The organism is Lutimaribacter marinistellae (assembly GCF_042648365.1).
GTDB lineage: Bacteria > Pseudomonadota > Alphaproteobacteria > Rhodobacterales > Rhodobacteraceae > Lutimaribacter_A > Lutimaribacter_A marinistellae.
This window is the reverse complement of sequence record NZ_JBHRXI010000016.1, coordinates 342877-399651: the sequence shown is the minus strand read 5'-3', so window position 1 is coordinate 399651 and position 56775 is coordinate 342877. Positions and strand designations below refer to the sequence as shown.

Sequence of the window (56775 nt, the reverse complement as noted above, 5' to 3'; positions counted from 1 at the left end):
CTTCGCGCTTGGCGGGGTTCTCGTGCAGTATCGACCGGAGGGAGACTTGCGAACCATCGCGTTCGTCTGTTGCGTCTCTCTCCTGCTTCACCCGGCACTTGTGTGGGCTTTCGGCACCGTTTCGAAACTGCCGCAGGACCTGTTCCGCTCGGCAGTGGTGAATTCGGCCATGGCACCCGGCTTCAACGCGTATATCTTCGCCAACATGTATGGCCGTGCGCGCAGGGTTGCAGCCTCATCCGTCCTGATCGCGACGGGGGCCTCGATCCTCACCGTCTGGATGTGGCTGACGCTGCTTGGATAAGGAGATCGCAATGCCCGAGCTTTTGATCGTCGCCCATGGCCAACCTTCTGACCCGGACCCCGCCGAAGCCGCGCTGGCGCGCTTTGCCGCGCGTGTTCAGAACGAAACCTCGGATTTAACGATCCGTTCCGCCACCCTGGCTGCGCCCGGTCGGCTGGAAGCAGCTGTCGCCGCCTTGCCGGAAAAGGCAGCGATCTATCCGCTCTTCATGGCCAAAGGCTGGTTCGTGACGTCCGCCCTGCCCGCCCGCCTCAACGGTCGCGCAATACCCGTTCTCGACCCTCTCGGTGTCGACCCTGACTTGCCGGACTTGACGGCCGATCACCTGCGCACGGTAATCGCCGACCGGAACCAGTCACCAGCTGAAACGCCGATCGTGTTGGCCGCTCATGGATCGGGCCGGAGCCGGAATCCCGCACGTGTCGCCAACGATTTCGCGCTGGCCCTTTCAGGAAAACTCGGCGCGCCTGCGCTGCGCGTGGGCTTCGTCGAAGAACAGCCTTCGATCGAGGAAGCCGCACAAGGGCTCGATACGACCGCGATCTGCCTGCCCTTCTTCGCGCTCCTCGGCGGTCATACGATCGACGACGTGCCAAGGGCGCTGGACGCAGCCGGGTTCACCGGACTGCGCATGCCGGTTTTGGGTGAGCTGCCTCCTGTGCCGGCACTCATCGCGCGCCGGGGCGAAGCCTGTTTCCACACCGCCACCTAAGGCTGTGCCTCCAAAGTTCCGCCGACCTGAGGCTCAGCGCATCCAAGCAGCTTTGCGCTTCTCGAAAAAGGCACCGATACCCTCGGCAGCTTCTCCCGTCTCCCACCGGTCCACGAGGGCGCGAATGGTTCCGTCGATCGCGGCATCATCGACCCGCGGGCCCAAGTCGCGCACCAATGCTTTTGATGTGGCCACCGCGCCCGGTGCACAGGACAGGTAGGGCACGACCTCGGCCTCGACTGCTGCTTCCAGTTCTTCGGCAGGAACGGCGCGCGCCAACAGACCCAGTTCAACTGCTTCCTCGGCACCAAAAAGACGCGCGGAAAAGAACACCCGGCGCGCGCGCGCCTCGCCCATCCGGGCCACTACATACGGCCCGATGGTGGCAGGTATCAGCCCCAACCGGGTCTCCGTCAGCCCCATCTTGAGCGTATCGACGCCAATTGCCACATCGCAGACCGACGCCATGCCGACCCCGCCTCCGAACGCATTGCCCTGCAACGCGCCGATCAGGGGCTTGGGCAGCGTGTTGAGCGCCTGCAACATCTCGGCGAGTTTGCGCGCCTCGGCAAACCGCGTCTCGGGATCCGCCGCCATCTGCTGCTGCATCCAGGCCAGATCACCACCGGCACAGAAGCTTTTACCCGCGCCAGTCAGGACAACGACACGCACGGCATCGTCAGCACCCAGCCTTTGCGCCGCCTGCGTCAGCTCGGCGATCATCTGCGCTGACAGCGCATTGTGCTTCTCGACCCGGTTCAACACCAGCCGCGCCACGCCGCGATCATCTACCGAAAGGTCCAGCGTCTCATACATTGACATTTCCTCGCATCGCGCGCGCCATCTGCGCCGCCTCGTCCAGAACCCCGAGATCCAGACCGGTCTCGTATCCCAACCGCTCGAGATGTGCGGCTACAGCCTCGGTCGCGACATTGCCCGCAGCGCCGGGCGCGTAGGGGCACCCGCCCAGACCGCCGACAGCCGCATCAAACACCCGCACCCCGAGCGAAAGCGAGGCGTCGATATTGGCGATCGCCCGCCCACCGGTGTCGTGGTAGTGACCGGCAAGCCGCGTGACGGGCACGACCTCGCGCACAGCCATCAACATGCGTGCGATCTTGTCAGGCGTGCCTTGGCCCACCGTGTCCCCCAGCGAAATCTCGTAACAGCCCAGCGAGAACAGCCGGTCAGCAACCTCGGCAACCTTCTCGGGCGGAGTCGGCCCGTCATAGGGACAGTCCGTCACGCAAGAGACATAGCCACGCACCGGAAGGTCGATGTGGCGCGCCGCCTCGAGAATCGGAACGAAACGCTTGATGCTCTCTTCGATGGTCGCGTTGATGTTTGCTTTCGAAAACCCTTCGGATGCCGACGCGAATACCGCGATTTCATCCGCATGCGCCGCCAGCGCATCCTCGTACCCGCGCATGTTCGGTGTCAGCGCGGCATACCGTACCTTTTCGGCACGGGTGATCCCCGCCAGCACTTCGGCCGAGCCGGCCATCTGCGGAACCCATTTCGGCGAAACGAAGCTTGCCACCTCGATCCGGCTGAACCCCGCGCGGCTCAGGCAATCGACCAGAGCGACCTTTTCCGCGACGGGGATCTCGCGCTTTTCGTTTTGCAGCCCATCACGTGGGCCAACCTCGAAAATCTCGACTCGTTCGGTCATGCCCGCGCCTTTCGTGCTTGAACTCGTGTCAGATACGGATGCCACGAACGCTGCCACGCGTACCCGGCCGGGGCAAGGGTCATGCCTCTTCCAGACGCACCAGCGCCGCCCCTGCCTCTACCTGCGTACCGGCCTCGCACAGCACCTCGGCGACCACCCCGTCCCGAGCGGCGAGAAGCGAATGCTCCATCTTCATCGCCTCGAGAACGGCAAGACGATCACCCTCCTGAACCGCCTGCCCTGCCTTGGCATAGACCGCCTTGACCAACCCGGGCATCGGCGCCTCGATCACGTTGCCATCTCCGATGGCACCTGCGGCACGCTCCAGCGGGTCAACCACATCGAACGCCAGACCATACTGGTCAAAGACCGTAACGACGGAACCGGCACGCGCGACCGGCGGCATCGGCTGGCCGTCAATCTGCCATGCGGCGCCCACGCGCTCGGCAACGGCCTCGTCACCGTCTATCGTCCAGCGTTGGCGATCCGCTCCGTCTACCTGCACGTCGGCGGTCAACACCTCTCCTTGCCACGACAACGAAACCGACCGGTGCAAGGACGCCCACAGGGTGAAACCGGTATCCCAATCGCTCTCCGTCAGACCCAGCGCAACCATGGCCGCGGCAGCCTTGTGCCGTGTCTCGGGTGCGGGGGCACGCAAAAGGCTGTCGATATCGCGACCGATCAGTCCCGTGTCGACATCGCCGGCGAAAAAGCCCTCGTGCCGTGCCAACGCCCCGAGGAAGGCAAGGTTGGTCACCGTCCCCGCAACCTGCGTCTGTTCCAGCGCACGGGCCAGGGAGGCGAGCGCCACGGCGCGGGTCGGACCGTGCACGATCACCTTGGCAATCATCGGATCGTACCACGGGCTGATCGTGTCACCGGCGCGCACTCCGCTATCGGCACGGGCTTGCGCGGGAAACTCTAGATGCGTGAGCGTCCCGGTCGCCGGCAAGAAGCCCTTGGGCACATCCTCGGCATATAGCCGTGCTTCGAACGCGTGTCCGGTGATGGTCAGGTCTTCCTGCCGCTTGGGCAGGGTTTCCCCTGCCGCCACGCGCAGCTGCCACTCGACCAGATCGACACCCGTGATCGCTTCGGTCACCGGGTGTTCGACCTGCAGACGCGTGTTCATCTCCATGAAATAGAACCGATCCGGCCGCAGCCCTTCCGAGGCGTCGACAATGAATTCGACGGTCCCGGCCCCCTTGTAACCGATGGCCTCGGCAGCGCGCACGCCCGCTTGTCCCATGGCCTCGCGCATCTCGGGCGTCATGCCGGGTGCGGGTGCTTCTTCGATCACCTTCTGGTGCCGCCGCTGGAGCGAGCAGTCCCGCTCGAACAGATGCACGGCGTGGGTCCCGTCGCCAAAGATCTGAACCTCGATATGGCGTGGCTTGGACACGAATTTCTCGACCAGCACCGCATCATTGCCAAAGGCGGTCTTGGCCTCGCCCCGCGCGCTTTCGAGGGCGGTCGCAAAGTCGGATGGCTTCTCGACCAGACGCATTCCCTTGCCGCCGCCACCCGCGACCGCCTTGATAAGCACCGGGTAGCCGATCGTATCCGCGGCCCCCGACAGGTGTTCGGGGTCCTGATTGTCGCCGTGATAGCCCGGAACGACCGGCACACCGGCCTCTTCCATCAGGGCCTTGGCCGCGTCCTTGAGGCCCATCTTGCGGATCGCGTCGGCAGACGGCCCGACAAAGGTCAGGCCGGCAGCCTCTACAGCCTCCACGAAACCCGGGTTCTCGGACAGAAAGCCATAGCCCGGGTGAATGGCCTGGGCGCCGGTGCGTTTCGCGGCGTCGATGATCACATCGCCCTTGAGGTAGCTTTCCGCCGGAGCGGCCCCGCCGATATGCACGGCCTCGTCTGCCATCGCGACATGCTTGGCCGCTGCATCGGCGTCGGAATAGACGGCAACGGTCTTCACGCCCATAGCGCGGGCCGTTTCCATCACGCGGCAGGCGATCTCGCCGCGGTTGGCAATCAGGATCTTATCGAACATGTGCAGCCTCTCCTCGGGTCAGCCGCACCATCCCTTCCGCGTTCCGCCGGAATATGGCCGGGCAAGCCCCTTTTCGATCATTTTGGCGGATACGGGAAAACCGTCCACCCAGAGTTTCGCAAGGGCGCGGTCGTAGCGATCCGTTCCCTGTTTGACGATCGCAACTTCGCCTGCCTGCAGGAGCATGTAGCGAAGCGCCCAGGTCGCCTTTGTTCCCTGCACGAATTCCTGTGCACATTTCGGGCTGAAGACCTCCGGTGTATCGAACCCCGTCAGCCGGGCCCGTTCCAGACCCTTTGCCGGACACCAGATGCGCACCGTGTCGCCGTCCACGACCGAAACCACCCTGCAACTGCTTGGTTCGGGCCGCTGTACGACCGCGATGGCCGCATCGGGCAGCAGTTGCAACGCCATGAGCAACACGGCGGATACGAACACCACCCGCTTCAGGTAGACCGCCGGATCGGCAACGCGCCTCCGGCGCCGCCCAAATGTGGAGAGGCCCATGTCGAACTTGCGCTCGCGGCGATAGTCGCGGCTGAAGGGGATGATCCTGCGATTGCGCATGACCGAAGCCTATGTGGCAGCCCGTTCGTTCGCATGGCGGAACCGTGTCAAACTCTGGGCCACTCGGATCAATGATGAACCCTTTCACAGACATGTGCGCGCTCACATCCGGAACACGCCGAAACGCGTGTCCTCGATAGGAGCGTTCAGCGCGGCACTCAGGCTCAGGGCCAGCACGTCGCGGCTCTTGCGTGGGTCGATCACCCCATCGTCCCACAGCCGGGCAGAGGCATAGAGCGGGTGCGACTGGTGCGCGAACATCTCGAGCGTGGGGCGCTTGAACTCGGCCTCTTCTTCGGCCGACCAGGTGCCGCCTGTGCGCTCGATGCCGTCGCGCTTGACCGTCGCCAGAACGCCGGCTGCCTGCTCTCCCCCCATGACCGAGATCCGGCTGTTGGGCCATGTCCACAGGAAGCGCGGGGAATAGGCCCGCCCGGCCATGCCGTAATTGCCCGCACCGAAAGAGCCGCCGACCAACATGGTAACTTTCGGCACCTTGGTCGTGGCCACTGCGGTCACCATCTTGGCGCCGTGTCGCGCGATCCCCTCGTTTTCATAGCGGCGGCCGACCATGAAGCCGGTGATGTTCTGGAGGAACACAAGCGGTATCTTACGCTGGCTGCACAGTTCGACGAAATGCGCGCCCTTGGCCGCAGATTCCGAAAACAGCACACCGTTGTTGGCGATGATCCCGATCGGACAGCCTTTGAGATGCGCAAAACCGGTCACGAGCGTCTCGCCAAAGCGCGGTTTGAACTCGTCAAAGCGCGACCCGTCCACCAGCCTCGCGATCACTTCGCGAATGTCATAGGGCGTGCGAAGGTCCGCCGGAACGACGCCGAGGATCTCGTCTGGGTCATATGCCGGCTCTTCAGGCGATTGCCAGTCTACGGTCTGCGGCTTGCGGCGGTTGAGCGAGCGGACGGCACGGCGTGCCAGCGCAAGCGCGTGGGCGTCATCCTCGGCCAAGTAATCTGCCACGCCGGAAAGCCGCGTATGAACGTCGCCGCCTCCCAGATCCTCGGCACTCACCACCTCGCCGGTCGCTGCCTTAACCAAGGGCGGGCCGGCAAGAAAGATCGTGCCCTGTTCCTTGACGATGATCGTCACATCGGACATGGCCGGGACATAAGCACCGCCTGCGGTACAGGACCCCATCACCACGGCGATCTGCGGAATTCCCTTGGCTGACATGTTCGCCTGGTTGAAGAAGATCCGACCGAAATGGTCACGGTCCGGGAACACTTCGTCCTGGTTCGGCAGGTTCGCCCCGCCCGAGTCCACGAGGTAGATGCAAGGCAGGTTGTTCTGCTCCGCAATTTCTTGGGCCCGCAGGTGTTTCTTGACCGTCATCGGGTAATACGTGCCGCCCTTCACGGTGGCGTCGTTGCAGACCACCATCACTTCCTGCCCCTCGACCCGGCCGATCCCGGCGATGACACCGGCACAGGGCGCAGCGCCACCGTACATGTCATGGGCAGCAGTCGCGCCGATTTCCAGGAATGGCGAACCGGGGTCGAGCAGGTTCGCAACCCGTCGGCGCGGCAGCATCTTGCCACGGCTTTCATGGCGCGCGCGCGATTTTTCCCCGCCGCCCTGGCGGGCTGCTTCGGCGGCCTCGGATATCTGCGCCAGCGCGTCGAGATGGGCGGCGCGGTTTTCCCTGAACGCCTCGGATGCGGGCATGGCCTTGGACGACAGCTTCACTTTTGGGCCTCCTGTTCTGCCGCGGCGCGGCGCTTCAATTCCTTGCGGATCACCTTGCCGGTAACGGTCATCGGCAGCTCGCCAAGAAAGGTTATTTCCCTTGGGTAAGAGTAGCTTGCGAGGCGCTCCTTCACCCATGACTGAAGTTCGGACTCCGTGACCCCGGATCCAGGTTTGCGGACCACATAGGCCTTGACGATCTCTGTCCTGAGCGGGTCGGGCTTGCCGACGACGCCGACCGTGGCCACCGCCGGGTGGGTCATCAGGCAGTCTTCGATCTCTGCCGGGCCGATGCGGTAGCCGGCCGAGGTTATCACGTCATCCTCACGCCCGACGAAGCGCAGGTAATCGCCTTCCCATTTTCCGCGATCGCCGGTGACAAGCCAGTCTTCGCGGAACTTCGCGGCAGTGGCTTCGGGATTGTTCCAATATTCCAGCATCATGGAGGCCGAACCTCGACGAATAGCAACATCGCCCTCATCAGTCGTAGAGATGCCGTTGGCATCGATCACCGCCACTTCGTGTCCTGGAACCGGTTTCCCGATGCAGCCGGGCTGAACCGGGAAATCCACCGCGCAGGACGAGACGGTCATGTTGCATTCCGTCTGGCCGTAGAATTCGTTGATCGTCAGTCCGAATGCCTCGCGCCCCCAAGCCAGCATTTCAGCGCCCAGGGGCTCGCCCCCGCTTGCTACCGAACGCAAGCCCGGAATTTTCTGCCCGGCCGCCTTCAGCATGCGCAGCGCGGTCGGCGGGAAAAATACGTTCCGTACACCGCCGTCGGCCACGACCTGAGCCGCCGCTTCGGGGGTAAACTTGTCCAGCCGTGCAGCAACCACGGGTATCCCCAGCATCAGCCCCGGCATCAGCACATCGAACAACCCGCCGATCCAGGCCCAATCCGCGGGCGTCCACAGGCAATCGCCCTCGCGCAGGTGATCGTGGCTGATTGAAACGCCCGGCAGATGCCCGGTCAATACGCGATGCCCGTGCAGTGCCCCTTTGGGTTTGCCCGTGGTGCCCGAGGTATAGATCAGGATCGCCGGATCATCTGGCCCTGTTTCGGCATAGCCGACCTGCTCGCCCTCCAAGCCGCAATCAGACGCTATGAGCGGTCGCGCCAGATCGCCCAGTTGCGCGGCCCCCTTGATATCGGTCAACACCAGGGTCAGCCCCGCGTCGTCGATCCGGCTGGCAAGGGCGTCATGCTTGAACAATTTGAACAGCGGAACCGAAATCGCGCCGATCTTCCAGATCGCAAGGTGGGAGGCCGCACACCAGGGTGACTGGCTCAGCAAGACGCCGACGCGGTCGCCGGGACGCACGTCCTGCAACAACCGACGCGCGATGGTGTCCGTCATCCTTGCCAGTTCACCATAGCTGACCTCGCGTCGGTCACCGCCGTTCAGATCGATGATGGCCGTCGCTCCGGCCGGGTGCGAAAGGCAATCGCGCGCCATGTTCAACCGCGCGGGCAAATTCCAGCTCTTCGCCTGCGTCAAACCGGGTATGCGAGCAGCGAAAGCCACCTTCACACCCACCCACAAGCAATTGAAATCAAGGGATAAGAAGTGCAGCCAAGGAACGCTCGGAAGAAGTCCATTTGATCGAGATCAGTGCGCGTCCCGCCGATGTTCGATTTGCTCTGGCTGTCAACGCAAAACCCCATCCAAGAAGAGGGATCACCATGACTCGCCTTTCCGCCGCCCTGGCCCTGACAACTGCTCTTGTTGCAGTATCCGGCCCCGCCCTTGCGCAATCGCAGGGCGATATGACCGTTGGTATCGGTCTCGGCTATCTGACGCCCAAATCCAATAACGGCACGCTGGCGGGTGCCAGTGTGACGATCGATGACGACACGCGTCCGATCTTCACCTTCGAGTACTTCATCCGCGACAACCTCGGCATCGAGATTCTGGCCGCGACACCTTTCAGCCATGACATCTCGCTGAACGGTACGGTTGCTGCCAGCACCAAGCACCTGCCGCCCACCTTGTCGCTCAACTATCACTTCGCGAACCAGAGCGCGTGGACGCCCTATGTCGGCCTCGGCGTGAACTACACGACCTTCTTCGAGGAAAGCACCGCCCTCGGCAATCTCGAGCTCAAGGATTCCTGGGGAGTCTCGGTTCAGGCCGGTCTCGACTATGCCGTCAGTGATCAGGGCGCCGTTCGCCTGAACGTGCGCTGGTTCGATATCGACACCGACGCCACGCTCAACGGGGCAGCCATCGGCACGGCCGAGATCGACCCCGTCCTGATCGGCCTCAGCTACGTTCACCGCTTCTGATCCGTCCCTCGGACAGTCGCCCGGGCCCGATGCGCGACACCGCGTACCGGGTCCGGTTCGGTTTGACCAAGACAGATCACGCACGGAAAAATCCCTTATTTAGCCGCAGGGGTTCAGGCTCATGCGAACGGAGGGTGACATCTCGGATGAAGTCCGTTCAAGACGTACGGTCAGCCAGGACAAGTGCCCGTGCGGGATATCTTCGTAGGCTTCCATCCTGGCCAACGCCTTCATCGGGTCAGCTCATCTCGGCCATCAATTCACGGCCGATCAGCATGCGCCGGATTTCCGACGTACCCGCGCCGATCTCCATCAGCTTGGCATCGCGAAAGATGCGGCTGACCGGCGTGTCGGACAAGTAACCTGCCCCGCCCATTGCCTGGACCGCCTGGTGCGCCTGCTTCATCGCCTCCTCCGAAGCGTAAAGGCAGCAGGCCGCAGCATCCTGCCGCGTAACGTCACCGCGATCACAGGCCTTCGCCACCTCGTAGATGTAAGCGCGCGCCGAGTTCATGGCCGTGTACATGTCGGCGATCTTGCCCTGCATCAGCTGGAAGGATCCGATGGGTTTGCCGAACTGCTTGCGCTCGACCATGTAGGGCATGATCTCGTCGAGGCATGCCGCCATGATACCGGTGCCGATCCCGGCCAGCACGACCCGCTCGTAGTCGAGACCGGACATAAGCACTGCGACACCCTTGCCTTCCTCGCCAAGGACATTCTCGAACGGTACCTCGACATCCTCGAACACCAGCTCGGCCGTGTTCGATCCGCGCATCCCCAACTTGTCGAAATGCGGGCTGGTCGAGAAACCCTTCATCTCCTTCTCGATCAGGAAGGCGGTGATCCCCTTGCTCCCCGCATCGGGATCGGTCTTGGCATAGACGACGAGAGTATCGGCATCCGGGCCATTGGTGATCCAGTACTTGTTGCCGTTCAGGCGGAAATGATCGTTGCGCTTCTCGGCGCGCAGCTTCATCGAAACCACGTCCGAGCCGGCCGATGGCTCCGACATTGCCAACGCGCCGACATGTTCACCTGAGACCAGCCCCGGCAGGTACTTCTTCTTCTGGTCTTCGTTGCCGTTCAGCTTGATCTGGTTGACGCAGAGGTTCGAATGCGCGCCGTAGCTCAACGCAACCGAGGCGCTGGCACGCGCCACCTCCTCCACTGCGACGGTATGCGCAAGATAGGACATCCCGGCCCCGCCATATTCCTCCGGCACCGTGATCCCCAGCAGACCCAGCTCGCCCATCTCGCGCCACAGCTCGTTGGGAAACTCGTTGGTCTTGTCGACCTCGCCTGCCATCGGCCTGACCCTTTCCTGGGCCCAGCGATTCACCATTTCGCGCAGGGCGTTCACGTCCTCGCCCAGGTCGAACTGCATGGTTGCGGTGAACATCACGCTCTCCTCTCGCGTTTATGAACAACTGTTCAATAAGTCGGATAGCAGCCTTTCGGCGTCCGGTCAATCATCGCATGAGGATGCCGTGTACCCAAACCGGAAAAGCCCCCGGACCGGGGGCTTTTCCTTTTAGAGCGTGCGCCGCAAGGCGCACTCAATCTGTCAGCGATTGCCAGACCGCCCCGATCTCGGAACGAATGATGCGCGCGATCACGGCGCAATCCTCCAACGAGAACGTCAGCGGAACCCGCATGTCGACGATCCCTGCCAGCACCCGGTCGCTGACCGGCATGGGCTCCGACGGGGCATATCGCCAACTGTCATAGCGCGAGGTAAACGCGACGGGCTCCGCCGCCCCGAACCATTTCAACTCCACGCCCCGCGCGGCGCACCTGCGCAACGCCTCCCGCACGTCTTCGGCGGGCCAGTCCAGCAACAGGAACTGGATCGAGGATCCGACATAGCGCTCTGCCTCGGGCCGTTCGATCACGGTCAGACCTGGCGTGCCGCTCAGCCCCGCCTCCAGCACTTGGTACCGCTCGTTCCAACGTTCCACCTGGCTTTCCAACGCGCGCAGTTGCGGCCGCAGGATCGCGGCGCGCAGGTTGTCCATCCGGCCCGAAATGTTCGGCGTCTCGTATTTCACGCGCTCGAAGACCTCCGGCCCCGGCGCCGCAAGGTGCCTTTCAAAAAGCATGTAGGAGCCCGACAGCATCACCGCCTTCGCCGCCAACTCTTCGTCATCGGTGACCAGCAGGCCGCCCTCGCCTGAATTCACATGCTTGTAGGTCTGGCAGGAATAACAGCCGATGGCACCATGCCGCCCGGACGGCACACCCTTCCACGCAGCCCCCATGGTATGGGCGCAATCCTCGATCACGGTGACCCCGGCGGCCTCGCAGATCGCCATCAGTCGGTCCATGTCACAGATATGCCCTCGCATATGACTGAGCAGCAGGACATCGGCCTTGTCCGCCTTGGCCGCAAGGTCGTCGAGGTCGATGGTCAGCCCCTCGCTCACCCCGACAAAGACAGGCACCGCGCCCACCGAAGCAATGGCACCGGGCACGGGGGCCAGCGTAAAGGCATTCGACAGAACCTTGTCGCCCGGCTTGACGCCGACGGCACGCAGGGCCGTGGCCATGGCATAGCCGCCCGACGCAACGGCCAGGCAGTACTTCGCCCCCGTCATCTCAGCGAATTCCTGTTCCAGCAAGGCCGTCTCCCCAACCTCGCCGGGCGCAAGATTGTAGCGATGCAGCCGACCGTGCTGCAACACGGCCAGCGCCGCCTCGATCGCCTCGTCCGGGATCGGCTCCTGCTGGGTGAAACTGCCTGTGAAACGCTCTGTCATGCGGTGTTTGTGGTCCCCGGTGCAGCCCCGGTCAAGAGCTGCGCCGCAGCTTTCGGAATACCAAACCAGATCATCAGCCAAACAGCCGCTCGACCGTCTCGGGCAGCGCGTCAAAGCTGTCGATCAACGCGTCGGGCCGAAGATCTGCCATCGCGTCCCCCGATGGGCCGAAGGTGACAAGGATCGACGGCACGCCGGCCGCGCGGGCCGTGTTGTTGTCGGTATCCGAGTCGCCCACCAGCAGGCACTGCGCCGGATCGCCCCCGGCCCGGCGCGCCGCCTCGCGCAGCGGTTCGGGGTCCGGCTTGCGAACAGGCAGAGTATCGGCCCCCACCATCGAGGCAAATGCGTCGCGAATTTCAAGCCGCCGCAAAAGCAACTCGGCCAGTCCCTCGGGCTTGTTCGTACAGATACCCACGCCATAGCCACGGCTTTTCAACACTTCGACGGCCTCCATCGCGCCGGAATACAGCCGCGTGTGATGGTCGATCGCGCCTGCATAGAACTCCAGCAGCATCGGGTAATAGCGGTGCACGATATCCTCGTCATAGGCGCCAAGCCGCCGCAGCCCGTGGCTCAACATCATTCGCCCACCGCGCAATGCGATGCCGGCATCTTCGCCATGGCGCAGAACGTCGCCATGCCCCATCTCGCGGAAACAGGCATTGGCCGCCTCCAACAAGTCGCCCGAGGTATCGGCCAGAGTACCATCCAGATCGAAGATTACCGTTTTCATCGCTCTCCCTTCGCGCCTGTCCGCTTGCGCCCATTGCCCCAGCGGATAAAACGGGCGGGACCGAAACGAAAGGGAAATGTCCATGGCCACCGCGCTCGTCATCCTCGCCGCAGGCAAGGGCACCCGCATGAATTCCGACCTTCCCAAGGTGCTTCATCCCATCGCGAACCTGCCTATGCTGGCGCATGCCATGCGCGCAGGTGCGGCGCTGCAGCCAGAGCACGTCGTCATCGTCGCAGGTCATGGCGCGGACGCGGTCGCAAAAGCCGCGCAGTCTGAAAACGACGCGGCCCAGGTCGTCCTGCAGCAAGAGCAGCTGGGCACCGCCCACGCGGTCGCTCAGGCGCGCGGCGCGCTCGACGGGTTCGACGGTGACGTCGTTGTCCTTTACGGCGATACGCCATTCCTCGGGCAGGAAACGCTCGAGCGGATGATCGCCGCTCGGGCCAGCCACGACCTTGTCATCCTGGGCTTCGAAGCGGCTGACCCCGCCCGCTATGGCCGTTTGGTGATGCAGGGCGACACGTTGGAGCGTATCGTCGAATACAAGGATGCAGATGACGCGGAACGTGCCATCACCTTTTGCAATTCCGGCCTGATGGCCTGCCGTTCGGATACCCTGTTCGACCTGATCGACGCCGTGGGCGACGACAATGCCGCAGGCGAATATTACCTGACCGACATCGTCGAGATCGCCCGCTCTCGCGGATTGAGCGTCACCGCCGTCGCCTGTGACGAGGCCGAAACGCTCGGCATCAATTCCCGCGCCGACCTCGCCGTGGCCGACGCGGTTTTCCAGGCACGCGCGCGGGCCGACCTGCTCGATCTCGGTGTCACGCTCATGGCCCCGGAAACCGTGTATCTTTCGGCGGACACCGTCATCGGGCGCGATACGGTGATCGAACCGAACGTAATCTTCGGCCCGGGCGTCACGGTCGAAAGCGGCGTGACGATCCGTGCCTTCTCCCACCTCGAAGGGTGCCATGTCAGCCGTGGCGCAGTGATCGGCCCTTATGCCCGCCTGCGTCCCGGTGCCGAACTGGCCGAGGATACGCGCATCGGGAACTTTGTCGAGATCAAGGAAGCCACCATCGGCGAAGGCGCCAAGGTCAATCACCTCAGCTATATCGGCGATGCCTCGGTCGGCGCCGGCAGCAATATCGGGGCGGGCACGATCACCTGCAACTACGACGGCGTGATGAAGCACCGGACCGAGATCGGGGAACGTGTCTTCATCGGGTCGGACACGATGCTGATCGCACCGGTGCGCGTCGGCGACGACGCCATGACGGCCACGGGCACGGTGGTCACCAAGGACGTGGAACCCGGCGCATTGGCACTCGCCCGCTCACCGCAGGAGAACAAGCCGGGATACGCGGTGAAGCTCTTCAAGATGCTCCGCGCCAGAAAGGCCAAGCGCGACGCCGCAAAGGGCTAGACCTCACTCTCAGGATCCTGCACGGCCTGCCACAGGCGAACCGCCTGCATCGTCTCCGCCACGTCGTGCACGCGCAGGATCTGCACCCCCTGCGCCAGCCCCGCCAGCCCGACGGCGATAGATCCTGGCGCACGGGCCGATGCCTGCGGTTCACGCCCGATCCGACCGATGAAGCCCTTGCGCGAGACGCCCAGCAAGATTGGACAGCCAAGACCGTGAAACAGGCTCAGCCCTCGCAACAGGGTCAGGTTATGCGCCTGTGTCTTGCCGAACCCGATCCCGGGATCCACGATGATCCGCTCGCGCGCGATCCCCATCCCGACTAGCCGCGACACCTGCGCCGCAAGGAAATCGTACACATCCAGCAGCACGTCCTCGTATTGCGGATCGTCCTGCATCGTCTGCGGATCGCCCTGCATATGCATGACGCAGACCGGGACACCAGCCTCGGCACAGAGCGGCGCAAGATCCGCGTCAAAGGTGAAACCGGACACATCGTTGACCAGTCCTGCCCCAGCCGCCAGTGCCGCGCGGGCCACTTCTGCCTTGCGTGTGTCGATCGAGATCAGCGCGCCGGTCGTGCCCAGCCGCTCGATCACCGGCACGACCCTTGCGATTTCCTCGTCGGCCGGCACGAACGCTGCGCCGGGCCGGGTGGACTCGCCCCCTATGTCCAGGATCGTCGCACCGTGGCTGACCATGACAGAGCCGGAAACCGCCGCCGCGTCGCGCCCGTGGTGCACACCACCGTCGGAAAAGCTGTCAGGCGTGGTATTCAGGATGCCCATCACATGCGGACGATCCATCGCCAGCCCCGCGACTTCGGGGCGCGGCGCGCTCAGCCTCTCAAGAACTGCCGCCGGAACGTCCCCGGCCTCCACGATACGCGGCGTGGCATCGCGGCGCAGATGCTCGACATGGGTGAACCAGCAGGATGCACCGGCAAGTGTCACGGCCCCCGCGGGCCTCGCCGCGCGAGTTTGCACCAGCGGCCGGAAATAGTCGGTCATATGGTTTCTCGCGTCACCGGGACCGAGCGCAGTGGCACACTGGGCGCATCGGGCAGCTCCGCCCCGATCACCAGCATCTCCTGCGCCTCGAAGGTCGCCGCGAACCAAGCCGCCAAGGCGACCGCATCCGACGGGCGGGCAGACGGGCCCTCGACGGAATCGAGCACGATCTTGGATGGCGCCCAGACACAGATCTGACCGTTCTTCATCGCCCAGTCCAGTTCGGTCCGCGTGGACACCACCACGCAGCGCGAGTCGCGCGCGGCCAGAACCCAGGCATTCTGCTCGATGGCCAGCAGGTCGATCCGGCGCTGCGTCATCGCATGCCCGGTCTGCGGAACGGCAAGCTCCGACGCCCCGACACACAGGATAAGTGGCTGGCCCTGCGCCTCCAACTGGTCGATCCAGGACGTAAGGTGCCCTGACGCCATGGCCGCGTTGGACAGGTAGACCAGCCGCGGATGCGGTCGCTCGCCGCCCATGACCTCGTGATGGCGGCGGTCGCGGCCGCGAACGATCTCGACCCCCAGAGCACCTGGCCCCCGATCCAGCTTCTCGATGCGCACGAAAACGCGAACCGCCTGCGGCTCGGCCAGAATGCGTTCCGCGATGCGCTCCGACAGTGTCTCCAGCAGGTTCAGCCGCTCGGCCGCAAGTTCGGCGGCGATGGCCTCGGTGACACGGTCATAGGACAGGATGCGGTCGACATCGTCATCGATCGGCCCGGTCAGCGGGGCAACCTCGACCACCACGTTGAAACAGACCCGCTGCGTCGTGCCGCGCTCGGCCTGAAAGGCACCGATTTCCACCTCGACGATGTGATCGCGCAGCGAGATTCGATCAAGCGGCCCACGCGGCGCCGTGGCCTCGGACCGCTCGGATGGATGGGCAAAGGCAAGGCGGATTTCTGAACTCATGGACCTTCTCGGGTTCGGCAGGTGGCGTCGGCGCCACGATAGGGGTCGACCCGGCTTCTAACAGGCACATGAGCGCCGTACCAGCACCCGAATGCGTCGCCTCAGCCCACTTTGTACCACGTGCTCATGCCGGATGCCGCATGCCCCAGCATGTGACAATGCAAGAGCCACTTGCCGGGGTTGTCCGCATTCAACGCGATCTCGACCGTCTCGCCCCTGTCCACAAGGACCGTATCGCGCCACGGGCCCAGCCCCTCGGCCCCCACGATGCGAACGTGATGACCGTGCAGATGCATGCCATGCGGAAACATTGTCTCGTTCACGAACCGGATGCGGTGCAGGCTGCCCCGCTCGGCATCAAGGAATGGCTCCTCCGGCCTGTCTGCCTGTCCGTTCAGCGCCCAGAAGCGGCCAAGCTGCGCCAATTCCCGGCCCGATAGTTGCGTGTCGCCCAGCAGCGCGCCGTCCAGCCACCGCATCGCGCCGCCCTGCATCCGCATCTCGTGCCGGGGCGCCTCTTCCCAGCCCGCCAAATCAGGCAGCGGGTTGGGTGGCAACGCGTCCGGCGTATTGTCGCGCGACATGCCCGTACCCGCCCCGATATCAAAGCGGGCCAGCCCGACGCCACCCTCGCGGCGCATCTCGATGAGAGAGGCAACGGACCCGGCATCGGCTGTCACATCCACGATCAGATCGACCCTCTGCGCCGGGGCAAGGACAACCGGGTTGACCAGCGGCTCTGGCTGCGCAAGCGGCTCTGGCTGCGCAAGCGGCATGCCATCAAGCGCGACCACCCAACCGCGAAAACCATCAAGCCCAAGCGAAAATATCCGGGCGTTTGCCGCATTCACCAGCCGCAGACGCAGCCGTGCCCCCGGCGCCACCCGGATCGCGGGATCGAATTGACCATTAACCGTTACGAGATTGCCGATGCGGCCGGCGTGACTCATGTCGTGGCCATTTCCGAAATCATCGCGGATCGAGGCGGTTTCGGGATCCAGCCGCCAATCATCAAGCATCAGCACGATGTCGTCGTCCACGTCCGGCCCTTCCGCCTCTTCGACGATCAGGGGGCCATACAAGCCGCGCGCCACTTGTTCGAACGAACGGTTATGAGCGTGATACCAATAGGTTCCTGCATCGGGCAGAACGAAATCGTAATCGAACGCCTCGCCGGGTTCGACCACTGGCTGGGTCAGCCCGGGAACGCCGTCCATGGCGTTGTCGATGCGGATACCGTGCCAATGGATGCTTGTCGGATGCGGAAGGGCGTTGACCATCCGCCGCTGCAGGCGGGCACCTTGGTTGACCCGCAGTTCCGGACCGGGAACCGTCCCGTCGAACCCCCAGATCGGTGTTTCACCGAATTGGGCCGGCGCAAGCTGCGCCACCCCTTCCCGCGCCTCGATGACGGGAATTGCGCCCAAAGCGCGCCGCGGCATTGCAGCCGCAACAGCGGCAGTGACAAGAAACTGGCGTCGGTCAAGCGTCATGGCGGGGTCCTCCGCGCCGAAACATAGCGCAACGGCCCCCGCGGACGAGCGTCAATCGAGGCTCGCCGTCCGGTAGCTGTTGTCGCGGTAGAAGATGTGCCGACCGATCCGCGCGGTTTCGGCAAACACCTTTGCCCAACGCGGGTTCACATGTGTCGTGTGATAATGCGTGGCACCGTCGGTCAGTGCATTCTGCGTCGCCCCGTCGATGACCATGCGCGCAACCTTTGCGACCCGCTCATAAGCGCGGCGCTCGGAAATCGTTTCTGCCCGCCCGTCGCATGTGTAGGTAAACTGGCACTGGTACTTGCGGCCAGTACCCTGCCGGATGACACCGCAAAGCGTGTTGGGGAACTGGCTCGATTCCACGCGGTTCAGGATCACTTCGGCCACGGCGAACTGTCCCTTCACGGGTTCACCCCGCGCCTCGAAATACAGTGCCTCGGCAAGGCAACGGAACTGTTCGCCACCCGTCGCGTTGGGTAGGCGATCGATCCAGTCACGGGAGTAGCTGACTTGCAGGGGTTCGAGTTCGTCTTTCTCCAACGGCTTGCGAGAGCCGAGGTAATTCCGGAACGGCGCTCCGTCCCGGGCGTGCTTTTCGATTTCGGTCTGCTCGCCCGAAGGTGCGGTCTCGGCAGTGCCGAAGGTGGGCAACAGGCAGCAGCTTGCCAGCCACGCGGCAGCAAAAACGTTCTTCATATCTCAATCGGTCCCCAAGTTTGCACTGGATACGCACCGCCCTCCCCCGAAGGCGCAGGGGGGGCAGTACCGGACCCGGCGCAAAAGGTCCAGTTTTAGAGAAAACGCAAGCGGGATTCCGCAAGTTCGTGAAAAAGTTGCGCGCACGCAGCAATATGGCAACACGCTACATTTTGAATTTCGGGTTGGGTTCTCCACCAAGTTTTGCGGCTATGGCCAGTTGGGCCGCGGCAAGCCGGGCCACCGGAACCCTGAAGGGTGAACAGGATACATAATCGAACCCGACCTCCCGACACAGGCGGATTGATTCGGGATTCCCACCATGTTCGCCGCAAATCGACAGGGTGATTCCCGGCTGCGCGGCGCGTGCCCGCTCAACGGCCAGGCTCAGCAGCTCTCCCACACCATCGGCATCGAGCACGTGGAACGGGTCTTCCTCGAATACGCCTTTGCGCACATATGCCGACATGAACCGCCCCGCATCGTCGCGCGACAAGCCATAGGTCATCTGCGTCAGGTCATTGGTCCCGAAGCTCATGAAGGCCGTATGCGGCGCGATTTCTCCGGCGCGCAGACAGGCGCGCGGCGTTTCGGTCATGACGCCCAGCCGGTAATCGAATTCCTGCCCCCGCTCGAACGCCACCGCAGCGGCGACCGCGTCGATCCGTGTCTTGACCAACTCCACTTCGCGGCGGGCCGATACCAGAGGGATCATCACTTCCGGCACCACCGGCTCCCCCTTCTTGCTGGCCTCCAGCGTCGCTTCGAAAATGGCGCGGGCCTGCATGTCATAGATCTCGGGCACCGTCACGCCCAGCCGCACGCCCCGCAAGCCCAGCATCGGGTTGTACTCGCTCATCGCGTCGACACGACGTTCGACATTCGACACCGGCAGATCCAGCGCCTCGGCCAGTTCCCGTTGCCCCTGCCTCGATGTCGGCAGGAACTCGTGAAGCGGCGGATCGAACAGGCGGATGCAAACCGGCTGCCCTTCCATGATGCGAAAGAGCTGCACGAAGTCTTCGCGCTGCATCGGCAGAAGCCGTTCCAGAACCGCCGAACGCCCCGCGGCCGTCTCGGCAAAGATCATCTCGCGCATCACCGTCAGGCGGCCGGGTTCAAAGAACATGTGCTCCGTCCGGCAAAGCCCGATTCCCTGAGCGTTGAAATTGCGCGCCGTCTGCGCATCTGCAGGCGTGTCCGCATTGGCGCGGATGCCGATATCGCGTTCCGCATCGGCCCAGGCCATCAATGTCTGAAAGGATTCGTCCTGCGCCGCCTCCAGCATCGCGGGCTCACCGGCAAGGACCTGCCCCGACGATCCGTCGATGGTAATGATATCGCCGGTTCGGAGCACCCGGCCATCGGGCGCCACCAGCTGACGTTTCTTGGTCTGAAACCGTATCTCGGACGCGCCGACGATACAGGGCAGACCCAGCCCCCGGCCGATCACCGCCGCGTGGCTCGTCATCCCGCCGCGCTCGGTCAGGACGCCGGCCGCCGCATGCATGCCCCGTACATCCTCCGGCGAGGTTTCGCGCCGCACCAGGATGCAAGGATCGCCGCGCGCGGCGCTGGCTTGCGCTTCGGCCGCGGTAAACACGATCCGCCCGGTCGCAGCGCCGGGGCTGGCGGCAATGGCCGAGGTCAGCACATCGCGGCGCGCCTGCGGATGTACCTGCCGGTGCAACAATTCGTTGAGCGAATGCGGCTCAACCCGCATCACCGCCTCTTGCGGAGAAATGACCCCATCCTCTGCCAGCCGGACCGCGATACGCACCGCCGCCCGCGAGGAGCGCGGCACCCGCACCCCGTCAAGGATGTGAACATGGCCGTTCTCGATCACGAACTCGACCTGCATCTCGGCCCGCAGTTTCCGCCGCATCAGAGCGGCGTGATCCTTGAGCGCGGCAAAGGCCTCGGGCGCCAGCTCCTCCAGTGACGGCCCACGCGGGTCACGCTCGAGGTAGATCGCCTCGACTCCCGGCCCCAGCGCATCGCGCCCCTGGCTCTGGCTCAGGTAGCGGCCGGTAATCTGCTGCGCGCCGGTCACCGGATCGACCAGCTGGAACACGCCCGAACCGCATTCCCCGCGCCCGAAACCGGGGATCATTTCCTGTACGACAAGGCCCAGACCGGCATCCGCCGGCGCGCCCTTGGCCTGCCGCAGCAGACGGGCCGATGTGCCCTCCCACGCGCGCGCCATGGATCGCAACACCGCGCCAAGCTGCTCGCCGCGATCCTGCGGGAACGGCTCTTCGGTTTCATCTTCATAGGCCCGCAGAGAATGGCGCAAGCCAACCGCCCCGTCCGATTCGACCGCGTCGAACAGGTCCGGGTCCAGGCGCGCCACGTGGACGGCATAGCTTTGCACGAAACGCAGATAGAGCGCTGCCGCCGCCTGTTCGCCCATCTCCGCCGTCAGCGCGGCAAAGCGTTCGTCGTTCATCCCGATATTGAGAACGGCGTTGGGCCCGCCCCAATCGGGGTCCTCGGAACTCGGTCGCACACACAGCAAGGCGGTCGTGTCGAACTGGCTCAGCACAGCCTCAAGATCGGGAAGCTGGCCCGCCGCGATGGCGTGAACCGCCTTGAACGACAGCGCGACGGTCGGTGGCACCGGCAGGTCAAGCCGGTTCAGCCGTTGCAGGCATTTGGCCCGGCCGCCATGCGTGGCCGTGGCCACTGGTGCGGTGGGCGTGATGAGCGTGACATCGGGATTATTCTGCACTGCGGCACCTATCTTTCCGCCGCAGAATACGCCGCGCAGGGCGCGACGCAAGCCTCTCGCGCGGCGCTCAGCTCTCGATTCGCGTCAGATCCGCCACCTGCGAGCAGACGGCGCGAATGCGGTTGAGCAGGTTCAGCCGGTTGCGGCGCAGAACGGCGCTGTCGGCATTGACCTGAACCGCCTCGAAAAACGCATCAATCGGCGCGCGCAGCCCGGCCATGGCCGAAACGGCGGCCGCGAAATCTTCCTGCGCAAGCGCCGGGGCAATCTTCTCTTCTGCCGCATCCAGTGCCGCGAACAGCGCCGTTTCCGCGCCTTCCTCGGCATACTTCACGTCGGCGCCAAAGGAATACTCGACCCCGTCCTTTTCCTCGGCCTGGGTCAGGATGTTGTTCGCCCGTTTGAACCCCTGCACGAGGTTCTCGCCATCCTCGGTGGCCAGAACCTCGTTGAGCGCCCGCGCCCGCTTCACCAGCAGGTACAGATCGTCGCTACCGTCCATCGCAAGACATGCGTCGATGATGTCGTGGCGGATGCCTTCATCGCGCAGGAACACCTTGAGCCTGTCATGGAAAAAACCGACCAGATCGGCAATCGTGCCAGCATCCTGGTGAAAGCTCGAATTCCGGTCCTTCAGCGTGTCCCACAGCGTTCCGAACACGCCGCGCTCGCCGATCATGGTAACCAGCGCCTCGGTGTCCAGGGTGTGCAGCTTGTCGAGGTCGATCCCCATGATCCGCGCGTATTCGGCGCGCTTTTCCTCGGGTGTTTCCACGCCGTCGGTGTCGCGCTTGATCGCATGCGGGAAAAACGCGCGCGCAACGGCCTCTTTCAGCGACAGGCGTAGCCCGTTTTCAAGGATCAGCCGGATCACCCCCAGAGCGGCACGGCGCAGGGCGAACGGATCCTTGGATCCGGTCGGTTTCTCGTCGATCGCCCAGAAGCCCGTCAGCGTGTCCAGCTTGTCCGCCATCGCCACCGTCACGGAAAGCGGCCGATGCGGAACAGAGTCCGACGGACCCAGCGGCGCGTAATGCTCTTCGGCCGCAGCCGCGCCTTCATCGTCAAGACCCGACGCCTGAAGGTAGTAGCGCCCCATCAACCCCTGCAATTCGGGGAATTCGTAAACCATTTCCGAGCTCAGATCGGCCTTGGCGAGCCGCGCGGCCTCCTGCGCTTCCTGAGGGTCGGCCCCGGTGAGAGGTGCCAGCGCACCGCTGAGCGCAACGATCCGGCGGATACGGTCGCCCTGGCTGCCCAACCGGTTGTGGAAGGTGACGTTTTCCAGCGCCTCGACCCATTGGCCGATATCGGTTTTCGCGATGCGAAGGTCGTTCTCCCAAAAGAACTTGGCATCGGCCAGACGCGCCGACAGAACCTTCTGGTTGCCGGCAAGGATCGTCGCACCGTGATCGGCGGTTTCGCGGTTGGCCACGGTGATGAAGCGCTCGATCCGCCCGGTCTTGGGGTTTCGGACGGAGAAGAACTTCTGGTGCTCCTTCATCGATGTCTGCAGCACCTCGGGCGGCAGGTCCAGGAACTCCGCACCGATCTCGCCCATCAGGACCACGGGCCATTCGACCAGCCCCGCGACCTCGGCCAAAAGGCCCTCGTCCTGAACCAGTTCCAACCCAGAAGCAAAAGCAAGGTTCTGCGCCTCGGACTTTATGTGATCGGCCCGTTCCTGCGGGTTCAGTACCACATGCGCGCGTTTAAGCTTGGCCTCGTAATCCTCGAACGATGTCACCGCGAACCGGCCCGGCGCCATGAAACGATGACCTTCAGTCGTATCCCCGGCGACGATCCCGTCAATCTCCATCGGCACGATGGCGGCCCCGCTCTCGTCGGTCAGCAGACACAGGATCGAATGCAGCGGCCGCACCCAGCGCAGGGATGACCCACCCCAGCGCATCGACTTGGGCCAGGGGAAAGTGCGGATCACGTTTTCCAGAACCTCGGAGACGATCTCGGCGGCGGGCCGTCCGGCTTTCTCGATGGTCGCGAAATAGACCGCACCCTTGGGCGTCTCACGCTCTTCGAGCTGGTCACGGGTAATGCCCGCACCGCGCAGGAACCCCTCGACCGCCTTGTCGGGCGCGCCAACCTTGGGACCCTTGCGCTCTTCTCGCAGTGTCGGGCTCTGCGCCAGCAGCCCCTCGACCGCCAGTGTCAGGCGGCGCGGCGTCGCGAACGCGGCAGCCCCCGAATAGGTCAGCCCCGCCTCGACCAGCCCGTCGGTCATCCGCTTCTTCAGGTCCTCGGAGGCGCGCTTCTGCATGCGCGCGGGGATTTCCTCGGAAAAGAGTTCGATCAGCAGGTCGGGCATCGTCTCACCAAATGAGGCGCCCGCGCGGAATGATGCGCGGGCGGGGTTCTCGCTTTGGTCGTTGCTTAAAGCCCGCAGGCCCGGGGGGCAAGCGGTTAGGCCGTTGCCTCGTGCAGCTTGCCCTCTGCCTTCAGCTTGGCCCGGCGGGCAAGGCTCATCACGTCATCCCCTGCCCGGCGCGGAACGTAGCGGTACAGCGCTTCGACCGCGTTTTCGACCGCAAAGCCGATAAGGCCCAGCCCGATGACACCCAACAGGAACCGGCCGAACGGGGCGGAACGGACCTGCTCCAGCGCCATGCCGACACCGCCGGCCTGGTCCGGGTTCGAGGTCAGCGCGGCGTAACAGATCATCACGCCGATGATCCCCACGACGACACCCTCGGCGACCAGCCCGAATTTCATTACCGGGTCCAGCTTGCGCGCGGTCGGCGTGGCGACGATATGCTGTTTGTATTTCTCGGAAATACCCTTGTACGCATAGTAGATGCCCGCACCGATGGTGGCCAACCCGGCCGCACCCACCAGCCAGACGCCGAACGGCATCGTCATGAGCTTTTGCACCATGGTCTCGGTGCCCGCGCCACCACCGCCTTGCCCGCTGCCGATCGCCGTGCTGGCCGCCGAAACGCCCAGCGCGCCATGCACCAGCCCTGTCACGACAAGACCCGTCCGCGCGATCAGCCCCTTGGCATCCGTGCCGTGGTTCTCGAGGTCCATGAACGCGTCGATCAGCCGCCAGACCATGTAGGACAAAAGACCGATGGCGATGATCCACAGAGCCGCCATCCCCCACGGCTCGCCGCGCAGCTGCGCAAGGGCATCGCCGGTGCCTTCGGCCTGACCGCCGCGCCACGCGGCAAGAACGGCAATGGCGCCGACGATGGCGTAGACGGCGGCCCGCGCGGCATAGCCGGCGCGCATGACGGGAACGACCCAGGCGGGGGCTTTTTCGGACATGTTGGCTCTCCTGTTTCTGACAGGACAGCGCATCACGCCCCGGTTGAGTTCCCTCGCTCGGTCAATTGATCACTCCGTGCCGGGCCGCGGCGGGCACTCTTCGCCCACGACGGTCCCGTCATAAGCCTTCTCGCCGCAATCGTTGAGAATGTGCCAGGCATAGCCCCGCCCGTCCTGCGTGACGGCAACCACCCGGTCCACCCCGTAATGGATGTTCTTCTGGCTCAGAAAGGCCCGCGCCTCTCCTGATGCCAGCTTTTCGCCCAGCGCCTCGGCGTCAAAACAATCGAACCAACCGGGCGTCTGTAGCGGCATCGCCTCATCGACCGGCACGTGATCCCGGGCAAGCGCGTCGGGCGTCAGGTCTGTCTCGAAACAGGCGCGATAGCGGATCGGCGAGCTGTCGGCATCTATCGCCCGAAAGTTCGAATAGGCGATCGGCTCGGGTACCTCGCCATCGGCAGTCACAAGCACGACGTCGCGGCCCGCACTTGGCTCCACGTCGTAATAGAACCCGTAAATCTGAAGGTAGTACATCCCGCCCGCTGCCAGTGCGGCGCAAAAAACCAGGATGATGACAAGCAGCTTGCCGGTCATGCGTTGCTCTCTCCGATAGTCCCGTCCCGCCTGATCTAGAGGAACACGCCCTTTGTCCAGCCCCGGCGCGCGTTCAGATCCAGTCCAGGTTGACCTTCGACGCCGGGTAAGCCTCGGCCATCCGCGCTTTCAGCGCCCTGAACCTCGGTCGCAGCTCGGGAAACTTCTTCTCATGCGTCTCTACCAGCGTGACGCGGATCGGGTCGAACAACTGCCGCTCTTCCATCGCCTCGAGAATGTCCAGCTCCGCGCCCTCGATATCCATCTTGAGCATGGCGATCCCGCCCGCCTCTTCGGCCAGTGCGCTCAGAAAAGACGGAAAGTCGATCATCTCGACCTCGACCGCAGCCTCCGCGCTGATGCCTCGCCCGCCGGGCAGTGTCGTGCTCATCACCGTCTTGCCGCGCGGGTCGTCGTCGAACGCGTCCGACCGCATCAATTGCACGCTGCCCGCCTGCACACCCACCGCCTTGTTGTGCAGATGGACATTCGGCGTCTCGCCAAACCGTCCGCTCAGGATCTCCCATGCATAGGGATCGGGCTCGAAGCAATGAACGGTGGCCCCCGTCCCGGCCAGCACGGCCGTCACATCGCCCACGTTCGCGCCACAGTCGACCACCACGTCACCGGGCCGCAGCATCGCCGCCGCGCCTGCCATGAATCCCTGGCTCTGCGCCGTGCGCACGCGCCGCTGCATCTTGCGGCGCATCTTGCGCAGCCGCTCCTCGTAATGTTCCTGTGTCGCGCTGTCCATGCCCTGCCCCTAGCTTTGGGCGTCAGCATAGCCTCCGGCCCCGGTTTGCACAAATGCATCCGCGCATTGCTTGGCCAGCGCCCGAACCCGGCCGATATAGGCCTGCCGCTCGGTGACCGAGATCACGCCACGCGCATCGAGCAGGTTGAAGATGTGGCTTGCCTTGATGCACTGGTCATAGGCGGGGTGGGCCATCACGATACGTTTGCCGGTCTTGGGGTCGACATGGTCTTGCGCAAGGATCGTCGCGCATTCTTCCTCGGCCTCTTCGAAATGCCGCAACAGCATCTGCGTGTTGGCCACGTCGAAATTCCAGCGCGCATATTCCTCTTCGGTCTGCTTGAACACGTCGCCATAGCTCAGCGGAATGGGCGCATCGGGGTCGTTATACGGCATGTCCATCACGTGATCGACGCCCAGCACATACATCGCCAGACGTTCCAGGCCATAGGTCAGCTCGCCCGAAACGGGCGCGCAATCATGGCCGCCGACCTGCTGGAAATAGGTGAATTGGCTCACCTCCATCCCGTCGCACCAGACCTCCCAGCCCAGCCCCCAGGCCCCCAGCGTCGGGCTTTCCCAGTCATCCTCGACAAAACGGATGTCATGCAGCGTCATGTCGATGCCGATGGCCTCAAGCGAACCCAGATAAAGCTCCTGCAGGTCCGGCGGACTGGGTTTGATCAGCACCTGGAACTGGTAGTAGTGCTGCAGCCGGTTCGGGTTCTCGCCATAGCGCCCGTCGGTCGGACGGCGCGACGGCTGCACATAGGCCGCCGCCCACGGGGTCGAGCCCAGCGACCGCAAGGTCGTCGCCGGATGAAAGGTGCCAGCCCCCACCTCCATGTCATAGGGTTGCATCACCGCGCATCCTTTGCCGGCCCAGTAGGCCTGCAGGCGCAGGATGATCTCCTGAAAGGAACGGGGGGCGGTCTTCGCTTCGGTCATCACGTCTCTCCGGCGCGCGGTCTGCGGCTTGATCGCGCCTTTCCTATGCAAGCGGGCCAGAGGCGTCAACGCCTCGCCCCTGGCCACGCTGTCGTGATTGCGACACACACCGTTTTCCGTGGCTGGCAGGTCATGGTAATCACGCCATATTGAGGCATAAGCTTCAACGGACCGATTTTTTCCCGAGGTAAAAGACCAGATGATACGCGTTTTGTCGGCCCTATCGATCGTCGCGCTATGTGCGCTGCAACCGGCGGCGGCCCAGCAATCCGGGCAAGGGGCCGTGTGGGTCCAGATCGAGGCGCACCCGTCCTTGCGCGCCGCCCAGGAACGGGCACAGTATTTCTCCGACAATCTTGCCGATGTTCACGGCTTTGCACTTGGTGGCGGCTGGTACGGCATCGTGCTGGGCCCCTACGCGCCCGAAGATGCACGGCGCGTGCTGCAGGTCTATCGCTCGGAACGCGAGATCCCGCGCGACAGCTTCATCGTTCAACCAAACAGCCTGCGGCAGCCCTTCTGGCCCGCCGGCGCCGTCATTCCGAACACCGCGCTCAGCACCGATGGCCTGCTCGGCAACCAGCCCGAGACGCAAGCCAGGGCGGCCGCCGATCCCGAACCCTCCGACGAGACCCCGTCCGAGGCACGCCGTAGCGAGCAATTGCTGACCGGACAGGAACGGCGCGACCTACAGGTCGCCTTGCAGGCGGCCGGGTTCTACAATGCCGCGATCGACGGTGCCTTTGGGCGTGGCACGCGCGGTGCGATGGCCGAATGGCAATCGGCGCGGGGCTTCGAGGCGACCGGCGTTCTCACCACCAGGCAGCGCAAAGCGCTCATGGATGAATACAACGCCCCCCTCATCAGCGTGGGCATGCGCCGCCATTTCGACCGCGATGCGGGGATCGAGATGCAGATGCCGATGGATGCGGTGGCGTTCTCCCGCTACGAGCCGCCCTTCGCCCATTACGACAGCGCCACCGATCTCGGCGCGCGCGTCCTGCTGATCAGCCAGCCGGGCAACCGCGCAACGCTGTTCGGCCTCTACGACATCATGCAGACGCTCGAAATCGTGCCCCTCGACGGCCCGCGCGAGAAACAGGGCGACAGCTTCACCCTCGTCGGGCGCGGAAGCGGTATCGTCTCGCACACCGAGGCGCGGCTTCAGAACGGCGAAATCAAGGGCTTTACCCTCATCTGGCCCGAAGGCGACGAAGAGCGCCGCGCACGCGTACTGACGGCTATGCAGCAAAGCTTCACCCGCACGGGCGGCGTGCTAAGCCCCGCTGCGGGCGGCAACGCGGTGCAGAGCGTGGACCTTGTCTCGGGCCTGCAGGTGCGCAAGCCGCGCCTGTCCCGTTCGGGCTTTTTCGTCGATGGCAAGGGCAGCGTGGTCACCGTGGCCGAAGCGGTTCGCAACTGCACACGCGTCACGCTCGACCGTGCGCACGAGGCCGATGTCGTGACCGTGGACGACACGCTGGGGGTTGCGGTTTTGCGCCCGACCGTGCCCCTCGCCCCGATGGAAGTCGCCCGCCTGACGCAGGGCGAGGCCCGGCTGCAATCCGAGATCACGCTTTCGGGCTTTTCCTACGAGGGGATACTTGGCGCGCCGTCGCTCACCTATGGCACGCTGGCCGACATCAAGGGCCTGGGCGGCGAGGAACAACTCTCGCGTCTCGCGCTCGCCGCGCAAGAGGGCGACGCCGGCGGCCCCGTCTTCGACGCGGGCGGCAGCGTGATGGGCATGTTGCTGCCCACCCCGAACGAAGGCCGCAAGCTGCCCGACACCGTCAGCTTTGCCGCCGACGCCCAGGCTCTGCGGCAAGTCCTGCAAGAAGCCGGGCTGCGGGCCATCGACGATACCGGCGCATCCAGCCTGACCCCGGACGAGTTGAACCGCCGAGCAACAGGCATGACCGTTCTCGTCAGCTGCTGGGATTGACGGCCAAGGCCTGCCCCCTCATGGGGCGGGCTACCCTTTCGCCTTCATCGCAAGGGCATCGCTGGTTGTCAGAACCTGCCCAGCATAGCCCCAGCTGCCGCTTAGCGCCTCGAAGATCCGCACCGATGTCCCGTTGCGGATCGTCTCTCCCGCCACGCTGCCGAACGCGTCGGTCACACGGCGAATGATCTCGGCCTTTTCCTCGTCGGAAAACACCCCTTCCAATACCTGTATCTCGATCGAGGGCATTCACCCCTCCCCTGGTCCAGCCGCACAAAGCCTAGCACGGCAGGACAGAGAGGCGGATCACGCCCCCGTGACGATCTCGGGGGTCACATGGATCAGTGTTGGCCCGTCCGCAGCCAGCGCCGATGTCACTGCCGCCTGCATCTCGGACAGGCTCGCCGGCCGTGAAGCACGCGCGCCGAACGCCTCGGCCAGCCTACAGAAATCGGGGTTGCGCGCGACCACCGCATTGGGCGCGATCTGCGCGCCCACCATGCTCTCCTCGATCTCCTTCAGCTTGCCATTGTCCCACAGGATGATCGGCAGCGGCAAACCCAGTTCGACCGCCACGCCAAGCTCGGCCATGGTGTAATGGAACCCGTAATCCCCGATGATCACCGCCGTCGGCTGGCCCTGACGCGCAACCGCCCCGCCAATCCCGGCAGGCAGCGCATAGCCCAGCGTGCCGAACCCGGTGGGATGGTGCCAGTGATGCGGGTAATGCATCGGCCAGACCTCCTTGGCGGCATAGGCGAATTGCGTCATGTCAGAGTAGATCATCGTGTCCTTGGGCAACGCATCACGCAGCGCATCGGCCACGGGCAGGATGCCGGGGCGTTCGGCCTCCACCTCGGCCCGCCAGCGCCTCCGCGCCGCCGATACCTCCGCCGCGTCCCAACCGGTCGCGGGTGTGGCATCCTCGGTCGCCTCCCACAGCGCACGTGCGAAACTCTCGGCCTCTGCCTGCAACTTGATCAGCGCCCGATGTTCGTCGGCCAGAACCTCCGGGTCCAGGTCCACACGGATCAGCGGCGCCTGGTGCCCCAGCTTATCCCGCCACAGGTCGACCTCGGCCAACTCTGTCCCGACCGCGATCACCAGATCGGCCGAGGCGATCACCTCGGCGCTGCCCGGTCGCGCCAGCGTTGCCCCGAAATCCAGCGCATAGTTCGCGCCGACCAGCCCGCGACCGGCATAGGTGGTAAAGACCGCGGCGCCCGTCTGGGCCACGATCTGCCGCCACAGGTTCGACCGTGCCCCGCCGCCAAGGATGAACAGCGGCCGACGCGCAAGGTTCAGCATCGACAGGACAGGCGCGATATCCGGCGCGCCCGAGCGCAGCCGCAAGGCCGGCTGGTTCGGGAAGGGCGCGGCCGTGGCCTCGGCCTCCAGCGCGGCAATCGGCACGGTGATGTGCTTGGGCCTGGGGCGCGCGGTCTCGAACTCGTCAAAGGCGCGCTCGACCAGCGCATAGGCCGCCTGTGCGTTACGCGCTTCCTCGGACCAGTCGCAGACGGTCGCCGCCGCGCCCACTTGGTCCCGCATCTGGTGCAGCTGCCCGCGCCGCGCGGCCACCTCGTCCAGGCAGGACGAGATCACCAGCATCGGCACGGAATCCGAATAGGCCTGCCCCATCGGGGTCATGATGTTGCACAGGCCCGGCCCGGTGATCACATAGGCCACCCCCGGCTGACCGGTCGCACGCGCATAGCCGTCGGCCATGAACCCGGCCCCCTGCTCGTGCCGCGCCAGAACATGGGTGACGCCCGCCTCCTCGATACCGCGATACATCTCCTGATTATGCACCCCGGGAATGCCGAAAATCACCTCGACCCCACGGTCGCGAAGCATGTGGGATAGTTGCGCGCCCAGCGGCTTTCGGGGCAGGTCTTGCATCAGGCTCTCCAGAATTGAACGGTAAACAGAACGTAGACGGCCATCAGTTCCAGCCGGCCGATCAGCATGCCCACGGTCAGAATCCACTTGGCGGCGTCATTCAGGCCACCGAAATTGCCCGCCGGGCCGATCTCGCTGCCCAGCCCCGGCCCCACATTCGCAATCGCCGTCGCCGCGCCCGACACCGCGGTGATGAAGTCGAGCCCGGTAAGCGCCAGCGCCCAGGACAGCACACCCATCGTCACCACGAAAAAGACGAAGAACACCATGACCGAGTTCAGGACGTCAGGCCCGACAGGCCGGCCCTGGTAACGCGGCAGGAACACGCCATGCGGCGACTGGATGCGCTGCAACTGCGCGCGGACCGACGCGAATAGAAGCTGGTACCGGAAGATCTTGATCGAACAGGCGGTCGAGCCCGCGCAGCCACCGATCAGCCCGATGAAAAAGAACAATGTGACGAAAAATCCGCCCCACTGCATGTAGTCCGTGCTGGCATAGCCGGTCCCCGAGATGATCGAGGTGATGTTGAAGAACGCCTCGCGGAAGGCCTGCTCCCAGGATCGCGGGAACAGGTAGACCAGCGCGATCGTGGACAGCACGACCAGCAGCCCGACGACCAACAGAAAGACATGAACCTGCGAATCGCGCAAAAGCGGTCGCGACTGCCCGTTGATAAGCTGCACGTAGCGCACGAAAGGCAGCGCCGAGAGGATCATGAACAGCGCCGCGGCATACTCGATCGGGCCCGAGAATGCGCCGAAAGAGGCGTCGTAATTGGCAAAGCCTCCGGTGGCGACCGTCGTCATCGAATGCACCAGCGCGTCGAAAAAGTTCATGCCGAGTGCCGCGTAAACCAGCAGGCAGGTACCGCTGATGACGACATAGACCAGAAAGATCCGCCCCGCGATCTCTCGCGCACGGGGCAGGATCTTGCCCATCGTGTCGAACCCCTCCGAGCGGAAGATCTGCATGCCGCCCACGCGCAGCTCGGGCAGAAAGGCCATGGCCACGACGACAATGCCGATCCCGCCCAGCCATTGCAGCAACCCGCGCCACAGCAACAGGCCACGCGGCATGTCGTCGAGCCCTGATAACACGGTCGAGCCGGTCGTCGTCAGGCCCGACATCGCCTCGAACATCGCATCGGTGAAATCGAGCTCGGTAGCGCCCAGCATGAAAGGCAGCGCGCCAAATATCGGCAGCGCCACCCAGACCATCGTCGTCAACAGGAATGTCTGCTGGATCGTCAGCCCTTCGCGCACGCCATTTGCCGTGCTCAGTGCGACTGCGCCCCCCACCAGGACGGTAAAGACGGCGCTCATGAAAAAGGCCGGCCAATGGCCGCGCCCCTCGATCAGGTCCGCCACGAGCGGGACGATCATGCTGGCGCCCAGCAGGGCGACCAGCAGGCCGATCACGTAAAGAACTGGTCGCGGATCAAACATCAGGCGCAGCGTTGGCGCGCCCGCGCGTGGCTGTCAAGGCCACGCACCGCGGACCACGGGTCAGCTGTCGCCGGTCTCCGTTCCGCCTGGCATCTTCGGCGGGGTCGAGGGCGCACGCGTCCGCCGCCGGGGGCTGCGCGCCGCCGTATCGGCACCTTCGGTCGCAGGAGTTGCGGCCTTGGCCGGGCTGCGTCGACGCGTGGCAGGCGCACGGCGGGTCGTTTTCGGTTTGCTCGCCGCCGAAGGGGCCGTCTTGGCCTTGGCTTCGGGCTTTTCCGCCGCCGGTTTGGCTGCCGGAGTCGCCACGGCTTTCGCCTCGACCGGTTTTGCCGCCGCTGGCACCGGTTTGGGTGCAGCGGCGGCGGCCTTGGCTGTCACGACCTTCGCTTCTGCCACCTTGGGCGCTGCGGGCGCGTCTGCCTTGGCGGGCTGTGCCGAGGCTTCGGCGACCGCCTTGACGACAGGCTTGGCAACGGGTTTGGCTGCGGGCTTCGCAACGGGCTTGGCCGCGGCCGCACGCCGGGCCGGAGCCTTGCGCGCCGGTTTCGCAGCAGGCTCGACCCTGCTCTTTACCTGTGTGTTGGTAGGCCGCATGGCGGCAAGATGCAGCGCATGGGCCTGCATCAGCGGCGCATGCACTGCCGAATTGGCAAGGATCTGCATGATCCGCAGGTTGTTCGCCGTCACGTAACCGGCAAACCGCATGGCGGCCGCTTGGAATTCGAACGGGTTGGGCATGAATGTCATCGTCTGGTGCTCCTCCAGGGGCAAACTGTCGCTCACCGGCAGCGAGGCGATGGCGAAACGGCCATGTCCCGCGCCCGACCGGCGCCCTTGCCCTTCGCGCACCGGCAAAGGGCGCAGATCTGGTGTCCACACCAACATAGACGAGAAATCCCGCATGCGCAGCATTTTTTGCCGCAATGCGGCAAAAACGCCCGAAACGCGCAATTATCCTACGTGGAACAGGGTGTTGAACAGTTTCGGATCAAGGCTCTGCGCCGCGAACGTATCGCCCTCTACCAGGATCGACACGGCGTCGTGGCTGTGCAGGCTTTCCTGATGGCTCGCGATCACGCGGAAATCGCCCACCCGGTGATCGGCCTGCAACTCGGCACAGAACAAGCGGGCCGCATCCTCGACGAAAATCGGGTTGGCCGCGTTCAACTCGGCAAAGGCCTGCTCGTCCTCGCGCTTGACCATGACCTGCGTTTCGGTCGGAACGGCGCGCCGGCACAGTTCGATCAGGTCCTCGAACCACAGGCAGTTCGCATCGCAATCCAGCACCACCGAGATCCGCGCGACCGAACGCTGCGAATGCGGCGTGGCCAGCTGCCCCCGCTCGCGCCGCGCATGCTCGCTCAGCTCCAGCGAGCATGGGCAGGTCGAGGAATAGACATAGTCGAGATGCATGATCTTCTGGCGCACCCCGTCCTGCTCGACCAGCTCCAGCGCGATGTCGTAATACTGGTACCCTTCCAGCCCCGAACGCAGGCTCTTCACCTTCACGGGATAGGAAAACCGCATCTGGATACGTGCATCGAAACTCTCGAGGTCGGTCTTGTAATCGTCCAGCGCCGCCTCGATGACCTCGAAGCTGAAGACGCTTTCCGCATGCCGGTAGAAGGACCGCATGATGCGGCTCATGTTGATGCCCTTCTTGTCGGCATCGAGGCTTACGGTTCCCGTGACCGAGGTCTCCAGCGCAAGATCGCTGCCGCCCTTGCGATGGAAGCGGATCGGCAGGCGGAAATTCGAGATGCCGACATGCTGGATCTGCTGACGGGCACCGCGAATCAGGCTCTCGGGGCCGTTCTGCAGGTCCGGCAGCGACGCCTTGTAGGCCGCGTCCACGCTGAAATCGTCGGGATAGCGGCGCGACAGCACCGGGTACTCGTCCTTCACCAATCCCGGAACCAGCCGCGCGACCGCCGGATCCAGCTGCGCGATCTCGGTCTCGGTCGCGTTGCGCGCCCAGCTGCGAAGCGTATCCAGCGCCGCCTCGGCCTCGTCGCGGTCGGGGGTTTCGTCGGTGATACGGGTGTGAAAGTTCATCGGCGCGTGTCCCTCTCTGGTGACCGCTGCGGTGCGGCGGGTCGGAGCTTTTCCGTCATCTTGTCCCCTATACGAACCGCATAAAGCACCGGATCGAAATTTTCTGCGATTTTCCGCCGTCTTGCAGGCGAATGCGACCTGCACATGACAAAGACATAAGCACGCCGCAGCGCCCCGTAAAGGTGCCGGCCGTTCAGGCGCAGGCCCGCACCAGCACCCTGCTCATGCCGTAATTGTGCAAAGTGACACCACCCCTAACCACCTCCTGGAGTGGCCCGTCCTGCCATCCGTTACGGAGCAGGAACGGGCGCGCAAGGGCGCTTGCCTGCGTGGAAAGCGCCCCCAACCCCAGCGCGCGGGCGCGGTTTTCCAGAACGGCCAGCAACCGCCCGGCAACCCCCTGCCCGCGCCACTCCGGCAGAACGAACGCAAGGTCGAGATACCCGGTTTCAGGCTCCAGCGACATGAATCCCACGGGAATACCGTCGGCCTCTGCCACCAGCGTCACCTCCCGCTCCAACCGCGCGGCCCAGTCCGGGCCCGCAGGCGGCTGGGGGCTCCATGCGGCGCGCTGTTCGGGGCTATAGGCCGGCGCCGCGCCTTCGCGAACGGCACGGTGAAACAGCAGGCCCAGCGCATCCGCCTCGCCCGCCCGCAGCCCGCGGATCAGGACATCCGTCATCCCGCCGTCTCCAGCGCACGGGTCAGATCGGCGATCAGGTCGCCCGCATCCTCCAGCCCGACCGAGAACCGAACCAACCCCGGCGTGATGCCCAGCGCATCCTTCTGCGCGTCCGACAGCCGCTGATGCGTCGTGGTGGCCGGATGAGTGGCGATGGATTTCGCATCGCCCAGGTTGTTCGAGATCACCGGGATGCTCATCGCGTTGAGAAAGCGGAACGCCGCGTCCTTGCCGCCCTTGAGGTCCAGCGACAGGACCGTGCCGCCGCGCCCGCCCATCTGCGTCTGCACAAGATCGTGCTGCGCGTGATCCTTCAGTCCCGGATAAAGCACCCGCGCCAGCGCCTGATGACCGTCCAGCGCCTCGGCAATGGCCTGCGCGGTATCGGCCTGCGCCCGCACGCGCAACGGCATGGTTTCCAGCCCCTTGAGCAGGATCCAAGCGCTGAACGGGCTCAGCGCACCGCCGGTATGCTTCATGTAGGGCTCGACCGTGCCGCGGATGAAGTCGCGGCTGCCAAGGATCACGCCACCCAGCGCACGGCCCTGCCCGTCGATATGCTTGGTCGCCGAATAGATGATGACATCCGCGCCCAGTTCCGCCGCGCGGGAAAAGACCGGCGTGGCAAAGACATTGTCGACCACCACCAGCGCACCCACCGCGTGCGCCAGTTCGGCCACGGCGGCGATGTCGATCACCTCCAGCGTCGGGTTCGAGAGCGACTCGAAGAACACCGCTTTGGTCTCGGGCCGGATCGCGTCGCGCCACTGCTCAAGGTCGGTGCCGTCCACGAACGTCACCTCGACGCCATAGCGCGTCAGGATGTTCTCGAGAATGTACAGACACGAGCCGAACAGCGCGCGCGACGACACCACGTGATCGCCCGCCTTGAGCATCGACACCAGCGCGCCATTGACCGCGGCCATGCCGCTGGCCGTCGCGAACCCGTCCTCGCAACCTTCCAGCGCGGCGATCCGCTCTTCGAACATGCGCACCGTGGGGTTGCCGTAGCGCGCATAGATGAACTCGTCATCGCCCGCCTCGATGAACCGCGCCTCGGCGGCCTCGGCGCTGTCATAGACAAAACCTTGCGTAAGGAAGATCGCCTCGCTCACCTCGCCATACTGGCTGCGGCGAACACCGCCATGCACCGCCTTGGTGCGCTCGTTCCAGTCCTCGCTCATCCGTCCGGTCCTTTCCCGCCCCGGAACCCGGGGGCTCTTAGAGGTTGAGGGGCAACGAAAAAGCCCCCGACGCGGTCAAGCGAAAGGGGGCTTTCATCCTGACCTTTTAGCGGAGTTGTTTAGCGTGGCCCGCAATCCGGTAACAAATCGCCACGTGGTTCCTGTTCCGGCGCATACGCCTCCCCGCTTGCGCCGTCAAGCGACTCCGCATCTTCTGGCGCGCCTTTTCGGCCCGCCACGCGCCACAAACCGTATCCCCGGCGCAACGTCCCATCCGCAACCCTGCCGCGCAACGGCATCGTCACCCCCCCGTTACCTTTCCTTCATCGCCCCGTCATAGCGTCGTGGGAAGGGCAGCACACAACATCTGGGACGGGGCAAGACAATGCCAGTGATCAGGGTGAACGTGACGGGACAGGCTGCACGGCTGCACGACTCTCCCCGACCACTTCACGGCGTGCTGCGCCAGACGCGCAACGCGCCCGGCCCGGTCATCATCATGACCCACGGCTTCAAGTATCGCCCCGGCTCCGCCGAACATTGCCCGCACGATCACATGCTCTCGCTCAGCCCCCGGCCCATGCCATGGGTGGCCCCCAGCTGGCCGCGCGCGCTTGGTTTCGGCGGCGACAAGCCCGACGAGGGGCTGGCCATCGCCTTTGGCTGGGACGCGCGCGGCGCGCTCTGGCAAGCCCAGCGCCGCGCGGTCGAGGCAGGCCGCATGCTGGCCGAAATGATCCGCACGCTGCGCCGCCTCAACCCGGACAGGCCGGTGCATTTCCTTGGCCATTCCATGGGAATCGAGGTTGCGCTCGAGGCGCTCCACCACCTGCCGGATGGCGGTCTCGACCGGATCGTCTCGCTGACCGGCGCCGCCTATCGCGCCCGCACCCGCGCCGCGCTCGCCACGCCTGCCGGACAACGGGCCGAGTTCATCAACATCACCAGCCGCGAAAACGACCTGTTCGACTTCCTGTTCGAACGTATCATCGCCCCGCCCCGGCGCGGCGACCGGGCAATCGGGCTGGGCCTCGACGCGCCCAACGCGGTCACGCTGCAACTCGACTGCCCCGGAACGCTCGACTACATATCGCGCCTCGCCCACCCGGTGGCCGAGGCCCAGCATCGCATCTGCCATTGGTCCAGCTACATGCGGCCCGGCGTGCTGGGCTTCTACAACGTCCTCCTGCGCGAGCGTGACCGCATCTGCCTAGACACGCTGCGCCGCGGCCTGCCCGAGACACCCGCGCCGCGCTGGTCACGGCTTCTTGCGCTGCCGCGGCCCGACCTGCCCTTGCCCTTCGCCAGCAAAGCGTCATGATCGGTCCCCGAAAGGGACCCTGCCATGACAATCGACCTCTATTACTGGCCCACGCCGAACGGCTGGAAAATCTCCATCGCGCTCGAAGAGATGGGCCTGCCATACACCACCCACCTCGTGGACATCCGCAAGGGTGACCAGTTCGAGCCCGACTTCCTCAAGATCGCACCGAACAATCGCATGCCCGCCATCGTTGACCCCGACGGCCCCGGCGGCGCGCCCGTGTCCATCTTTGAAAGCGGCGCGATCCTGATCTACCTCGCGCGGAAAACCGGCCTGTTCTACGGCGAGACCGAGCGCGACCGGATCGCGGTCGACCAATGGCTGATGTGGCAGATGGGCGGTGTCGGCCCGATGGCGGGACAGGCCCATCACTTCCTGCAATACGCACCCGCGCTCGACCCGCCGCAGGACATCCCCTATGCCAAGGACCGCTACAAGCGCGAAGTGAACCGGCTCTACGGCGTGCTCGACCGGCAATTGGCGCAAAACGCTTTTGTCGCGGGTGATTTCTACTCCATCGCCGACATGGCGATCTGGCCCTGGGCGCATCTGTGGAAACGGCAGGAGCAGGACATATCGGACAAGCCCAACCTCACCCGCTGGCTGGAAACGATGCGCGAACGCCCCGGCGTTCAGGCGGGCCGTGGCCTGCACGCGGATCTGCGGCAGGTGACGCCTAGCGAAGAGGAACTGAAGGTCCTGTTCAAACGGTAGGAGGAGGAGATTACCCCTCCTCGCTCTCCTCCAGCTCGATTGCCACCAGCCCCAGCTTGCGTGCCGAGGCGAGCGACAAGATGCCCGAATCAAGCCCCTCGGGCTTCTGGAAGCGGCGCACGGCGGCACGGGTGCGGGCATCCATCTCGCCACTGACATGGCCCCGGTACAAACCCCGCGCGGCCAGCGCCCGCTGGACCGAGGCCACGAATTCCGGCGTCATCTGCGCCGGGCATGGCGTCTCGAACCATGTCTCACGCCGCTCGCGCACGATGCGCTGGCGGGTCTCGGTCTTGTAGCTGGCCGGGCGCACCACCGTGCCGTCGCTCAGCACCTCCGCCGGCTGCAACACCACCTGCTCCGTGACCGTTTCGAAAATGCCCGGCGTCACATGCTTGCCCCAACAGGTGCCCGCCGCGGCCCCTGGCGGTGCGGCCTGTTCCAGCCGCGACACCTGCGGTTCGGCCAGCGCGTCCAGATCGGGCATCGCCGGGGTACAGCCCAGAACAGCACACAGCGCGGCTGCGCAGCAGGAAAAGCGAAGAAATGTCATGCTCGGGCCTCGATGGGCTTGTCATTGTTCTGCCTGAAAACCTAGCCCATTTCCCCCGCACCCGCCAAGCCCCGCTCCTGCACGAGCAGGTCGAGCATGGCGGAAATGTCCTCGATCTCCTCCGAGATCACATGGGTCACCCCGTGGCTGCGCTGCACCCGTCCCGTCACCCGCAGCATCCGCCCCGCGATCACCGCCCGGCGGAACCGCTCGTAGATCGCCCTCCAGACGATCACGTTCACCACGCCCGTCTCGTCCTCGAGCGTCAGAAAGATCACCCCCTTCGCCGTTCCCGGCCGCTGCCGCAGGATCACCAGCCCCGCCACCGCAACCCGCGCGCCCTCGGGCGGAAGCCCGATCTGCGCCGCGGTCAGACAGGCCGGCGGGCGCGGCCAGCCCCGAGGCCCCGGCACACCTGCCCGGCCGGCGACGGAGGAAGAAGGGGAAGAGATCACGCGCATGAGAACAAAAATAGAACATACGCAACGAATGTCCAGACCCGCCACCACCTGCCGCAAATCGGACTGGAAACGCCCCCGCGCCTTCTCTAGATGTGTCCCGACTTATCGAAACAGACAGGGGCAACCATGGCCAGGATCACCTATATCGAGCACAACGGGACCGAGCACACCGTAGATGTCGCCAACGGTCTGAGCGTGATGGAAGGCGCCCGGGACAACAACATCCCCGGCATCGAGGCCGATTGCGGCGGCGCCTGCGCCTGCTCGACCTGCCATGTCTATGTGCATCCCGACTGGGTCGGCAAGATCCCGGGCAAGGAAGACATGGAAGAGGACATGCTCGACTTCGCCTACGAGCCCGACCCCGCGCGCTCGCGCCTGACCTGCCAGATCAAGGTGACCGACGCGCTCGACGGGCTGATCGTGCAGATGCCCGAAAAGCAGATCTGATGCCCCCGGCGCGCGCCCTGTGCCAAAGCAAGGCGCCGCGCCACCCCGCCCGCCCATGGCAACGCCGCGCCCGCGGCGCGCTCTTGGCGCTGTGCATGTGGCACCCGCTCCCGGCCCTTGCCGATGCAATAAACGCCGCCCGTTACACCCAACCCACGACTCGCTACGCGCATGGGGTCCTCGGCGACGCCATCGAATGGGGCGCGCTTGAAATGACGCTTGCCTCGGGCCGGACCATCAGCGTGACACTGCCTGAAAACCGCGTTTTCGAGGATCTCGCGCCTCGCCTGGCGGACCTCGACGGCGATGGCGCGCCCGAGGTCATCGTGGTGGAGGCCGAGGCCAGCACCGGGGCGAGCCTCGCCATCTACGGCCCCCGCGGCAAGATCACTGCCACACCCCATATCGGCCAGCGCAACCGATGGCTGGCCCCGGCGGGCATCGGCGATCTCGACGGTGACGGCTACGTGGAACTGGCCTATGTCGACCGCCCCCACCTCGCCAGGACCCTGCGCATCTGGCGCTACGACACGGGCCGGCTCACCGAGATCGCCCAGCGTCCCGGCGTCACGAATCACCGCATCGGCGAGGATTTCATCACCGGCGGCCTGCGCGATTGCGGGCAAGGCCCCGAACTCGTCCTCGCCAGCGCCGACTGGTCCCGCCTTCTCGCCGTGTTCCACAGCGAAGGCTGGCAGACCCGCGACCTTGGACCCTTCTCCGGCCGCACGGCTGTCGAACGCGCCCTCGACTGCCAGTCCCCCTGACAGCGCCCGCTCCCTTCCTCTTGCACGAAATATCCCGGGGGTGAGGCCGCAGGCCGAGGGGGCAGCGCCCCCTGCACGCGGCTAGGGCCCCGATTCCACCACGTGTTCGCCGCGAATGTCCCCCAGCGACTGGAACAGTGCTGCCGTGTTGTTGACGCCGAACTTCTTCAGCAGCCGCGCCCGGTGCACCTCCACCGTGCGATAGCTCAACTCCAGCTCCCGCGCGATTTCCTTGCTGGTCTTTCCCTCCCCCAGCAACGAGAAAACCTCCCGCTCGCGCTGGGTCAGCGGCTGGTAGGGCCGCGTCTCCGACAAGTCGGCAAAGGTCCACACCGCCCGCCTCAACGGCGCCTCGGGGGTAAAGCTCTGCCCCCGCACCCGGCACCAGAACAGATCGCCCGACTTGCGCCGCATGACCCGCTCGTCCCAGTAGAGGTTCCCCTCGCCCAGATCCTTGTCGCCCCGATGCAGCACGTTCTGGAACTCGGCCTCGGTCGGGTAGAGAAAGGCGAACAGCTGGTCCAGCAGCTCGTCGCGGTCATAGCCGAACATCTCGCAGAACCGCCGGTTTACCTCGCGGATCACCCGCGCCTCGGTCACCACGATCCCGACCGGCACCCAGTCGAAAGCAAGCGAACGCAAGTCCCGCGCGGCATAAAGCCGTTCCAGCTCGCTCTCGTCGATCGGTCCGCTCATAGCGCTCTCCTCGCCTCCCACGATATGCTGCCGGACAGGCAAAAGAAAAGGCTCCCCACAGGCTCCGCGCCGCGCGGCACGCGCGGCGCCCGGCCCAACGCGGTGCGACGCCCACGGCGTCAAACCGGGGCGGGAGCCTCCCCCGCGTCCAGCGCGCGCCAGCCGATGTCGCGGCGGCAGAACCCTTCCGGCCAGTCGATCGCATCGACCATGGCATAGGCCCGGTCCCGCGCTTCCGACAACGACACGCCCCGCGCGGTCACGTTCAGCACCCGCCCACCATTGGCCAGGATCTTGCCAGACTCCGCGCGCGTCCCGGCATGAAACACCATGTTGGCACTGTCTTCCGGCAGTTCGCCCAGCCCGCCGATCTCGCTGCCCTTCTCGTAAGCCCCGGGATAGCCCCTCGCCGCCAGCACCACCGTCATCGCGTGATCCTCGGCCCAGTTCACGCGGCACCCGTCCAGCCGCCCCTCGGCCGCCGCATGCATCAGGTCCATCGCCTGCGCACCCAGCCGCATCATCAGGACCTGGCATTCCGGGTCGCCAAACCGCACGTTGTATTCAACCAGCCGCGGCGCGCCATCCTTGATCATCAGACCGGCATACAGCACCCCCTGATAGGGCGTGCCCCGCCGCGCCATCTCGGCAACGGTCGGTTTGACGATCTCCTCCAGCGCGCGGGCCGCGATCTCGTCGCTCAAAACCGGTGCGGGCGAATAGGCCCCCATGCCGCCCGTGTTCAGCCCCGTATCCCCTTCGCCCACGCGCTTGTGATCCTGCGCCGTGCCGATGGGCAACACGTTCTCGCCGTCGCACAGGACAAAGAACGATGCCTCCTCGCCCTCCATGAACTCCTCGATCACCACCTCGGCCCCGGCCCCGCCAAAGGCGCCGCCGAACATGTCGTCGATCGCCTCCAGCGCCGTCGCTTCGTCCATCGCGACGATCACGCCCTTGCCCGCGGCCAGCCCATCGGCCTTGACCACGATCGGCGCGCCCTGCGCGCGCACATGGGCCTTGGCGGCCTCGGCATCGGTGAAATGGGCATAGCCCGCCGTGGGCGCCCCTGCGGCGTCGCAGATCTCCTTGGTGAACCGCTTCGAGGCTTCAAGCCGCGCCGCCTCGGCCGAGGGGCCAAAGACCAGGATGCCAGCCTCGCGCAACCGGTCCGCCACGCCCGCCGCCAGCGGCGCCTCGGGGCCCACGATCACGAAATCGATGGCATTCTCATCCGCGAAACTCACCACCGCCGCGCCGTTCTCGATATCCAGCGTCGCGCATTCCGCGATCTGCGCGATCCCGGCATTGCCCGGCGCCACGATCAGCTTGTCGCATTTGGGGTTCTGCATCACCGCCCAGGCCAGCGCATGCTCCCGCCCGCCGCTGCCGAGAATGAGAATGTTCATACCGCTCTCCCGCGCAAATCCGTCCCGCGCGGTCTATCCGCCCTGCCCCACCCCCGCAAGGCCGCAGCCGCGCGAAGGCCTGCCTTGCCATATCGGGGCGGTCGGATACTCTTTGCCCAACGCGCCTGAGAAAGGAAACGGACATGCCGATGCCCTGCACCACGATCCGCGCCGCCCTGCTTGCACTCGCCCTGCCCGGACTGCCCGCGCTTGCACAACAGATCGCCGACACGATCTATTCCGGCGGCCCGATCCTCAGCATCGACGACGCCATTCCCCGCCCCGAGGCGGTCGCGGTCAAGGATGGCCGCATCCTCGCCATCGGCGACCTGTCAGAACTTGCCAGCCATCGCGGCCCCGAAACGCAGGGCTTCGACCTTGCCGGGCGCGCGATGCTGCCGGGCTTCGTCGACAGCCACGGCCATGTCGTCTTCGGCGGCCTGCAGGCGCTCTCGGCCAACCTGCTTGCCCCGCCCGACGGGACGGCGCGCGACATCGCCTCGCTGCAACGGGAACTGTCGGACTGGGCCGCTGCCAATGCCGACGCGGTCGAACAACTGGGCCTCATCATCGGCTTCGGCTATGACAATGCGCAACTGGCCGAACTGCGCCACCCCACCCGCGACGATCTTGACGCCGTGTCGTCCGACCTACCCATCCTCATCGTGCACCAGTCCGGCCATCTGGGCGTCGCCAATTCCAAGGCGCTGGAACTGGCCGGCATCACCGCCACGACCACCGCGCCTCCCGGTGGCGTGATCCGCAAGGATGCACAGGGCGAACCCAACGGCGTGCTCGAGGAATACGCGTTCTTTGCCGTGCTCGCCCCCATGCTCGCCAGCCTCGGCGAGGACGGTCTGCGGACCTTTGCGCAGGCCGGCGCCGAGCTCTGGGCGCGGTTTGGCTACACCACCGGGCAGGATGGCCGCTCGACCGCCGAAGTGGTCGAGGCCCTGAAATCCGTCGCCGCCGAAACCGGCCTGCCCATCGATGTCGTCGCCTATCCCGACGTGCTCGAAGCGGCCGACTACATTGCCGCGAACCGGTCTGCCGATTACGAAAACGGCGTTCGCGTGGGCGGCTGCAAACTGACCATCGATGGCTCGCCACAGGGCTTTACCGCCCTGCGCGACCGTCCCTACTACGACCCGGTCGGCGACTACCCTCCGGGCTATGCGGGCTATTCCGCCATCACCATGGAACAGACGCAGGAGGCCGTGAACTGGTGCTACGCCAATGACAGCCAGATCATCACCCATGCCAATGGCGAAGGCGCCTCCGACATGCTCATCGCCGCGCTCGACGCGGCGCAGGCCGAACACGGACGCAAACCGATCCGGCCCGTCCTGATCCACGGCCAGTTCCTGCGCGAAGACCAGGTCGACAGCCTCAAGCGCCTCGGCGTGTTCCCCTCGCTCTTTCCGATGCACACGTTCTACTGGGGCGACTGGCATCGCGACCACACCGTCGGACCGGTCAACGCCGACAACATCTCTCCCACCGGCTGGCTGGTGCAGCGCGACATGATGTTCGGCACGCATCACGACGCCCCGGTGGCCTTTCCCGATTCGATGCGCGTGCTCTCGGCCACGGTCACCCGCCGGACCCGGTCGGGCGACATCCTTGGCCCGCATCAGCGCGTCGACGTGATGACCGCGCTCAAGGCCATGACGATCTGGCCGGCCTGGCAGCATTTCGAAGAGGACAACAAGGGCAGCATCAGCCCCGGCAAGCTGGCCGATTTCGTCCTCCTGTCTGACGACCCCACCGCGGTGGACCCCGAAACACTGGCCCAGGTCGAGGTGCTTGCCACGATCAAGGAAAACCGCGTCGTCTACGAGGCCGAACCCGGCATTCGCGAGGGGCGGCTTGACCGCTGGCCCTTCCTGTCGGACCCGGTCACGGCGCACCGTTTCCTGCACGCCTTCGCCATGCCGCCCGCCAGCCGGTACTGACGCCCGGCCCCCTCACTCCAGTACGCCGTCCCCATCGATATCGGCGGACTGGAAATCCTCGATCACCTGTGCGCGATACTCGGCCTGCGACAGGGTCCCGTTGCCGTTGGCATCCGCGCCGTCGAACAGCTCGCGCGGCATGAAGGCCTCGACCTCGCCATATTCCAGCCGCCCGTTGCCGTTGCTGTCCATGGGTCCAAAGAACAGGTCCATCTGGCGCACCATCTCGTCCTGCGTGACCAGCACGTCATCATTGGTATCAAGGAATTCGAGCGCGGCGGTCGGCATGCTCTGCGCGGCCACGCCAGAAGCGAGACCAAGGGTCACGCCAAGCGAAATCAGTACCGGTTTCATCATGACGGCCTCACGCAATTCATCGAATTCGCCGCAGTGACCCCACCGACCAACGCGCCCGCGGCTGTCATGATCGACTGCCCCGTGCCGCCGCCGAACCGGTTGCCGATGGCACCGCCGATCGTCGCCCCGGTTAGCGTCCCGCCTACGCAGGCGGCCTCGTGCTGCGCCGCAGGTGAGCAGGCCGACACCGTGATCACCACCGGCAAGACCGCCAGGATTCCGAACCTTCGAAACATTGCCTCTCCTTTCACGACTTCCCTCAAGGCAAAGATAGCCGGTTCCCCTTCGCCGCGCTATGCGCGCGCCACGGAAAACACCGCGCATTTCGCGTCAAACCCGTCAGGACAAATCCCGGCAGTGTCGGCAGGTTTGGTGCGGCTTTGCACCCCTCATCCCGTTAACCCTGCATTAAGTACAAAAAGGGTCAAACCCCTCTCTGGCGGATGTACAAAACGCCCAATTTCGGCGGCACCCACATGCTTGGCCTCCCCCGCGCCGCGCGATACACTCCGGTCGACGGCAGGCAAGAGGCAGCGCAATGGACCTTCTCGACGACCCGACACCGGGGCAGAACATGCCCGAATACACCGTCTCGGAACTGTCCGGAGAGGTGAAGCGCACGCTAGAAGGCAGCTTTGGCCGCATCCGCGTGCGCGGTGAGGTCGGCCGTGTTTTCAAGGCCCGTTCCGGCCATCTCTACTACGACGTAAAGGACGACAGGAACGTCCTTGCCTGCACCACCTGGAAGGGCCAGATCGCCGGTCTGTCGGTCATCCCCGAAGAGGGGCTCGAGGTCGTTGTGACCGGCCGTTTGACCGCCTTCGGCGCGCAGTCCAAGTACAACATGAACGTCGACGAGGTTGCCGTCGCGGGACAGGGCGCGCTCATGGCGCTGCTGGAGAAACGCAAGAAAACCCTTGAATCCGAAGGGCTTTTCGCGCCCGAACGCAAACGCCCCCTGCCCTATCTGCCGCAGATCATCGGGGTGATCACCTCGCCCTCGGGCGCGGTGATCCGGGACATCCTGCACCGCCTGCGCGAACGGTTTCCCCGCAAGGTGCTGATCTGGCCGGTCGCGGTGCAGGGCTCTGCCTGCGCCGGCGAAGTGGCCCATGCCATCGAAGGGTTCAACCGCCTGACCCCGGGCGGAGCGCTACCTCGTCCCGACCTGCTGATCGTTGCCCGCGGGGGCGGTTCGATCGAGGATCTTTGGGGGTTCAACGAAGAAATCGTCGCCCGCGCCGCCGCCGCCAGCGAGATCCCCCTGATCTCGGCCGTCGGGCACGAGACCGACACCACGCTGATCGACTACGTTTCGGACCGCCGCGCCCCCACCCCCACCGCCGCCGCCGAGCTCGCCGTACCGGTCCGCATGGAATTGCTCGCCCGCACCGATCAGCTGGGCGCCCGCCTGACCCGGGCCACCGGCGAGGTGGCCGCCCGTCGCGCTCAACGGCTGCGCGATCTCTCCCGTCTGCTGCCACGACCGGAAACCTTGCTGGAGAACCCCCGCCAACGCCTTGATAATGCTGCATTCCGTTTGCCGGGCGCACTGACGGGCCTGGTCCGCCAACGCCAATATGCGCTGTCGCAAAGCTCTGCCGCGCTGCGCCCATCGCTCCTGCGCAGCAGGCTCGAGGAGCGGCGCCGGACCCTTGCCACGACCGGATCGAGACTTGTCCCGTCCCTCGACCGATCCACGCGCGACAAACGCCGTGCACTGGCCGAAAGCATACGCAGGCTTTCGGCCGAACGGATCGCCCGCGACATTGCCCGCAAACGACAAGAGCTCGACCGCTGCGCCCTGCGCCTTAGGCCGCTCTACACCGCGCATCTCGACCGGCTGTCAAAACAGCTCGAGGCGACCGACCGCCTGCGCGAAACGCTCAGTTACAAGGCGACGCTCGCGCGCGGCTACGCCGTGGTCCGCGCGGGTGAGCAGGTTGTCACCACCCGCGCCGAGGCCGAAAAGCACGCGGCGCTTGAGATCGAGTTTGCCGACGGCAAACTCGCCACCGGCGCGGTCGGCGGCGGGAAGACCCGCAAAGGCAAATCCGACGCGCCCGAACAGGGCTCTCTGTTCTGATTATTGCGGCAGCCGCGCACGCAGCTCGGCCATGAAATCCTCGCCGCGGCGCTCGAAATTGTCATATTGATCGAAACTCGCCGCCGCGGGGGCCAGCAATACGGTCTCGCCCGGTTGTGCCTCGGCCATCGCCCGCTCGACCGCACGTGCCATGGTGGTGCAGACCTCGGCCTCCACGTCGAGCTGCATGGCAAAACCCGCTGCCTCGCGCCCAATGACATAGGCCTTCACGACCGATCCCTTGGCCGCATTCAGCGCGTCGAGCCCGCCTTCCTTTTCAAGCCCGCCGCAGATCCAGCGGACCCGATCGAAGGCCGCAAGCGCCTTGAGCACCGAGTCCACGTTCGTCGCCTTGGAGTCGTTGACATAGGTCACGCCACCCGCCTCCGCGACAAGCTGGCTGCGATGCGGCAGACCGGGATAGGAATGCATGCCCGCCTCGATCGCCTTTGGCGAAAGGCCAAGCGCGCGGGTGGCGGCATAGGCCGCACAGGCATTCTGGTGGTTATGGGCACCGGGCAGCCCCTTGATCGCGCGCAGGTCGATGGAGCCGACCTGCCGCCCCTTGCGGTACTCGCTCAGGAACCCCTTGCGCGCAAAGACATGCCAACCCGGCCCCGACAGCTTGCGGCCCGATGAGATGCGGATCACGCGGTCATCGCCCGGCCCTTCGGCCAACTGCCCGGCAAGAAACAGGCCCTCGGTCTCGTCGACACCGATCACCGCACGTTCCGGCCCCCCTTCCGCGAACAGCCGCCGCTTGGCCGCGAAATAGCCGCCCATGCCGGCATGCCGGTCAAGGTGATCGGGGCTGAGATTGGTGAAGACGCCCACGTCGGGCGTCAGCGCACGCGCCAATTCCGTCTGGTAACTGGAAAGCTCCAGCACGACCACGCCCCCCTCTCCGGGCGGATCCAGATCCAGAACGCCCCGACCGATGTTACCTGCCAGCTGAACAGGACGCCCGGCTTCGCGCAGGATATGGTCGATCAGCGCAGCGGTGGTGGACTTCCCGTTCGACCCGGTCACTGCGATCACCCGCGGGACGGTGTCAAAGGTTGCCCATCCGGGCGTGGCGAGCGACCGGAAAAAGAGCCCGATATCGTTATCGACCGGCACGCCTGCTTCAAGCGCCTTGCGCACCACCGGGTTCGGCACGGGGTAAAGATGGGGAATCCCGGGCGACACGATCAGCGCGGCGACCGCGTCAAAAGCGCCGTCGCGGGAAAGGTCGACGCAGGTAAGGCCCTCGGCCTCGGCGCGCGCGCGGGCCTCCGGGTTGTCATCCCAGCACAGCGGCGTCGCCCCACCGGCGATCAGCGCGCGGGCCGTCGCAAGGCCAGACCGGCCCAGCCCCAGAACCGCCACCTTGTGGCCCGCAAACCCTTTGACCGGGATCATCGCCGCTCTCCCTCAAACCCATCCTCGCGCCACCCTGTACCGAGGCTTGTCCGGATTGCAAGCGGCGCTAACCGGGCTTCTGGGAGCGCAACGACTCCACGTTCTTCCGAACCAATTGCGTATGCGGATGATCCACTGCAAGGGTCTGTTCGCAGATCTCCAGCGCTTGCCGGAGCAACGTCTCGGCCTCGGCGTAGCGGCCCTGTCCCTCCAACGTTAGCGCATGTTCGTTCAGGGCGCGCGACAGTTTTTCCGGCTCGCTCAATGTCCGGGCCAACTCTATCAGTCGGTGGCCGAATAGAAGCGCCGAATCGAACTCTCCGGCGAGCCAAGCGAGTTCTCTTGCCTTGAACAGTGTGTCGAACTCCGGCTCCTCCTGCAGATCGACTGCCCGCGCATAGTGGCGGGACGCATCGGCCCAGCGCACCTCGGCCTCGGCGATCTCGCCGCGCCCGAAGGCCGCGCGGGCGGCTTCCTCCACCTCCAGCCTGCGGCGCTCCTCGATCTCGGCAAACAGGTCGTCGGCAATCGAATAGTCTCCCTGCTCCAGCGCCCTGCGCGCCTCGGCCAGCCGGTCGCCGCCGATCTGGTTGCCGAAGCGTTCCAGCCGTGCCTCCAACTCGGCGATCCGCTTCTGCGCCTCGGCAAAGGCCGCGTCCGGGTTGGCGATCTGCTGTTCCAGTTCCGCGATCCGCGCGCGCAGCTGCTCCTTCTCGGCATCCCCGCCTCGGACAATTCCTAAAGGAGGTCATCCTTCAACTCACCTCTTAACCGGATGAATTCGGGTATCGTCAAAGCAGGTCCGTCCTTGGCCCGAACCGGAGCCAGGGCCGCCCTGGTTTCGTCATCCAGTTTGACGGTCTCAGTTCGAAGAAAAAATTTGGAATGGCGCGAAGACGGCTCCGACGATAGCGACAAGCGCCGCACTGCCGGATAGCACGAAGGCGTTCTCTGCAAACCATGCCGACACGATTGCCCACGTCACCCGATCACCATGCCATCTTATCGGCAGCATACCCGTCACGGGTGAATGTGAAAACGTCAACCTCCACCGGGGGGGCCGGAAAAGGGGTGGTACCCCCTTGTACAAAACGATCAATCGCTCCGTCCGGGGATGTACAAAACGGTCAATTCGCGGCCCGAGAGGGTCTCAGCGCACCTTGAGCGTGGCCAGACCAATCATCGCGAGGATCAGCGAGATGATCCAGAAGCGGATGACGATGGTCGGCTCGGCCCAGCCTTTCTTCTCGTAATGGTGGTGGATCGGCGCCATCAGGAAGACACGCTTGCCAGTGCGCTTGAAGTAGAACACCTGCACGATCACCGACAGCGCCTCGACAACGAACAGCCCGCCAACGACGGCCAGCACCAGCTCGTGTTTCGTTGCCACCGCGATGGCCCCCAGCGCGCCGCCAAGCGCCAGAGAGCCGGTATCGCCCATGAAAACAGCTGCCGGCGGCGCGTTGTACCAAAGGAACCCCAGCCCCGCGCCGAACAACGCCATGGCAAAGACCAGGATTTCGCCGGTGCCGGGCACGTAATGCACGTCGAGATACTCGGTAAAGTCGACACGGCCCACCGCATAGGCGATCACGCCCAGCGTCATGCCCGCGATCATCACCGGCATGATGGCCAACCCGTCCAGGCCATCCGTCAGGTTCACCGCATTGGCCGCACCGACGATCACCACGATAGAGAAAGGAACGTAGAGGATGCCGAGATTGACCAGCACATCCTTGAACACCGGCAGCGCCAACTGGTTTTGCAGTTCGGCCGGATGATTCCACGCGGCCCAGAGCGCGGCGACCGTCGCGATCAGGATGCCCAGCGCCAGGCGCAGCTTGCCCGGCACGCCCTTGGTGTTCTGTTTCGATACCTTGGCGTAATCGTCCCAGAACCCGATCAACGCATAGGCCAGCGTCACGAAAAGCACCAACCAGACGAACGGGTTGTCGAGTCGCGCCCAGAACAGCGTCGCCGTCAGCAGCGCGCCCACGATCAACAGCCCGCCCATGGTCGGGGTGCCGGCCTTGGCGATATGCCCTTCCGGCCCGTCATCGCGGATCGGCTGCCCCTTGCCTTGCGTCTTGCGCAGCACGTCGATGAGGGGTTTGCCGAACAGGAACCCGAAGATGAGCGCGGTCAGGAAAGCCCCGCCGGCGCGGAAGGTGATATAGCGGAAGAGGTTCCAGAAGTCCCCCCCGTCCGACAGGAGGGTGAGCCAATAGAGCATCGCGTTCAGGTCCCCGGTTCGTGTCTCAAGCGTCAGGCTCCGCGCCTTTACCCATTTTCCGCAGCGCGTCAACGACCCGTGCGAGATCCATGCTCAAAGACCCCTTTACCAGCACGATATCGCCGGGTTCGATCAGATCTTCCAGCCGAGCGGCCATTTCGGCGCTCGTTTCGGTCCATTCACCGCGCCTGTCCCTCGCCAGAGCGGCGTGAAGCGCGCGCATCAGGGGACCGATGCAATGTACCCGGTCGATATGCGTCATCTCTTCGTGGTTGGCAAACTCCGCATGCATCGCCTCGGCCGACAGGCCGAGTTCCTTCATGTCCCCCAGGATGGCCACCCGACGTGTCGCCTGCGCCGCTGCAAGCACCGACAGCGACGACTTCAACGATGCGGGGTTCGCGTTGTAACTGTCGTCAATCAGTTCGATGGCACCGCCGGCCAGCGTGATCCGTTCGCGTTGTCCACGTCCACGATAGGGCGTCCAATGCCCAAGTGCTTCGATACTGCGCGCTTCGTCCGCCCCCATCGCGGCGCATACGGCCAACGCCCCAAGGGCGTTCATCGCAAAATGCGCCCCCCCGCTCTGCAGATCGAACGTGACCTGCCGGCCGTTCACCTCGGCCACGGCATGTGTCGTATCGCTCTCGACGTCGACCTTCAGCAGGCGGTATTCCTCAGCGCGGCGCCCGAAGGAGACGATCCGCGCCCCCGCCGCATCGGCGGCCGCGCGCAGGATTTCCGCCTCGTCGATATCGGCGTTCAGGATGGCCGCTCCTCGCGGTTCAAGCCCCTCGGCGATCGATGCTTTCTCGCGCGCGATCCCCGCGATGGAGTCGAACGCCTCCAGATGGGCCGCCGCCACGGTGGTCACCATGATGACATGCGGCCGTGCCTGCCGGGCCAGCGGTGCAATCTCACCCGGATGGTTCATCCCGATCTCGATCACCGCGAACTGGGTGTCGCGCGGCATTCGCGCCAGGGTCAGCGGCACGCCCCAGTGGTTATTGTAGCTTGCGGCGCTGGCATGGGTGCGGCCCTGCGTGCCCAGCATGCTCGCCAACATTTCCTTGGTCGACGTCTTGCCGACACTGCCGGTCACTGCAACGACCCGCGCCTGCGAACGGGCCCGCGATGCACGCCCCAGCGCCTCCAGTGCAGTCTGCACATCGTCGACCAGCAAAAGCGGCGCATCCGGCGCGACGCCTTCGGGGATATGCGAAACCAACGCGGCAGCGGCCCCCTTCTCCAGTGCCTGTGCGACGAAGTCATGCCCATCGCGTGCCGCCTTGAGGGCCACGAAAAGATCACCGGGTGCAATCGTGCGCGTGTCGATCGAAACACCGGTCACGGACCAATCGCCCCGTGCCTCGCCTCCTGTCGCGTCTGCGGCCTCGGATGCCGTCCAAAGCGTCATGCTTCGCGCCCTTCCAACGCGGCGACCGCGATGCTCGCCTGTTCGGCATCGTCGAATGGCAGAACCTGGTCTCCGACGATCTGGCCTGTCTCATGTCCCTTGCCGCAGATCAGCAGCGCGTCGCCGGGTTGCAGCGTGTCGACACCGCGCAGGATCGCTTCGGCCCTGTCGCCGACCTCGGTCGCCTCGGGCGCTCCCTCCATCACGGCGGAACGTATGGCGCCGGGATCCTCGCTGCGCGGATTGTCATCGGTGACGAAAACGATATCGGCATTCCCGGCCGCGGCCCGGCCCATCAGTGGCCGCTTGCCCGGATCCCGGTCCCCGCCTGCGCCGACGATGGCCACGAGGCGGCCCATGACATGCGGACGCAACGCGGCAAGCGCGGTCGCGACGGCGTCAGGTGTATGGGCATAATCGACAAAGACCGCCGCTCCGGTGCTGCGCGTTGCCGCCAGTTCCATCCGGCCACGAACGGTGGAAAGCTCGGGCAAGGCGCGAAAAACCGCCTTGGGCTCTTCGCCGCTGGCAATGGCCAGACCGCAGGCCAGCAATACGTTCTCGGCCTGAAAGCCGCCTATCAGCTCCAAGCGAGCCTGGTGTGGCTCTCCGTGCCACGAAAACCGGATGTCCTGCCCCGTCGCGTCGAACCGCTGGTTGAGCAGACACAGATCGCCGACGCCCCGCCCAACCGAGATCACATCCTGACCGCGTGCTCCCGCGATGGCACGCATCTCTGCGCCCTTGGGATCGTCGAGGTTGATGACCGCGATGCCGTCTTCGGGCAGGACCCGGCGAAACAGGCCGGCTTTGGCAGCGAAATAGGCGTCGAAACTCTCGTGATAGTCGAGGTGGTCCTGCGTGAAGTTCGAAAAGCCCGCCGCGGCCAGCCGCACACCATCCAGCCTGCGCTGCTCGAGGCCGTGGCTCGACGCCTCCATCGCGGCATGGGTCACGCCACCCTCGGCCGCCTGCATCAGCGTACGATGCAGGGTGATCGGCTCGGGCGTTGTATGTGCCAGGGGCGCGGTCCACGTACCTTCGACGCCGGTCGTGCCAAGGTTCACGGCTTTGCGCCCGAGGGCCGCCCAGATCTGCCGGGTGAAGCTGGCCACCGACGTCTTTCCATTGGTCCCGGTTACGGCAACCATCACCTCGGGCTGCGCGCCGAACCACAGCGCTGCGGTCAGGCTCAGGACCTGCCGGGGATCGTCGGCCAGCACCAGGGCGGCGTCGGATGCGGCCAGCTCGTCTGCCGCGATCCGGGCGCCTTCAGCATCGGTCAGGATCGCCGAGGCCCCCATGCGCAATGCGTATTGGATGAACTCTCCGCCATGCACGCGCGTACCGGGAAGCGCGGCAAACAGATAGCCATCCTTGACCTCGCGGCTGTCGACGGCCAACCCCGCGATGACCGGGTCGCGTCCGCCGCGCGCGGTCAGGCCCAACTGGCCGAGATGTCGTGCCGGTGGTGTGCCCATCGCGCCGCCCCGTATTTTGGTGATCAGTTCGAGGTCAGCGTTATACCAGCCACCTGCCCGGGCTCAAGCCGCGGTCGCAGTCCAAGAAGCGGCGCGATGCGTCCGATCAGTTCGGCGGCGACCGGAACGGCCGTCCAGCCGGCGGTCCGCCGCTTTTCGCCATAGGCAACGATCGAAGGCTCGTCGAGCGTGACGATCAGCACATATTTCGGGTCCGAGACCGGGAACATCGTGGCAAAGGTCGCGATCACGCGGTCATCGTAGTAGCCACCGCGCGGCTTGGGCTTGTCGGCCGTACCGGTTTTGCCCGCGACCTCGTAACCCGGAACCTCGGCGAAACTGGCGGTGCCGCTGGTCACAACCTTGCGCAGCATCATCTGCGCCTGCCGTGCCGCGTTTTCCGAAATGACGCGCGGCCCGTATTGCGGTCCTTTCTGTTTCAGCACCGTCGGGCTGACATAGCGACCGCCATTGGCGATGGCCGCGTAACCGGCGGCAAGATGCATTGGCGAGGTCGACAGCCCATGGCCATAGGAAATGGTTACGGTCGACAGCTCACCCCAGTTCTGCGGCTTGAGCGGCTGACCCGTTGCCGCCTCGACAATCTCGAAAGGCGTCGGGTCGAACATGCCAAGCGCGTTCAGGAACTCCTGCTGACGCTCCGCCCCGATCTGCAGGGCGAGCCGCCCGGTCCCCCGGTTGGAGCTGTGTACGATGATGTCGGCCACCGAAAGCTTGCCGTAGTTCTTGTTGCGGAATTCACCGATGGGAAAGCGCCCGATCCGCATCGGCCCGGACGTGTCGATGATCGTTTCCGAGTTCACCAGCCCCAAATCGACGGCCTGCGCAGCGGCAAAGATCTTGTAGACCGATCCCAACTCGTAAACACCCTGCACATATCGGTTGAACAGCGGGCTGTCGGACGGGTCGAACCCGCTGGTGGGAGGGCGCGGGCGGTCGTTCGGGTCGAAATCGGGCAGCGAGGCCGCCGCGATCACCTCGCCCGTATGCGCATCCATCAGTATGGCCGAGGCGCCCTTGGCGTTCATGATCCGCATGCCGCCGAACAGAACACGCTCGACCGCGGACTGAACCGTCAGATCGATAGACAATTGCAGCGGTCTTGTTCCGTTGGCCGGGTCGGTGAGGTATCCATCGAACTGTTTTTCGACACCGGCGACGCCTTTGACCTCGGCGGCGTTCACACCCTGTTTGCCGAACCCTGCACCGCCAAGGATATGGGCAGCGAGCGAACCGTTGGGATACAGCCGCATTTCGCGCGGGCCGAACAGCAGACCGGGATCGCCGATGTCATGAACGGCCTGTTTCTGCTCGGGGCTGATGCGGCGCTTGATCCACAGGAACTTGCGTTTGCCAGTGAAATCCTTGAGCAGCCGCTCGCGATCGAGGTCCGGGAAGATCTGGACCAGCGCATCCGCCGCGCCTTCGGGGTCGATCAGTTGCTGGGGGTGCGCATAAAGGGAATGCGTCTCGAAATTGGTGGCCAGCAGGCGCCCGTTCCGATCGACAATGTCGGCGCGTTGGGTGGCGATGGTGGCGCCGGGCGCGCTTGCCACCGGTTCCTGTGCTTCGGAGGTCGCCAGAAGGCCCATCCGCGCGCCGACTGTCAGAAAGGCACAGAGAAAGAAAGCGCCAAGTACCAGGATCCGCCCCTCGGCCCGGGCGCGGGCGCGGTCCTGCATCTCTTCGTGGCGCTTGCGGATGTTCTCACGCTCGATAGCGTCGGGGTTTTCACCTCTCGCGCGGGCTTCGAGGATGCGCGCCAGCGGGCGCAGGGGCGTGCGCGGCGTCATGGCTGCTGCACCTCCAGGTTGGCGACGTCGACCGGGTTCAGGATCGGCAGGTCCGGTTCGCTCGGATAGGCCACCTGGTCGACCTGCCCGAACTGGTCAGGCCGCAGCGGCAACAGGCCCAGACGGTCGAAATTCAGGTCCGCAAGCTCTCGCAGACGGTCGGGGCGGTTCAGATAGGCCCACTCGGCCCGCAGAACAGACAGGCGGATCTGCGCGGCCCCGATCTCGCGTTGAAGCTGCTGGGTATCGGAGAGAACCTGCTGCGTGCGATAGTTTTCCTGGTAGGCCCAAAGTGCCAACCCGAACACGGCCAGCGCGGTGAGCACATAGATCACACCCTTCATTGCTTGTCCCCCTTGAGTTGCGGCATTCCCATGGCGCGCGGCGCAACCGCGTCCCCGGCCGGCGCATCGGTCCGCACGGCCACGCGCAGCTTGGCCGAGCGCGCGCGCGGGTTATCTGCCAGTTCCTCGGCATCCGGCCCGATTGCCTTGCGCGATTTCAATTCGAATTGCGGCGCGGCCTTCTCGATCTCGGGCGCATAGCGATTTCCCCGGCCCGTCCGGCCCGCGCGCTCCTGCAGGAACCGTTTCACCATGCGGTCCTCGACCGAGTGAAAGGTGACAACGGCAAGCTGTCCGCCCGGCCGCAAGGCGCGCTCTGCCGCCATCAGGCCGCCGTAAAGCTCGCCATATTCGTCGTTCACAGCGATCCGCAGGGCCTGAAAGCTGCGCGTTGCGGGATGCGACTGGCCAGGCTTGGCGCGCGGCAGGCATCCCTCGACGATCTCGGCCAGCCTCAGCGTCGTGGTGATCGGCTCTTCGGCCCGCGCCCGCGCGATCGCCTTTGCGATCCGACGACTGGCGCGTTCCTCACCATAATGGAACAGAATATCGGCCAGATCCTCCTCGGACGCCTCGTTGACAAGGTCCGCGGCACTCGGCCCCTCCTGGCTCATCCGCATGTCCAGCGGGCCGTCCTTCATGAAGGAAAATCCCCGCTCGGCCTGGTCGAGCTGCATGGACGACACCCCAAGGTCCAGAACGACGCCGTCGAGATCCTGCGCATATTCGTCCATCCGGGAGAACACGCCCTGCTGCATCACCAGCCGGTCGCCGAACTCTCCTGCCCATTCGGCCGCCATCTCAAAGGCCAGCGGATCGCGGTCGACCGCGATGACCCGGTCGGCACCCGCGGCAAGCAAACCACGCGTGTAGCCGCCTGCCCCGAACGTTCCGTCGAGCCAGTTGCCCGCCACCGGCGCGACAGCCCTCAGAAGCGGGCGCAGCAGGACGGGAACATGCGGATCGTTGCTTGGGGGGCGGGCCGCAGCAGCCATGCCGTTACGCGCCCCCTGCGCCGTCAAGGAATTGCAACGGATCGAAATCCTCGGGCAGCTCGTCCAACCACTCCTCGGTCGCCGCCAGTTCTTCGGCCTCGTATGTCTCGGGCTTCCAGATCTGGAACGTATCGCCCGAGGCGATAAAAAAGGCCTCGCCATCCAGTTCGATCTTGCTGCGCAGCTTGGCCGGCAGCACCAGGCGGCCGGTCTCGTCGACATTGGTTGGAAAGGACATGCCGTGAAACAGGCGCTGAAGCATCTTGCGCTCCATCGAGCCGCGCGGAAGGGCATCGATTTTGGCGTCGACCTCTTCGATCGCCTCGATCGTATAGCATTCAAGGTATTTGCGGCGATGGTCGCCGTAGACGATCACAAGCTCGGGGTTCTCGCCGGGTTGCCAGTTGGGATCGCTCGACTCAAGAACACGGCGAAACGAGGCCGGTATGGATACCCGCCCCTTGCTGTC

General features: G+C 65.1%; 52 protein-coding genes, 1 pseudogene and 1 riboswitch (1 of these 54 only partly in view). Of the genes and pseudogenes, 11 read left to right on the top strand and 42 right to left on the bottom strand.

Annotated features, from left to right (window positions below; all coding sequences use genetic code 11):
• Positions 1-304, top strand: partial view of an AEC family transporter gene (locus tag ACFORG_RS16000; RefSeq protein WP_386736522.1) — the 3' end only. Its footprint begins 629 nt before the window's first position; the window shows 304 of its 933 coding nt (coding positions 630-933); the start codon falls outside the window, past its left edge; the stop codon is at positions 302-304.
• A gap of 10 nt (positions 305-314) precedes the next feature.
• Positions 315-1016, top strand: a complete 702-nt coding sequence (locus ACFORG_RS15995) for a sirohydrochlorin chelatase (protein ID WP_386736521.1) — start codon at positions 315-317, stop codon at positions 1014-1016.
• Between the two features lie 33 nt (positions 1017-1049).
• On the opposite strand, the gene ACFORG_RS15990 is transcribed toward ACFORG_RS15995, so the two are convergent.
• The 6 genes from ACFORG_RS15990 to ACFORG_RS15965 form a co-directional block, all read right to left on the bottom strand.
• Positions 1050-1832 carry a crotonase/enoyl-CoA hydratase family protein gene (locus tag ACFORG_RS15990; RefSeq protein ID WP_386736520.1) on the bottom strand — a complete coding sequence of 261 codons (783 nt, stop codon included), beginning with the start codon at positions 1830-1832 and terminating at the stop codon, positions 1050-1052.
• Positions 1825-2688 (bottom strand): hydroxymethylglutaryl-CoA lyase, encoded by an 864-nt coding sequence (locus ACFORG_RS15985; RefSeq protein WP_386736519.1) that lies wholly within the window; start codon positions 2686-2688, stop codon positions 1825-1827. Before ACFORG_RS15985 ends, ACFORG_RS15990 begins: the two co-directional genes overlap by 8 nt.
• Before the next feature lie 79 nt (positions 2689-2767).
• On the bottom strand, positions 2768-4699 hold the full coding sequence (locus tag ACFORG_RS15980) for an acetyl/propionyl/methylcrotonyl-CoA carboxylase subunit alpha (RefSeq protein WP_386736518.1): 1932 nt from the start codon (positions 4697-4699) through the stop codon (positions 2768-2770).
• An 18-nt stretch (positions 4700-4717) separates the two neighbouring features.
• Positions 4718-5266 (bottom strand): thermonuclease family protein, encoded by a 549-nt coding sequence (locus ACFORG_RS15975; protein ID WP_386736517.1) that lies wholly within the window; start codon positions 5264-5266, stop codon positions 4718-4720.
• Positions 5267-5368: 102 nt separating this feature from the next.
• The gene (locus tag ACFORG_RS15970) at positions 5369-6973 is read right to left on the bottom strand and encodes a carboxyl transferase domain-containing protein (RefSeq protein WP_386736516.1); all 1605 of its coding nucleotides are present in this window, start codon (positions 6971-6973) and stop codon (positions 5369-5371) included.
• Entirely contained in the window at positions 6970-8502 is a 1533-nt protein-coding gene (locus ACFORG_RS15965) for an AMP-binding protein (protein WP_386736515.1), read from the bottom strand. The genes ACFORG_RS15970 and ACFORG_RS15965 overlap by 4 nt, the downstream gene beginning before the upstream one ends.
• Before the next feature lie 158 nt (positions 8503-8660).
• Between ACFORG_RS15965 and ACFORG_RS15960 the strand changes: the two genes are divergently transcribed.
• Entirely contained in the window at positions 8661-9263 is a 603-nt protein-coding gene (locus ACFORG_RS15960; RefSeq protein WP_386736514.1) for an OmpW/AlkL family protein, read from the top strand.
• A 238-nt stretch (positions 9264-9501) separates the two neighbouring features.
• Here ACFORG_RS15960 and ACFORG_RS15955 read toward each other — a convergent pair whose 3' ends face one another.
• From ACFORG_RS15955 to ACFORG_RS15945, 3 genes are all read right to left on the bottom strand, one after another.
• On the bottom strand, positions 9502-10665 hold the full coding sequence (locus tag ACFORG_RS15955; RefSeq protein ID WP_386736513.1) for an isovaleryl-CoA dehydrogenase: 1164 nt from the start codon (positions 10663-10665) through the stop codon (positions 9502-9504).
• Between the two features lie 157 nt (positions 10666-10822).
• Positions 10823-12022 carry a DegT/DnrJ/EryC1/StrS family aminotransferase gene (locus tag ACFORG_RS15950; RefSeq protein ID WP_386736512.1) on the bottom strand — a complete coding sequence of 400 codons (1200 nt, stop codon included), beginning with the start codon at positions 12020-12022 and terminating at the stop codon, positions 10823-10825.
• A gap of 73 nt (positions 12023-12095) precedes the next feature.
• On the bottom strand, positions 12096-12758 hold the full coding sequence (locus tag ACFORG_RS15945) for an HAD-IA family hydrolase (RefSeq protein WP_386736511.1): 663 nt from the start codon (positions 12756-12758) through the stop codon (positions 12096-12098).
• Positions 12759-12840: 82 nt separating this feature from the next.
• On the opposite strand from ACFORG_RS15945, the gene glmU reads away from it, so the two are divergent.
• Entirely contained in the window at positions 12841-14196 is a 1356-nt protein-coding gene (gene glmU / locus ACFORG_RS15940; RefSeq protein ID WP_386736510.1) for a bifunctional UDP-N-acetylglucosamine diphosphorylase/glucosamine-1-phosphate N-acetyltransferase GlmU, read from the top strand.
• Here the strand turns inward: glmU and folP are convergent.
• The 10 genes from folP to ACFORG_RS15890 all read right to left on the bottom strand — a co-directional run bounded on the left by folP (position 14193) and on the right by ACFORG_RS15890 (position 26633).
• Positions 14193-15206 (bottom strand): dihydropteroate synthase, encoded by a 1014-nt coding sequence (folP, locus tag ACFORG_RS15935; RefSeq protein WP_386736509.1) that lies wholly within the window; start codon positions 15204-15206, stop codon positions 14193-14195. The genes glmU and folP overlap by 4 nt on opposite strands.
• Positions 15203-16123, bottom strand: a complete 921-nt coding sequence (locus ACFORG_RS15930) for a dihydroneopterin aldolase (protein ID WP_386736508.1) — start codon at positions 16121-16123, stop codon at positions 15203-15205. Before ACFORG_RS15930 ends, folP begins: the two co-directional genes overlap by 4 nt.
• A 101-nt stretch (positions 16124-16224) precedes the next feature.
• The gene (locus ACFORG_RS15925; protein WP_386736507.1) at positions 16225-17616 is read right to left on the bottom strand and encodes a multicopper oxidase family protein; all 1392 of its coding nucleotides are present in this window, start codon (positions 17614-17616) and stop codon (positions 16225-16227) included.
• 51 nt (positions 17617-17667) lie between these two features.
• Positions 17668-18318, bottom strand: coding sequence for a cell wall hydrolase (locus tag ACFORG_RS15920; protein ID WP_386736506.1), 651 nt, complete (start codon positions 18316-18318; stop codon positions 17668-17670).
• A gap of 166 nt (positions 18319-18484) precedes the next feature.
• A complete protein-coding gene (locus tag ACFORG_RS15915; protein ID WP_386736505.1) occupies positions 18485-21049 on the bottom strand; it encodes a putative PEP-binding protein in 2565 nt (854 codons plus the stop codon).
• 67 nt (positions 21050-21116) lie between these two features.
• Positions 21117-23375 carry a glycine--tRNA ligase subunit beta gene (glyS, locus tag ACFORG_RS15910; RefSeq protein WP_386736504.1) on the bottom strand — a complete coding sequence of 753 codons (2259 nt, stop codon included), beginning with the start codon at positions 23373-23375 and terminating at the stop codon, positions 21117-21119.
• Between the two features lie 95 nt (positions 23376-23470).
• Positions 23471-24334: a DUF1206 domain-containing protein gene (locus ACFORG_RS15905; protein WP_386736503.1), complete on the bottom strand. Its 864-nt coding sequence runs from the start codon at positions 24332-24334 to the stop codon at positions 23471-23473.
• Between the two features lie 69 nt (positions 24335-24403).
• Positions 24404-24931 carry a DUF6446 family protein gene (locus tag ACFORG_RS15900; RefSeq protein WP_386736502.1) on the bottom strand — a complete coding sequence of 176 codons (528 nt, stop codon included), beginning with the start codon at positions 24929-24931 and terminating at the stop codon, positions 24404-24406.
• Between the two features lie 73 nt (positions 24932-25004).
• Entirely contained in the window at positions 25005-25685 is a 681-nt protein-coding gene (locus ACFORG_RS15895) for an FkbM family methyltransferase (protein WP_386736501.1), read from the bottom strand.
• 9 nt (positions 25686-25694) lie between these two features.
• A complete protein-coding gene (locus tag ACFORG_RS15890; RefSeq protein ID WP_386736500.1) occupies positions 25695-26633 on the bottom strand; it encodes a glycine--tRNA ligase subunit alpha in 939 nt (312 codons plus the stop codon).
• A gap of 199 nt (positions 26634-26832) precedes the next feature.
• On the opposite strand from ACFORG_RS15890, the gene ACFORG_RS15885 reads away from it, so the two are divergent.
• Positions 26833-28578 (top strand): trypsin-like peptidase domain-containing protein, encoded by a 1746-nt coding sequence (locus ACFORG_RS15885; protein ID WP_386736499.1) that lies wholly within the window; start codon positions 26833-26835, stop codon positions 28576-28578.
• Between the two features lie 30 nt (positions 28579-28608).
• Here the strand turns inward: ACFORG_RS15885 and ACFORG_RS15880 are convergent, their stop codons facing one another.
• The 7 genes from ACFORG_RS15880 to metZ form a co-directional block, all read right to left on the bottom strand.
• Entirely contained in the window at positions 28609-28827 is a 219-nt protein-coding gene (locus ACFORG_RS15880; protein ID WP_386736498.1) for a tautomerase family protein, read from the bottom strand.
• Between the two features lie 57 nt (positions 28828-28884).
• On the bottom strand, positions 28885-30480 hold the full coding sequence (locus ACFORG_RS15875; RefSeq protein WP_386736497.1) for a 5-guanidino-2-oxopentanoate decarboxylase: 1596 nt from the start codon (positions 30478-30480) through the stop codon (positions 28885-28887).
• On the bottom strand, positions 30480-31928 hold the full coding sequence (locus ACFORG_RS15870) for a TrkH family potassium uptake protein (RefSeq protein WP_386736496.1): 1449 nt from the start codon (positions 31926-31928) through the stop codon (positions 30480-30482). The genes ACFORG_RS15875 and ACFORG_RS15870 overlap by 1 nt, the downstream gene beginning before the upstream one ends.
• Before the next feature lie 60 nt (positions 31929-31988).
• The gene (locus ACFORG_RS15865; RefSeq protein WP_386736495.1) at positions 31989-32813 is read right to left on the bottom strand and encodes a hypothetical protein; all 825 of its coding nucleotides are present in this window, start codon (positions 32811-32813) and stop codon (positions 31989-31991) included.
• Positions 32814-32879: 66 nt separating this feature from the next.
• Entirely contained in the window at positions 32880-33983 is a 1104-nt protein-coding gene (gene folE2, locus ACFORG_RS15860; protein WP_386736494.1) for a GTP cyclohydrolase FolE2, read from the bottom strand.
• Positions 33984-34176: 193 nt separating this feature from the next.
• Entirely contained in the window at positions 34177-34665 is a 489-nt protein-coding gene (locus tag ACFORG_RS15855) for a GNAT family N-acetyltransferase (RefSeq protein WP_386736493.1), read from the bottom strand.
• Complete coding sequence (metZ, locus tag ACFORG_RS15850; RefSeq protein ID WP_386736492.1) at positions 34662-35849, bottom strand: O-succinylhomoserine sulfhydrylase; 1188 nt, start codon at positions 35847-35849, stop codon at positions 34662-34664. The genes ACFORG_RS15855 and metZ overlap by 4 nt, the downstream gene beginning before the upstream one ends.
• Positions 35850-35935: 86 nt before the next feature.
• A riboswitch (SAM riboswitch) is annotated at positions 35936-36013 on the bottom strand.
• Positions 36014-36234: 221 nt separating this feature from the next.
• Between metZ and ACFORG_RS15845 the strand changes: the two genes are divergently transcribed.
• Both ACFORG_RS15845 and ACFORG_RS15840 read left to right on the top strand, forming a co-directional pair.
• Complete coding sequence (locus ACFORG_RS15845) at positions 36235-37170, top strand: alpha/beta hydrolase (RefSeq protein WP_386736491.1); 936 nt, start codon at positions 36235-36237, stop codon at positions 37168-37170.
• Positions 37171-37194: 24 nt separating this feature from the next.
• Positions 37195-37887 (top strand): glutathione binding-like protein, encoded by a 693-nt coding sequence (locus ACFORG_RS15840; protein ID WP_386736490.1) that lies wholly within the window; start codon positions 37195-37197, stop codon positions 37885-37887.
• A 10-nt stretch (positions 37888-37897) separates the two neighbouring features.
• Here the strand turns inward: ACFORG_RS15840 and ACFORG_RS15835 are convergent, their stop codons facing one another.
• Positions 37898-38440 carry a peptidoglycan-binding domain-containing protein gene (locus ACFORG_RS15835; protein WP_386736489.1) on the bottom strand — a complete coding sequence of 181 codons (543 nt, stop codon included), beginning with the start codon at positions 38438-38440 and terminating at the stop codon, positions 37898-37900.
• Positions 38441-38481: 41 nt separating this feature from the next.
• Positions 38482-38901, bottom strand: a complete 420-nt coding sequence (locus tag ACFORG_RS15830) for an OB-fold nucleic acid binding domain-containing protein (RefSeq protein WP_386736631.1) — start codon at positions 38899-38901, stop codon at positions 38482-38484.
• Between the two features lie 126 nt (positions 38902-39027).
• Here ACFORG_RS15830 and ACFORG_RS15825 point away from each other — a divergent pair, with 126 nt between their 5' ends.
• Together ACFORG_RS15825 and ACFORG_RS15820 are read left to right on the top strand one after the other, a co-directional pair.
• Positions 39028-39351 (top strand): 2Fe-2S iron-sulfur cluster-binding protein, encoded by a 324-nt coding sequence (locus ACFORG_RS15825; protein WP_386736488.1) that lies wholly within the window; start codon positions 39028-39030, stop codon positions 39349-39351.
• A 95-nt stretch (positions 39352-39446) separates the two neighbouring features.
• Positions 39447-40118 carry an FG-GAP repeat domain-containing protein gene (locus ACFORG_RS15820; RefSeq protein WP_386736487.1) on the top strand — a complete coding sequence of 224 codons (672 nt, stop codon included), beginning with the start codon at positions 39447-39449 and terminating at the stop codon, positions 40116-40118.
• 81 nt (positions 40119-40199) lie between these two features.
• On the opposite strand, the gene ACFORG_RS23835 is transcribed toward ACFORG_RS15820, so the two are convergent.
• From ACFORG_RS23835 to purD, 3 genes and pseudogenes are all read right to left on the bottom strand, one after another.
• The gene (locus tag ACFORG_RS23835) at positions 40200-40376 is read right to left on the bottom strand and encodes a LuxR C-terminal-related transcriptional regulator (RefSeq protein WP_449284309.1); all 177 of its coding nucleotides are present in this window, start codon (positions 40374-40376) and stop codon (positions 40200-40202) included.
• Positions 40377-40484: 108 nt separating this feature from the next.
• A pseudogene (locus tag ACFORG_RS23830) lies at positions 40485-40814 on the bottom strand (PAS domain S-box protein); the annotation flags it as partial.
• A 119-nt stretch (positions 40815-40933) separates the two neighbouring features.
• Positions 40934-42223: a phosphoribosylamine--glycine ligase gene (gene purD / locus ACFORG_RS15810; RefSeq protein WP_386736485.1), complete on the bottom strand. Its 1290-nt coding sequence runs from the start codon at positions 42221-42223 to the stop codon at positions 40934-40936.
• 143 nt (positions 42224-42366) lie between these two features.
• Between purD and ACFORG_RS15805 the strand changes: the two genes are divergently transcribed.
• Positions 42367-44178, top strand: coding sequence for an amidohydrolase (locus tag ACFORG_RS15805; protein ID WP_386736484.1), 1812 nt, complete (start codon positions 42367-42369; stop codon positions 44176-44178).
• A gap of 12 nt (positions 44179-44190) precedes the next feature.
• Here the strand turns inward: ACFORG_RS15805 and ACFORG_RS15800 are convergent, their stop codons facing one another.
• The gene (locus tag ACFORG_RS15800; RefSeq protein ID WP_386736483.1) at positions 44191-44532 is read right to left on the bottom strand and encodes a hypothetical protein; all 342 of its coding nucleotides are present in this window, start codon (positions 44530-44532) and stop codon (positions 44191-44193) included.
• Positions 44532-44771 (bottom strand): glycine zipper 2TM domain-containing protein, encoded by a 240-nt coding sequence (locus ACFORG_RS15795; protein WP_386736482.1) that lies wholly within the window; start codon positions 44769-44771, stop codon positions 44532-44534. Before ACFORG_RS15795 ends, ACFORG_RS15800 begins: the two co-directional genes overlap by 1 nt.
• Positions 44772-45073: 302 nt before the next feature.
• On the opposite strand from ACFORG_RS15795, the gene xseA reads away from it, so the two are divergent.
• On the top strand, positions 45074-46621 hold the full coding sequence (gene xseA, locus ACFORG_RS15790) for an exodeoxyribonuclease VII large subunit (protein ID WP_386736481.1): 1548 nt from the start codon (positions 45074-45076) through the stop codon (positions 46619-46621).
• Here xseA and murD read toward each other — a convergent pair whose 3' ends face one another.
• From murD to mraZ, 9 genes are all read right to left on the bottom strand, one after another.
• Positions 46622-48022, bottom strand: a complete 1401-nt coding sequence (murD, locus tag ACFORG_RS15785; protein ID WP_386736480.1) for a UDP-N-acetylmuramoyl-L-alanine--D-glutamate ligase — start codon at positions 48020-48022, stop codon at positions 46622-46624.
• Positions 48023-48089: 67 nt separating this feature from the next.
• Positions 48090-48641 (bottom strand): tetratricopeptide repeat protein, encoded by a 552-nt coding sequence (locus tag ACFORG_RS15780; RefSeq protein WP_386736479.1) that lies wholly within the window; start codon positions 48639-48641, stop codon positions 48090-48092.
• A gap of 531 nt (positions 48642-49172) precedes the next feature.
• Complete coding sequence (gene mraY, locus ACFORG_RS15775) at positions 49173-50255, bottom strand: phospho-N-acetylmuramoyl-pentapeptide-transferase (RefSeq protein WP_386736478.1); 1083 nt, start codon at positions 50253-50255, stop codon at positions 49173-49175.
• Between the two features lie 25 nt (positions 50256-50280).
• The gene (locus ACFORG_RS15770; RefSeq protein ID WP_386736477.1) at positions 50281-51672 is read right to left on the bottom strand and encodes a UDP-N-acetylmuramoyl-tripeptide--D-alanyl-D-alanine ligase; all 1392 of its coding nucleotides are present in this window, start codon (positions 51670-51672) and stop codon (positions 50281-50283) included.
• On the bottom strand, positions 51669-53153 hold the full coding sequence (locus ACFORG_RS15765) for a UDP-N-acetylmuramoyl-L-alanyl-D-glutamate--2,6-diaminopimelate ligase (RefSeq protein ID WP_386736476.1): 1485 nt from the start codon (positions 53151-53153) through the stop codon (positions 51669-51671). The genes ACFORG_RS15770 and ACFORG_RS15765 overlap by 4 nt, the downstream gene beginning before the upstream one ends.
• A 23-nt stretch (positions 53154-53176) precedes the next feature.
• Positions 53177-54967 (bottom strand): peptidoglycan D,D-transpeptidase FtsI family protein, encoded by a 1791-nt coding sequence (locus ACFORG_RS15760; protein ID WP_386736475.1) that lies wholly within the window; start codon positions 54965-54967, stop codon positions 53177-53179.
• A complete protein-coding gene (gene ftsL / locus ACFORG_RS15755) occupies positions 54964-55311 on the bottom strand; it encodes a cell division protein FtsL (protein WP_386736474.1) in 348 nt (115 codons plus the stop codon). Before ftsL ends, ACFORG_RS15760 begins: the two co-directional genes overlap by 4 nt.
• Complete coding sequence (gene rsmH, locus ACFORG_RS15750; protein ID WP_386736473.1) at positions 55308-56306, bottom strand: 16S rRNA (cytosine(1402)-N(4))-methyltransferase RsmH; 999 nt, start codon at positions 56304-56306, stop codon at positions 55308-55310. Before rsmH ends, ftsL begins: the two co-directional genes overlap by 4 nt.
• A 4-nt stretch (positions 56307-56310) precedes the next feature.
• The coding region (mraZ, locus tag ACFORG_RS15745) for a division/cell wall cluster transcriptional repressor MraZ (RefSeq protein WP_386736472.1) at positions 56311-56775 on the bottom strand (465 nt) is incomplete at its 5' end.

Bases quoted from the DNA above. Each gene is read 5' to 3' on its own strand.
- ACFORG_RS15995 (WP_386736521.1), top strand. From the start codon at position 315: ATGCCCGAGCTTTTGATCGTCGCCCATGGCCAACCTTCTGACCCGGAC.
- ACFORG_RS15990 (WP_386736520.1), bottom strand. From the start codon at position 1,832: ATGTATGAGACGCTGGACCTTTCGGTAGATGATCGCGGCGTGGCGCGG.
- ACFORG_RS15985 (WP_386736519.1), bottom strand. From the start codon at position 2,688: ATGACCGAACGAGTCGAGATTTTCGAGGTTGGCCCACGTGATGGGCTG.
- ACFORG_RS15980 (WP_386736518.1), bottom strand. From the start codon at position 4,699: ATGTTCGATAAGATCCTGATTGCCAACCGCGGCGAGATCGCCTGCCGC.
- ACFORG_RS15975 (WP_386736517.1), bottom strand. From the start codon at position 5,266: ATGCGCAATCGCAGGATCATCCCCTTCAGCCGCGACTATCGCCGCGAG.
- ACFORG_RS15960 (WP_386736514.1), top strand. From the start codon at position 8,661: ATGACTCGCCTTTCCGCCGCCCTGGCCCTGACAACTGCTCTTGTTGCA.
- ACFORG_RS15955 (WP_386736513.1), bottom strand. From the start codon at position 10,665: ATGTTCACCGCAACCATGCAGTTCGACCTGGGCGAGGACGTGAACGCC.
- ACFORG_RS15950 (WP_386736512.1), bottom strand. From the start codon at position 12,022: ATGACAGAGCGTTTCACAGGCAGTTTCACCCAGCAGGAGCCGATCCCG.
- ACFORG_RS15945 (WP_386736511.1), bottom strand. From the start codon at position 12,758: ATGAAAACGGTAATCTTCGATCTGGATGGTACTCTGGCCGATACCTCG.
- glmU (WP_386736510.1), top strand. From the start codon at position 12,841: ATGGCCACCGCGCTCGTCATCCTCGCCGCAGGCAAGGGCACCCGCATG.
- folP (WP_386736509.1), bottom strand. From the start codon at position 15,206: ATGACCGACTATTTCCGGCCGCTGGTGCAAACTCGCGCGGCGAGGCCC.
- ACFORG_RS15930 (WP_386736508.1), bottom strand. From the start codon at position 16,123: ATGAGTTCAGAAATCCGCCTTGCCTTTGCCCATCCATCCGAGCGGTCC.
- ACFORG_RS15925 (WP_386736507.1), bottom strand. From the start codon at position 17,616: ATGACGCTTGACCGACGCCAGTTTCTTGTCACTGCCGCTGTTGCGGCT.
- ACFORG_RS15920 (WP_386736506.1), bottom strand. From the start codon at position 18,318: ATGAAGAACGTTTTTGCTGCCGCGTGGCTGGCAAGCTGCTGCCTGTTG.
- glyS (WP_386736504.1), bottom strand. From the start codon at position 23,375: ATGCCCGACCTGCTGATCGAACTCTTTTCCGAGGAAATCCCCGCGCGC.
- ACFORG_RS15905 (WP_386736503.1), bottom strand. From the start codon at position 24,334: ATGTCCGAAAAAGCCCCCGCCTGGGTCGTTCCCGTCATGCGCGCCGGC.
- ACFORG_RS15900 (WP_386736502.1), bottom strand. From the start codon at position 24,931: ATGACCGGCAAGCTGCTTGTCATCATCCTGGTTTTTTGCGCCGCACTG.
- ACFORG_RS15895 (WP_386736501.1), bottom strand. From the start codon at position 25,685: ATGGACAGCGCGACACAGGAACATTACGAGGAGCGGCTGCGCAAGATG.
- ACFORG_RS15890 (WP_386736500.1), bottom strand. From the start codon at position 26,633: ATGACCGAAGCGAAGACCGCCCCCCGTTCCTTTCAGGAGATCATCCTG.
- ACFORG_RS15885 (WP_386736499.1), top strand. From the start codon at position 26,833: ATGATACGCGTTTTGTCGGCCCTATCGATCGTCGCGCTATGTGCGCTG.
- ACFORG_RS15880 (WP_386736498.1), bottom strand. From the start codon at position 28,827: ATGCCCTCGATCGAGATACAGGTATTGGAAGGGGTGTTTTCCGACGAG.
- ACFORG_RS15875 (WP_386736497.1), bottom strand. From the start codon at position 30,480: ATGCAAGACCTGCCCCGAAAGCCGCTGGGCGCGCAACTATCCCACATG.
- ACFORG_RS15870 (WP_386736496.1), bottom strand. From the start codon at position 31,928: ATGTTTGATCCGCGACCAGTTCTTTACGTGATCGGCCTGCTGGTCGCC.
- ACFORG_RS15865 (WP_386736495.1), bottom strand. From the start codon at position 32,813: ATGTTGGTGTGGACACCAGATCTGCGCCCTTTGCCGGTGCGCGAAGGG.
- folE2 (WP_386736494.1), bottom strand. From the start codon at position 33,983: ATGAACTTTCACACCCGTATCACCGACGAAACCCCCGACCGCGACGAG.
- ACFORG_RS15855 (WP_386736493.1), bottom strand. From the start codon at position 34,665: ATGACGGATGTCCTGATCCGCGGGCTGCGGGCGGGCGAGGCGGATGCG.
- metZ (WP_386736492.1), bottom strand. From the start codon at position 35,849: ATGAGCGAGGACTGGAACGAGCGCACCAAGGCGGTGCATGGCGGTGTT.
- ACFORG_RS15845 (WP_386736491.1), top strand. From the start codon at position 36,235: ATGCCAGTGATCAGGGTGAACGTGACGGGACAGGCTGCACGGCTGCAC.
- ACFORG_RS15840 (WP_386736490.1), top strand. From the start codon at position 37,195: ATGACAATCGACCTCTATTACTGGCCCACGCCGAACGGCTGGAAAATC.
- ACFORG_RS15835 (WP_386736489.1), bottom strand. From the start codon at position 38,440: ATGACATTTCTTCGCTTTTCCTGCTGCGCAGCCGCGCTGTGTGCTGTT.
- ACFORG_RS15830 (WP_386736631.1), bottom strand. From the start codon at position 38,901: ATGCGCGTGATCTCTTCCCCTTCTTCCTCCGTCGCCGGCCGGGCAGGT.
- ACFORG_RS15825 (WP_386736488.1), top strand. From the start codon at position 39,028: ATGGCCAGGATCACCTATATCGAGCACAACGGGACCGAGCACACCGTA.
- ACFORG_RS15820 (WP_386736487.1), top strand. From the start codon at position 39,447: ATGTGGCACCCGCTCCCGGCCCTTGCCGATGCAATAAACGCCGCCCGT.
- purD (WP_386736485.1), bottom strand. From the start codon at position 42,223: ATGAACATTCTCATTCTCGGCAGCGGCGGGCGGGAGCATGCGCTGGCC.
- ACFORG_RS15805 (WP_386736484.1), top strand. From the start codon at position 42,367: ATGCCGATGCCCTGCACCACGATCCGCGCCGCCCTGCTTGCACTCGCC.
- ACFORG_RS15800 (WP_386736483.1), bottom strand. From the start codon at position 44,532: ATGAAACCGGTACTGATTTCGCTTGGCGTGACCCTTGGTCTCGCTTCT.
- ACFORG_RS15795 (WP_386736482.1), bottom strand. From the start codon at position 44,771: ATGTTTCGAAGGTTCGGAATCCTGGCGGTCTTGCCGGTGGTGATCACG.
- xseA (WP_386736481.1), top strand. From the start codon at position 45,074: ATGGACCTTCTCGACGACCCGACACCGGGGCAGAACATGCCCGAATAC.
- murD (WP_386736480.1), bottom strand. From the start codon at position 48,022: ATGATCCCGGTCAAAGGGTTTGCGGGCCACAAGGTGGCGGTTCTGGGG.
- mraY (WP_386736478.1), bottom strand. From the start codon at position 50,255: ATGCTCTATTGGCTCACCCTCCTGTCGGACGGGGGGGACTTCTGGAAC.
- ACFORG_RS15770 (WP_386736477.1), bottom strand. From the start codon at position 51,672: ATGACGCTTTGGACGGCATCCGAGGCCGCAGACGCGACAGGAGGCGAG.
- ACFORG_RS15765 (WP_386736476.1), bottom strand. From the start codon at position 53,153: ATGGGCACACCACCGGCACGACATCTCGGCCAGTTGGGCCTGACCGCG.
- ACFORG_RS15760 (WP_386736475.1), bottom strand. From the start codon at position 54,967: ATGACGCCGCGCACGCCCCTGCGCCCGCTGGCGCGCATCCTCGAAGCC.
- ftsL (WP_386736474.1), bottom strand. From the start codon at position 55,311: ATGAAGGGTGTGATCTATGTGCTCACCGCGCTGGCCGTGTTCGGGTTG.
- rsmH (WP_386736473.1), bottom strand. From the start codon at position 56,306: ATGGCTGCTGCGGCCCGCCCCCCAAGCAACGATCCGCATGTTCCCGTC.